49 protein-coding genes and 1 pseudogene (2 of these 50 only partly in view) are annotated in these 57,671 nt (G+C 45.5%); 29 read left to right on the top strand and 21 right to left on the bottom strand.

Annotated elements, in window-relative coordinates; genetic code table 11:
* The 6 genes in view from ACFPFU_RS07380 to ACFPFU_RS07405 are tightly spaced (at most 27 nt apart) and all read left to right on the top strand, a layout consistent with a single transcriptional unit that may run on beyond the window.
* Positions 1–628, top strand: partial view of an SDR family oxidoreductase gene (locus tag ACFPFU_RS07380; protein WP_377063031.1) — the 3' portion only. Its footprint begins 149 nt before the window's first position; 628 of the gene's 777 nt are visible here — the last part of the coding sequence; the start codon falls outside the window, past its left edge; it ends in the stop codon at positions 626–628.
* Complete coding sequence (locus tag ACFPFU_RS07385) at positions 621–1,445, top strand: SDR family oxidoreductase (protein ID WP_377063033.1); 825 nt, start codon at positions 621–623, stop codon at positions 1,443–1,445. The genes ACFPFU_RS07380 and ACFPFU_RS07385 overlap by 8 nt, the downstream gene beginning before the upstream one ends.
* 27 nt (positions 1,446–1,472) lie before the next feature.
* Positions 1,473–1,856, top strand: coding sequence for a RidA family protein (locus tag ACFPFU_RS07390; protein WP_377063035.1), 384 nt, complete (start codon positions 1,473–1,475; stop codon positions 1,854–1,856).
* Positions 1,857–1,866: 10 nt separating this feature from the next.
* Positions 1,867–2,952: a dipeptidase gene (locus ACFPFU_RS07395; RefSeq protein WP_377063037.1), complete on the top strand. Its 1,086-nt coding sequence runs from the start codon at positions 1,867–1,869 to the stop codon at positions 2,950–2,952.
* A 25-nt stretch (positions 2,953–2,977) separates the two neighbouring features.
* Positions 2,978–4,351: a hypothetical protein gene (locus ACFPFU_RS07400; RefSeq protein ID WP_377063039.1), complete on the top strand. Its 1,374-nt coding sequence runs from the start codon at positions 2,978–2,980 to the stop codon at positions 4,349–4,351.
* 19 nt (positions 4,352–4,370) lie between these two features.
* Complete coding sequence (locus ACFPFU_RS07405; RefSeq protein ID WP_377063041.1) at positions 4,371–4,988, top strand: SprT-like domain-containing protein; 618 nt, start codon at positions 4,371–4,373, stop codon at positions 4,986–4,988.
* Positions 4,989–5,192: 204 nt separating this feature from the next.
* Here ACFPFU_RS07405 and ACFPFU_RS07410 read toward each other — a convergent pair whose 3' ends face one another.
* From ACFPFU_RS07410 to ACFPFU_RS07435, 6 genes are all read right to left on the bottom strand, one after another.
* Positions 5,193–5,696 carry a hypothetical protein gene (locus ACFPFU_RS07410; RefSeq protein WP_377063043.1) on the bottom strand — a complete coding sequence of 168 codons (504 nt, stop codon included), beginning with the start codon at positions 5,694–5,696 and terminating at the stop codon, positions 5,193–5,195.
* A gap of 148 nt (positions 5,697–5,844) precedes the next feature.
* On the bottom strand, positions 5,845–6,135 hold the full coding sequence (locus tag ACFPFU_RS07415) for a HigA family addiction module antitoxin (RefSeq protein WP_377063045.1): 291 nt from the start codon (positions 6,133–6,135) through the stop codon (positions 5,845–5,847).
* 10 nt (positions 6,136–6,145) lie between these two features.
* Positions 6,146–6,427, bottom strand: coding sequence for a type II toxin-antitoxin system RelE/ParE family toxin (locus tag ACFPFU_RS07420; RefSeq protein ID WP_377063047.1), 282 nt, complete (start codon positions 6,425–6,427; stop codon positions 6,146–6,148).
* A 763-nt stretch (positions 6,428–7,190) separates the two neighbouring features.
* Positions 7,191–8,552: a DNA recombination protein RmuC gene (locus ACFPFU_RS07425; protein ID WP_377063049.1), complete on the bottom strand. Its 1,362-nt coding sequence runs from the start codon at positions 8,550–8,552 to the stop codon at positions 7,191–7,193.
* Between the two features lie 19 nt (positions 8,553–8,571).
* A complete protein-coding gene (gene rlmB / locus ACFPFU_RS07430; RefSeq protein ID WP_377063051.1) occupies positions 8,572–9,357 on the bottom strand; it encodes a 23S rRNA (guanosine(2251)-2'-O)-methyltransferase RlmB in 786 nt (261 codons plus the stop codon).
* Complete coding sequence (locus ACFPFU_RS07435) at positions 9,330–10,550, bottom strand: GWxTD domain-containing protein (protein WP_377063053.1); 1,221 nt, start codon at positions 10,548–10,550, stop codon at positions 9,330–9,332. Before ACFPFU_RS07435 ends, rlmB begins: the two co-directional genes overlap by 28 nt.
* Before the next feature lie 75 nt (positions 10,551–10,625).
* Here ACFPFU_RS07435 and ACFPFU_RS07440 point away from each other — a divergent pair, with 75 nt between their 5' ends.
* Positions 10,626–11,408, top strand: a complete 783-nt coding sequence (locus ACFPFU_RS07440) for a class I SAM-dependent methyltransferase (RefSeq protein ID WP_377063055.1) — start codon at positions 10,626–10,628, stop codon at positions 11,406–11,408.
* Between the two features lie 49 nt (positions 11,409–11,457).
* Here ACFPFU_RS07440 and ACFPFU_RS07445 read toward each other — a convergent pair whose 3' ends face one another.
* On the bottom strand, positions 11,458–14,430 hold the full coding sequence (locus ACFPFU_RS07445) for a glycosyltransferase family 117 protein (protein WP_377063057.1): 2,973 nt from the start codon (positions 14,428–14,430) through the stop codon (positions 11,458–11,460).
* Positions 14,431–14,814: 384 nt separating this feature from the next.
* On the opposite strand from ACFPFU_RS07445, the gene ACFPFU_RS07450 reads away from it, so the two are divergent.
* From ACFPFU_RS07450 to ACFPFU_RS07475, 6 genes are all read left to right on the top strand, one after another.
* Positions 14,815–15,999: an NAD(P)-dependent oxidoreductase gene (locus ACFPFU_RS07450; RefSeq protein WP_377063059.1), complete on the top strand. Its 1,185-nt coding sequence runs from the start codon at positions 14,815–14,817 to the stop codon at positions 15,997–15,999.
* A 271-nt stretch (positions 16,000–16,270) separates the two neighbouring features.
* Positions 16,271–17,464, top strand: coding sequence for a tetratricopeptide repeat protein (locus ACFPFU_RS07455; protein WP_377063061.1), 1,194 nt, complete (start codon positions 16,271–16,273; stop codon positions 17,462–17,464).
* 210 nt (positions 17,465–17,674) lie between these two features.
* Entirely contained in the window at positions 17,675–18,157 is a 483-nt protein-coding gene (locus ACFPFU_RS07460) for an Lrp/AsnC family transcriptional regulator (RefSeq protein ID WP_377063063.1), read from the top strand.
* Positions 18,158–18,215: 58 nt separating this feature from the next.
* Positions 18,216–18,761: an NUDIX domain-containing protein gene (locus ACFPFU_RS07465; protein WP_377063065.1), complete on the top strand. Its 546-nt coding sequence runs from the start codon at positions 18,216–18,218 to the stop codon at positions 18,759–18,761.
* Positions 18,762–18,824: 63 nt separating this feature from the next.
* Positions 18,825–20,219: an MATE family efflux transporter gene (locus ACFPFU_RS07470; protein ID WP_377063067.1), complete on the top strand. Its 1,395-nt coding sequence runs from the start codon at positions 18,825–18,827 to the stop codon at positions 20,217–20,219.
* 3 nt (positions 20,220–20,222) lie between these two features.
* Positions 20,223–20,954, top strand: a complete 732-nt coding sequence (locus ACFPFU_RS07475; RefSeq protein ID WP_377063069.1) for an SDR family NAD(P)-dependent oxidoreductase — start codon at positions 20,223–20,225, stop codon at positions 20,952–20,954.
* On the opposite strand, the gene ACFPFU_RS07480 is transcribed toward ACFPFU_RS07475, so the two are convergent.
* Entirely contained in the window at positions 20,951–21,445 is a 495-nt protein-coding gene (locus ACFPFU_RS07480) for a SixA phosphatase family protein (protein ID WP_377063071.1), read from the bottom strand. The two genes, ACFPFU_RS07475 and ACFPFU_RS07480, sit on opposite strands and share 4 nt — an antisense overlap.
* Positions 21,446–21,623: 178 nt before the next feature.
* Here ACFPFU_RS07480 and ACFPFU_RS07485 point away from each other — a divergent pair, with 178 nt between their 5' ends.
* Positions 21,624–23,759 carry a pyrroloquinoline quinone-dependent dehydrogenase gene (locus tag ACFPFU_RS07485; RefSeq protein ID WP_377063073.1) on the top strand — a complete coding sequence of 712 codons (2,136 nt, stop codon included), beginning with the start codon at positions 21,624–21,626 and terminating at the stop codon, positions 23,757–23,759.
* Positions 23,760–23,975: 216 nt separating this feature from the next.
* Here the strand turns inward: ACFPFU_RS07485 and ACFPFU_RS07490 are convergent, their stop codons facing one another.
* The 6 genes from ACFPFU_RS07490 to sucD form a co-directional block, all read right to left on the bottom strand.
* Positions 23,976–25,436: a PhoPQ-activated pathogenicity-related family protein gene (locus ACFPFU_RS07490; protein WP_377063075.1), complete on the bottom strand. Its 1,461-nt coding sequence runs from the start codon at positions 25,434–25,436 to the stop codon at positions 23,976–23,978.
* 139 nt (positions 25,437–25,575) lie between these two features.
* Positions 25,576–27,090 (bottom strand): c-type cytochrome domain-containing protein, encoded by a 1,515-nt coding sequence (locus ACFPFU_RS07495; protein ID WP_377063077.1) that lies wholly within the window; start codon positions 27,088–27,090, stop codon positions 25,576–25,578.
* Between the two features lie 68 nt (positions 27,091–27,158).
* A complete protein-coding gene (locus tag ACFPFU_RS07500) occupies positions 27,159–28,544 on the bottom strand; it encodes a DUF1552 domain-containing protein (RefSeq protein WP_377063079.1) in 1,386 nt (461 codons plus the stop codon).
* 96 nt (positions 28,545–28,640) lie between these two features.
* Entirely contained in the window at positions 28,641–30,602 is a 1,962-nt protein-coding gene (locus tag ACFPFU_RS07505) for a DUF1592 domain-containing protein (RefSeq protein ID WP_377063081.1), read from the bottom strand.
* A gap of 133 nt (positions 30,603–30,735) precedes the next feature.
* Positions 30,736–31,548: a glucose 1-dehydrogenase gene (locus tag ACFPFU_RS07510; RefSeq protein WP_377063083.1), complete on the bottom strand. Its 813-nt coding sequence runs from the start codon at positions 31,546–31,548 to the stop codon at positions 30,736–30,738.
* A 133-nt stretch (positions 31,549–31,681) separates the two neighbouring features.
* A complete protein-coding gene (gene sucD, locus ACFPFU_RS07515) occupies positions 31,682–32,563 on the bottom strand; it encodes a succinate--CoA ligase subunit alpha (RefSeq protein WP_377063085.1) in 882 nt (293 codons plus the stop codon).
* 129 nt (positions 32,564–32,692) lie between these two features.
* On the opposite strand from sucD, the gene ACFPFU_RS07520 reads away from it, so the two are divergent.
* The 5 genes from ACFPFU_RS07520 to ACFPFU_RS07540 all read left to right on the top strand — a co-directional run bounded on the left by ACFPFU_RS07520 (position 32,693) and on the right by ACFPFU_RS07540 (position 39,673).
* Positions 32,693–36,139 (top strand): ATP-binding protein, encoded by a 3,447-nt coding sequence (locus ACFPFU_RS07520; protein WP_377063087.1) that lies wholly within the window; start codon positions 32,693–32,695, stop codon positions 36,137–36,139.
* 38 nt (positions 36,140–36,177) lie between these two features.
* Positions 36,178–37,353: a hybrid sensor histidine kinase/response regulator gene (locus ACFPFU_RS07525; RefSeq protein WP_377063089.1), complete on the top strand. Its 1,176-nt coding sequence runs from the start codon at positions 36,178–36,180 to the stop codon at positions 37,351–37,353.
* An 11-nt stretch (positions 37,354–37,364) separates the two neighbouring features.
* Complete coding sequence (locus tag ACFPFU_RS07530) at positions 37,365–38,000, top strand: ABC transporter ATP-binding protein (protein WP_377063091.1); 636 nt, start codon at positions 37,365–37,367, stop codon at positions 37,998–38,000.
* Entirely contained in the window at positions 37,997–39,217 is a 1,221-nt protein-coding gene (locus ACFPFU_RS07535; protein ID WP_377063093.1) for an ABC transporter permease, read from the top strand. The genes ACFPFU_RS07530 and ACFPFU_RS07535 overlap by 4 nt, the downstream gene beginning before the upstream one ends.
* A gap of 69 nt (positions 39,218–39,286) precedes the next feature.
* Positions 39,287–39,673: a hypothetical protein gene (locus ACFPFU_RS07540; protein WP_377063214.1), complete on the top strand. Its 387-nt coding sequence runs from the start codon at positions 39,287–39,289 to the stop codon at positions 39,671–39,673.
* 6 nt (positions 39,674–39,679) lie between these two features.
* Here ACFPFU_RS07540 and ACFPFU_RS07545 read toward each other — a convergent pair whose 3' ends face one another.
* The gene (locus ACFPFU_RS07545) at positions 39,680–40,507 is read right to left on the bottom strand and encodes an aminotransferase class IV (RefSeq protein ID WP_377063095.1); all 828 of its coding nucleotides are present in this window, start codon (positions 40,505–40,507) and stop codon (positions 39,680–39,682) included.
* Between the two features lie 228 nt (positions 40,508–40,735).
* Between ACFPFU_RS07545 and ACFPFU_RS07550 the strand changes: the two genes are divergently transcribed.
* Positions 40,736–41,086: a hypothetical protein gene (locus ACFPFU_RS07550; RefSeq protein WP_377063097.1), complete on the top strand. Its 351-nt coding sequence runs from the start codon at positions 40,736–40,738 to the stop codon at positions 41,084–41,086.
* Here the strand turns inward: ACFPFU_RS07550 and ACFPFU_RS07555 are convergent.
* From ACFPFU_RS07555 to ACFPFU_RS07565, 3 genes are all read right to left on the bottom strand, one after another.
* Complete coding sequence (locus tag ACFPFU_RS07555; protein WP_377063099.1) at positions 41,080–41,502, bottom strand: c-type cytochrome; 423 nt, start codon at positions 41,500–41,502, stop codon at positions 41,080–41,082. The two genes, ACFPFU_RS07550 and ACFPFU_RS07555, sit on opposite strands and share 7 nt — an antisense overlap.
* Before the next feature lie 10 nt (positions 41,503–41,512).
* A complete protein-coding gene (locus ACFPFU_RS07560; protein ID WP_377063216.1) occupies positions 41,513–42,139 on the bottom strand; it encodes an SCO family protein in 627 nt (208 codons plus the stop codon).
* Positions 42,140–42,215: 76 nt separating this feature from the next.
* Complete coding sequence (locus ACFPFU_RS07565; protein WP_377063101.1) at positions 42,216–42,752, bottom strand: CopD family protein; 537 nt, start codon at positions 42,750–42,752, stop codon at positions 42,216–42,218.
* Positions 42,753–42,802: 50 nt separating this feature from the next.
* Between ACFPFU_RS07565 and ACFPFU_RS07570 the strand changes: the two genes are divergently transcribed.
* From ACFPFU_RS07570 to ACFPFU_RS07580, 3 genes are read left to right on the top strand one after another with little or no spacing between them, the layout of a single operon-like run.
* On the top strand, positions 42,803–43,204 hold the full coding sequence (locus tag ACFPFU_RS07570) for a hypothetical protein (RefSeq protein WP_377063103.1): 402 nt from the start codon (positions 42,803–42,805) through the stop codon (positions 43,202–43,204).
* A gap of 16 nt (positions 43,205–43,220) precedes the next feature.
* Positions 43,221–44,219 (top strand): methylmalonyl Co-A mutase-associated GTPase MeaB, encoded by a 999-nt coding sequence (gene meaB / locus ACFPFU_RS07575; RefSeq protein ID WP_377063105.1) that lies wholly within the window; start codon positions 43,221–43,223, stop codon positions 44,217–44,219.
* Positions 44,220–44,223: 4 nt separating this feature from the next.
* Positions 44,224–44,985, top strand: coding sequence for a DUF3298 and DUF4163 domain-containing protein (locus ACFPFU_RS07580; protein ID WP_377063107.1), 762 nt, complete (start codon positions 44,224–44,226; stop codon positions 44,983–44,985).
* Positions 44,986–45,035: 50 nt separating this feature from the next.
* Here the strand turns inward: ACFPFU_RS07580 and dnaA are convergent, their stop codons facing one another.
* From dnaA to ACFPFU_RS07595, 3 genes are all read right to left on the bottom strand, one after another.
* On the bottom strand, positions 45,036–46,451 hold the full coding sequence (dnaA, locus tag ACFPFU_RS07585) for a chromosomal replication initiator protein DnaA (protein WP_377063109.1): 1,416 nt from the start codon (positions 46,449–46,451) through the stop codon (positions 45,036–45,038).
* A 110-nt stretch (positions 46,452–46,561) separates the two neighbouring features.
* Positions 46,562–47,473: a bifunctional metallophosphatase/5'-nucleotidase gene (locus ACFPFU_RS07590; protein WP_377063111.1), complete on the bottom strand. Its 912-nt coding sequence runs from the start codon at positions 47,471–47,473 to the stop codon at positions 46,562–46,564.
* Positions 47,474–47,475: 2 nt separating this feature from the next.
* Positions 47,476–48,249 (bottom strand): 5'-nucleotidase C-terminal domain-containing protein, encoded by a 774-nt coding sequence (locus ACFPFU_RS07595; protein WP_377063113.1) that lies wholly within the window; start codon positions 48,247–48,249, stop codon positions 47,476–47,478.
* A 180-nt stretch (positions 48,250–48,429) separates the two neighbouring features.
* On the opposite strand from ACFPFU_RS07595, the pseudogene ACFPFU_RS07600 reads away from it, so the two are divergent.
* From ACFPFU_RS07600 to ACFPFU_RS07625, 6 genes and pseudogenes are all read left to right on the top strand, one after another.
* Positions 48,430–49,449, top strand: a pseudogene (locus ACFPFU_RS07600) (methylmalonyl-CoA mutase family protein); the annotation flags it as partial.
* A 36-nt stretch (positions 49,450–49,485) separates the two neighbouring features.
* Entirely contained in the window at positions 49,486–51,603 is a 2,118-nt protein-coding gene (scpA, locus tag ACFPFU_RS07605) for a methylmalonyl-CoA mutase (RefSeq protein ID WP_377063218.1), read from the top strand.
* Between the two features lie 39 nt (positions 51,604–51,642).
* Entirely contained in the window at positions 51,643–53,517 is a 1,875-nt protein-coding gene (locus ACFPFU_RS07610; protein ID WP_377063115.1) for a DUF389 domain-containing protein, read from the top strand.
* Position 53,518: 1 nt separating this feature from the next.
* Positions 53,519–54,583, top strand: a complete 1,065-nt coding sequence (locus ACFPFU_RS07615) for a hypothetical protein (protein ID WP_377063116.1) — start codon at positions 53,519–53,521, stop codon at positions 54,581–54,583.
* Entirely contained in the window at positions 54,580–55,017 is a 438-nt protein-coding gene (locus tag ACFPFU_RS07620) for an OsmC family protein (RefSeq protein WP_377063118.1), read from the top strand. The genes ACFPFU_RS07615 and ACFPFU_RS07620 overlap by 4 nt, the downstream gene beginning before the upstream one ends.
* 786 nt (positions 55,018–55,803) lie before the next feature.
* Positions 55,804–57,671 carry the 5' portion of a hypothetical protein gene (locus tag ACFPFU_RS07625; RefSeq protein WP_377063120.1) on the top strand. Its footprint extends 472 nt past the window's final position, so the window shows 1,868 of its 2,340 coding nt (coding positions 1–1,868); the start codon lies at positions 55,804–55,806; the stop codon falls past the right edge of the window.

Below are 57,671 nucleotides of genomic sequence, written 5' to 3' on the forward strand. Positions count from 1 at the left end.
AACTGCCTCGGAGTTTGGTTCCAAAGGTTTGCAAGTGCATCCCATGGTTCTGGACCAGGGCTTTACTGATTCTGTGGAGAATTTCAGAAAAGAATTATGGGAAAGATTTGGACGCCTGGATGCCTTCGTGAACAACGCTGTCTCCCGGCCCATGAAAGGTTATCGGGCCCCTATCGCTGCGTTTGAGGAGTCCATGAGGGTCAATGCGACCGGCATGGTGGATCTGTTAAGGGAAATGACCGATTTGATCATCAAAACCGGTGGAGGATCCGTGATAAATATCAGTTCAATGATGGGGATGAAAGGACCCGACCTTTCCAATTATGAGGGCACGGATATGGGTGATTTGCCGCCGGATTATTTTTTCCACAATGCAGGTCTTATCAACCTGACCCGCTACATGGCCAAAATGCACGCGGGCAAAAACATCCGGTTTAACTGTATCAGTCCTGGCGGGCTTTTTAATCATCAGCCCCAGGCTTTTCTGGATAACTATTGTAGGAAAGTACCATTAAGGCGGATGGCCAATCCGGATGACATCAAGGGACTTGCGGTCCTTCTGGCCTCCGATGCGGGTGCCTATATCAATGGGGAAAACATCTTGATGGACGGAGGTCTCAATGCCTGAAAGCGCTACAAAAAATATCGGGATTGATCCTGAAAATGAATGGGGGGAGGCTTTTTCCCTTAAAGGAAAACTCATATGGGTGATCGGGGGAGCGGGGTATCTGGGAAGGGCTGTGGTGAGGTTTTTGGTCCAGGCAGGTGCCAGGGTCGTCTGTGCGGATATGGGTGATAAGGCTTTTGACTTTCTCCAGAATAAAAAATGGGAGATGGCCATACCTGCCACGGTGGACATTTCTTTGGAATATAAGTTGAACCAATTCATCGAAGAGCAGACCCGCAAACTGGGTTCTCCAGACGGTGTGGTAAACCTGGCTTATGCATCCACCGCCAAGCGTCTGGAGGAACTGACCGGAGCTGATTTCGACAAGGTAAACCAAGCCGGTCTCACTGCGGGGTTTTTATTGGGCAGGGAGTCGGCGAAACTCATGGCAGCCAACGGAGGGGGCAGCTTGGTAATGTTTTCAAGCATGTATGGTATGGTAAGCCCAGATCCAAAAATTTATGAACATCCGATGAATCCAAATCCAATTGAATATGGGGTGGGAAAAGCCGGAATCATTCAGATGACCAGGTATTTTGCCATGCATTTTGGGCTGAAAAAAGTGCGCTGTAACAGCATTTCTCCCGGCCCGTTTCCTAACCCTTCGGTAAAAGAGCAACATCCGGATTTTGTGGAAAGGTTGGGAAAAAAGACCGTGTTGGGGAGAGTTGGGGAGGTCAAGGAAATTGCCGGGGCAGTCTGTTTCTTGCTCTCACCTGCATCATCCTATATCACCGGGCATAACCTGGTGGTGGATGGGGGCTGGACATGTTGGTAAAATGATCGTAGTTTTAAAGATTTGAGTATGAAGAAAATCGTTCACCCAAAAAGAGATGCCGCATTCGTTACCGGCGCCTATTCCGATGCCATCTTGGTAGATGGGTTTTTATTTGTAAGTGGACAGGCATCCGTGGATTTCGGGACATCGGAGTTTAAACGCGGCACTATAGAGGAAGAAACCAGACGGACACTTGATAATATCAAAGCCATCATTGAAGCTGCGGGAGGCACCATGGACAACGTGGTCAAATGTACTGTCCACCTGGCCGATATCAATGAATTTGACCGCTATAATAAAGTGTATGCAGACTATTTCACTGGCATAAAACCTGCCCGGATCACTGTACAATCCGTGCTGGCTGAAGGACTTAAGGTAGAAATTGACTGCATTGCTAAAATCCCCTCCTGAAGGTAAAGTTATGCGCAAAAGACTGATCATAGATGCCCATTTGGATCTGGCCATGAATGCCATAGAGTGGAACCGGGATTTGAAAATGGAATTAAGCCGGATTCGTCAAATGGAAATGCACATGAAGGATAAGCCGGACAGAGGCAGGGGTACGGTCTGTTTGCCTGAACTCCGGAAGGGAAAAATAGGCATTGTGGTCGCGACCCAGTTGGCCCGGTATTCTCCGCCTGATTCTGCCTTGGCCGGGTGGAACTCTCCCCAACAGGCTTGGGCCATGACCCAGGCCCAACTGGCCTGGTACCGGGAAATGGAATCATTGGGTGAGATGAAACAAATTGTAAGCCGTACAGGGCTGGAAGAAATGGTAAACCTGTGGGAAGATGATACAATTCCTGACAGTGAAAAGCCCATCGGGTACCTGTTGAGTTTGGAAGGGGCGGATTCTTTGGTAGATGTGTCTTATTTGGGGAAAGCTTATGGATACGGCGTGAGGGCGTTGGGATTGTCCCATTTTGGGCCGGGTAGGTATGCTCCTGGGACAAAAACGGAAGGACCGATTACTTCCCAGGGCAGGGAGTTGTTGGCTGAAATGGGCCACTTGAACATGATTCTGGATGTGACCCATCTTACTGATCAAGGCATTGAAGAAGCCATGGATATTTATCAAGGCCCTGTCTGGGCAAGCCACCACAATGTCAGAAAACTGGTTCCCCACCAACGGCAGTTAACCGATGAGCAGATAAGCAAACTGATAAAGAGAGGTGCTGTGATAGGGGGTATGCTGGATTGTTGGGCCATGGACATCCGGTTCATTGATGCTATATCCGATCCTTGGCAGTTGGACATCAAACTGGAGAAACTGGTGGATCACTGGGACCATATTTGTCAGATTGCCGGGAATTCACGGCATGTGGCCATAGGAAGTGACCTGGACGGAATTTTTGGAACGGAGCAGTCCCCTTGGGACATGAATTCCATCGCCGATCTTCAAAAATTCGAAAATCTTTTGAAAGACCGCGGCTATAATGATGAAGATATTGATAATATATTTCACGCGAACTGGCTGCGCTTTCTTAGAAACGCCCTGCCGGCATGAAACCGTAAGGAATGATTAACAGCATATGAACCATCAGGATAAACTCTGGGCAGGTGCCGCAAAGGTGGACATCACCCCGCCATTGGGCACCATTATCAATGGAGACTTTGTTGTCCATTATGCCCAATACGTCCATGATCCATTGTACGCCAAAGCCTTGCTTTTTAGAGATGGGAAGTTGACTTTGGCCATTGTGGTGGTGGATATCTGTGTGATGGGACAGGAGCTGTTGGATGAAGCAAAGGCTTTGGTGGCCCAAAAACACAGCATACCCCCTTCTCAAATTTTGATCAGCAGTACCCATACCCATGCGGCAGGTGCTGTGGAAGAGGTCCATTTGGTGCAGGCAGACTTGGCGTATAGAAAAAAAATACCCGGTTATATATTGAACACAGTGACGCAGGCTTTCAAAAATCTGGAGCCCGCAAAGGTGGCCTTTGGCAAAGTAGAGGCTCCGGAACATGTGCTTTGCCGTCGGTATATAATGGCAGAAAGCTATCAACCCTTTAACCCTGTCACGGGCCAGGCCGATCAGGTAAAAACCAACCCCTTTGGTGCGGAATCCCAAATCCTTCGTCCTGTAACCAATCCTGATCCGGAATTGTGCTTTTTAGCCGTCCAAAGTGTAAAAGGGAGGTGGATCAGTGTATTGGGCAATTATTCCCTGCATTACGTGGGAGATTGGGAAAACGGCACGCTTTCCGCTGATTACTTTGGTGTTTTCAGTGAATCGATGAAAAAAAAGTTAGGTGCAGGGGAAGAGTTTGTGGGAATGATGAGCAATGGTACCAGCGGGGATGTAAATGTATGGGATTTCATCAACAAGGACAGGTACCCCAAGGATCATTTTGCCAAAAGCCAACTTATCGGTGAGGCATTGGCCGAAAAGGTGGTGTCTCAAATCCGGCATTTGCAATGGGATTCTTCCCTCGAATTGTCGGCTTCGTTAAAAATCATCGAAGTTTCCCGGAGAATGCCCACACAAGAAGCACTTCAAGCCGCAGGAACCGTGGTTTCCACAGGCGGGTATGAAAGGCTTGTTCCCGATGAGGAAGGCCTGAAAAAGCTTTATGCCAGGGAACAGCTTCTTTTACGTGATTATCCATTCAAGGCTACCTGTCCATTGCAGGTATTGGGCATAGGAAAGGCCAGGATTGGCGGCTTGCCAGGGGAATTTTTTGCGGAAACAGGGATGCGGTTAAAAGAAAATTCCACGGATGACCCTTATTTCACCATCAGCCTGGCCAATGGCAATGTGGGATATGTGCCGCCTGCACATGAGCTGGAAAGCGGGGGGTATGAAACCTGGCGTTGCCGGATAAGCAACCTAGAGACCGATGCAGAAGCGATTATCAGAAAAACTTTGTCGGATATGATCAAAAAAAGCAAAAACCATTAATTTTGGAAAAACGCAAAGGGTGAATACGGATATTTGGAAACAAGGGCTTACAAACAGGGTTCCTGACAAGGCACTGCCTTATTGTTGTTCATTATGGGAAGAAGAGCCCTTCCATTTGGCCGTCACCCGGTCCAGAAGCAGTAAATTGGGGGATTTTAGGTACAGGGCGGACCTGGCTGTTCAGAAAATCACCATCAATCATGACCTGAATATTTACCAGTTTTTGATTACCTATATCCACGAGGTGGCCCATCACAGGGTATTCAGTAAATATGGGTCGGCCAAAAAGCCCCACGGGCAGGAATGGAAGAAGACCTTCCGGCAACTGATGATGCCTGTACTCAACGACAGTGTATTTCCCAGGGATATTCTGATCCCGTTAAGGTTACACATGGCCAATCCCAAGGCCAGTACCGGAGCGGATTATTTTTTGATGAAGGAGTTGAAGAAATACGATTCCAAAGAGACAATCGATGGTGCTGCCTTATTGGGAGATCTGAAGATAGGAAGCAGGTTTGAACTCAGAAGGAGGGTTTTTGAAAAGCTGGAAACCCGCAGGACCAGGGTGCTGTGCAAGGAGCTTTCCAGCGGGAAAAGGTACCTTATTTCCAGCCATGCGGAAGTCGTGGCAGGGTGAGGGGTACAACCTCTATTAACCCCAGGTGGAACCCAGGAGACCAGGGAAGCTGCCAGAACCCAATCCTTGCAAGGGTCGAACGCGGTAAGCAGCCGCTAGGGAGTTGGCACCATGAAGAAATAACACAAAATGGCGCAATTAAAAGTAAAACTTTTTCCTGTCTTATTTTTAATTTATCTAACCTCAAAATCAATCCTGAATACTTTAATCTTCTAAAATAAATTCCTGAAATTCAGCAGTAAAAGTCAACTCAGCATAATAATTACTTCTTTTTAAAGGTTCGTTTATAATTTGGTCAACTCTCCAACCGTTTGGTACTTTTTTCCCTATTCCATCACCTGACCATGGGATTTTCAAAAGGAAGGTTTCATTTGCGGGAATTGGGTGTCCATGAATAAAATTAGTTTGGGCGATAATTTCCAAGGGTGAACCAACTAAGGCAAGTTCGGTTTCCAAAGTTTGATAGACCCGAATAAGATTTGAGTCATTTGGAGTAATAAATAAGAGGGAATGGTTTTCTCCGGAGTTATTTTCTATTTCGACCTCGAAGAATATATTCTCATCTTCCTGAAAAGTTGTCGTTGCTTCTCCTTGTGTATTTAATAGTCGAAATTCTACGTCAAAGGGTGTTACTGGGGAGTCGTTTTCCAAACAAGAGAATGCCAGTAAAAGCAACATAGGTGTCAAAACAACAAATCGTCTTCTCATAGCTTTCTGAATATGGGTTTTTATAAAGACGTGAAAATAAACCCGTTCGCTACACTAACTTAATAAATAATCCCGAAACTAAAAATAATTTACTAAAAAATATCAAAACGCATCTACATAAGTGACAGAACATTTATCATGAAAGACCTCATATCGGGCAAGGTTTTATTTTATTGATTTCTTTCTCCTTTTGACTTTTCTCCTCTTCCAGATCATGATCATCCTGAAGACCCAACCAAAACTTTGCACTTGTCCCGAAAAATTTGGAAAAACGCAGCGCGGTATCGGCGGTAATTCTGCGATTACCTTTGATTATTTCGGAAATGCGTGTTTGGGGGATAAAAGTTTCCTTAGCCAAACGGTAGGCAGAAATCCCCATGGGGGTTAAAAATTCCTCTAAGAGGATTTCTCCCGGGTGAATGTTTTTAAGCTTTTCCATACCTGTTCAATTAATGGTAATCTATTATTTGAATGTCGTAAGCATCGTCATTAATCCATTGAAAGATGATCCGCCATTGATTGTTGATGCGGATACTGTAATAACCTTGAAGATTTCCTTTCAGTTTTTCCAGTCTGTTTGCAGGAGGAATTCTAAGATCACCAACATCCTGAGCATTATTGATCATTCTTAGTTTTCGACGCGCAACATCCTGAATTTCGTTTGGCAACTTTTTTGACCGAATTCCATTCCAGATCTTTTCGGATGCGCTATCGCCAAAAGTTTTTATCATTAATGCCGAGCTCCGTTACTAACGTTAAAAGTAAGTATTTGTTTTTTGTTGGGCAAGTTTTAGGAGAAGGTTTATGTAGCGTAACGGCGGGTCAGACTAGGAAAGTAACGGATTTTGGAACACGTCCTTGCCAAGTGCGATCATGGCGACCTTGCGTACAAGAGGAGTTTGCTTTCCCGGTTGGTCCGGGATTACATCCTTGCAGTGACGGTACAAGGCTTTCGCCGGTTGGAAAAAACGCTATTTCCGCCTTGCAGATTTCAGGCGTTAAAAAATTTAAGAAGCGGAGGCAAGGGCACAGGCATGTCTGAGGAGGTTTTTTGGCGGTAGGCCCAGCCAATTTGACTGCGATCCTTTCCAAAAAACCGACGAGTTTGCCTGTGTGCGGGCGGCCTTAAATTTTAGCCGGAAAGATGCACACCTGTGCGCCGCGGCGTAGCGGCGGGGTTTTTGGGTTACTTTTTTGACCTGCAGCAAAAAAGTAACAAATGAAAAATGCAGGAACCAAGTACTCCATTCCTTGATGAGCGTGTATAAAAAGAGCCTGCTTTTCCGGTCTGACCGGGAGAAATACTTTGGATAAGAGCAGTACCGGATCGTCCGGTTTAAATTACCAAACCCAAGTCATCTACATTCCCAGCCCAAAGGAATGCAACCTACAATAATTCCAGGGTGGAACCCTGGAGACCAGGGAAGCTGACAGGGACCCCCACTCTACAAGGGTTGAATGCGGTAAGCAGCCACTGGTGGACAACCAGTTCCTTCATCTCGAGGAAGAAGCGATCTTTTCGGGGATTTGGCTTTTGGCACTCACCCCCAGCTCCCGGAGCTTTTCCGCCTGGGACACAAGGTTGCCTTTCCCGGTTTTCAGCTGTTTCAAAGCCGTGTCATAGCTTTCCTGGGACCTTTCCAGATGTTTTCCCACATCTTCCAAATTGCCAAGGAAGGCCACGAACTTATCGTACATTTTTCCTCCCCGGTCTGCAATCTGTAAAGCGTATTTGTTTTGGTCATCCCTGATCCAAAGGTCCTTGATCATTTTCAGGGCGGCTATGAGATTGCTGCTGCTGATCATCAACACCCGCTTTTTGTAGGCATATTCCCATATTTTTGAATCCGCTTGCAGAATGGCAATATACGCTGCCTCAAGCGGAATGAACATGATCACAAAATCCAGCACCTTGGAATAGGATTCGTAATTTTTTGAAGAGAGCTGGTCGATGTGCGTCCTTACCGCTTTGAGGTGGGAAGCAAGAAAAGTTTGTTGGTCCGTTTCCTCCGTGGCGATGCTGTACTTTTCATAGGCCAGCAAAGAAACTTTGGAGTCAATGATCACCTTTCTCTGGTCGGGATAATGGATAATGACATCGGGCTGCATCTTTTTGCCATCCATTCCCAAAAGGGGGTTCCCTGCTTCGTCTCTCAAAAATTCCTGGATGCTGTAATGCCTGTTTTTCTCCAGCCCGGAATTCTGAAGAATGGTTTCCAAAATGGCTTCCCCCCAGTTTCCCCGGATCTTGGCATTTCCCTTCAACGCCTGGGTAAGGTTTTTGGCTTCCTGGCTGATCTGCAGGTTCAGTTCGGCCAGTTCTTTCACTTTCCTCTCCAGGGAAAACCTTTCCTTCGATTCCCTGTCATAGGTTTCCTGTACCTGTTTTTTAAAAGCCTCCAGTTCCTTGCCCAAAGGCTGAAGGATTTTCCCGATATTCTCCTGATTCTGTAAGGAAAATTTCCGTGATTTTTCTTCCAGGATCCTGTTGGCAAGGACTTCAAATTCGTTTTGAAACCGCTTTCCCATTTTTTCCAGCTCCTGCTCTTGGAAAGAAAGCTTTTCTTCAAGGGAATTGATCCGGTGTCGCAGGGAATTGTTTTCCAGATCGGCTGTGTGTTTTTCCTTTTCCAGCAACTTTGTCTGTTCCGATAACCTTTCAATATCCCGATGCAGTTGGTCCTGGGAAGAAGCGAGCGTCCTGTTTTTTTCTTTTAGAATTTCATTTTCGGAAATCAGCGATTGGGCGGTTTCCCGGGTTTGGACAAGCCTTTGGTTTTCCAGATAGATGTTCCGGACCAGCCAGAAAAGCAGCAGGCAAACAAAAAATATCAGTATACCCATCCCTATTTCCATATCAAATTGTTGTATTAGGTCATGATCCTTCCGGCATCCTCTGTCTCACCGCCTCGTAGATAACGATACCCGTGGCCACCGACACATTCAGGCTTTCAATATTTCCCAACATAGGGATCTGAACATACCCGTCACATATTCCCATCAAGTCCGGTGAAATGCCGTCTTCTTCTGAACCCACGACGAGCACGGCGGGAGAGCTGAAATCCGCCTCATACATTTTTCTGTCCGTCTTTTCGGTCACTCCAATGGCCTGGAGCCCCATTTTTTTCAAATCCTTAAGGGTGTAATACAGGTTTTTGACCCGGCATACAGGGATATAGTTCAGGGCGCCGGCGGAGGTCTTTACGGCATCGGAATTGATCTGGGCGCTGCCCCTTTCCGGAATGACGATCGCGTGTACCCCTGCCACCTCGGCCGTTCTGGCAATGGCTCCGAAATTCCGCACGTCGGTGATCCTGTCCAGCATCAAAACCAGTGGGGAAACACCTTTGGTGTAGCAGGCGTCGATGACATTGTCCAGGGAAGCGTATGCGATGGCCGAAACATAGGCCACCACACCCTGGTGGTTTTTTCGGGTGATCCGGTTCAGTTTCCCTTCCGGCACCTTGGTGATGGGGATGCGTTTGGTTCTGGCCAGGTCAAGCAGCTCCGATAAAAGCTCACCCTTCAGTTCTTTGTTGACAAGTATTTTATCTACCTCTTTTTCTGCATTCAGCGCTTCCATGACGGACCTGATGCCGAAAATAAAATCCTTTTGGTTTTCCTTTTTGTCGATCAGAAAGCCATCCTTCCGTTTCTCCATGCTGTTATGGTTTTGAACCACTCGGGCTGATAGGCCCTGGACCGGTTTAGTTTGTAATAGTTAGGTGTGAGCATATTTTTTACCCGGGCAAAGGTAAAGGTAATTTTTGAATTTGAGTCCTGGGGAAGGTAAATCCAAGTCTCTTTATCCACGTTAAAATAGACTTCTTGAGGCGGTCCCATGATCGTGTAGACCATCCCCCTGTCGGTGGCCCATCCCTCCTTGAAATCCGTAAAGAGGATATTGGCAAACTCGATCTGCCGGAAATATTCCTTAATCAGTTTTTTGGCGGTGTCTTCGCTTCTGGTCATTTTGATCCAATATTCATCCAAAGCCCGTTTTTTGTTTTCTGCCTGTAAAAGCGCTTCATGCTCCTTTCTGGTAGAAATATAGGTGACCATCTGTATCATTTCTTCCCAGGTGGAGACCCTGGGGAACGTTTTTTCGGCGGTTTTCAATAAGATTCCTGTGTTGGAACCTGTGTCAGACTGTATGAAATAATATCCTTCTTTTTCAAATTGCCGCGGCGTATTGACCAGGAAAGAGCCCTCCTCTTCCACTTCGACTTCTTTGGCCACAGGTGCAGGTTTGGTCTCCATCGGGGGTAAAGGCAAAGGGAATTCCTCGGGGTAATAAAAGCTGAAAAGGTTAACCCCCTCCTGGCTTTTAAAGAGTAACGACTCCTCAATATTTAAAAAGGCCTGGTCAAATGGAATGTTGTTGCCATAGTAAGCCCCAAAGTTGGGGTGTTCGGGAACAAAAGGACTGATCAGGTCTATATGATAAACATATTCATCGCCTTGCCGGGTATCAGTGGCTCTGAAAATCACATAAGCTTCCTCTTCCTCAGCCGGAATTTCCACGGTTTCTTCAAAATAGAAATGGCTCTCGGTGTCCTTTTTTAAAAGATCTTTGTCCAAAGCCACGATCATATCATCCGTGATATTGTGGGTGAAACTGTTGACAATGGTGTATGAAAAAAGGTAGTCCTCAAATTGTGCATTTTCCTCGATTTTCTCGGCGACAAGCTGTAAATTGAAGACCCTTGGCGCGGTCTGAACCGGGATGGCTTTTAGAGAAATTCTTGAATACCTGGAATAGCGCAGGCTCTGGTTGAGGTTTTGAAGATTGGTTTGAGCACAGACTGACAATGTAAGTAAAAGCATGGCCAGACTTCCTGCGATTTTTTTCATATGGCATGTCTTTATTTTTTCCATAGCTGGTTTTAAAAATTAACCTTAATTTTGTTCAAAATAATAAAATTTTAAATGGCTACCTATACAACGGAAATTACTTCCGATAAGTTGATAAGTGATAATCCAATTCATCAACGCTTACTAAAGGCATACATTGCGGCAAAGCCATTGGTAAAGGGGGATTTGCTGGAAATAGGTTGCGGGGAGGGCCGGGGAGTGGAAACCCTGGCTCCTCTGGTAGACCATTACCAAGGCTTGGATAAAATTAAAGAAGTTATTGATCGGCTACGCAGGAAGTTCCCGGATTGCACATTCGAACAAGCCTTTATTCCCCCACTATCAGATATCCCTTCCGATAAATTTGATACGATAGTCAGTTTTCAGGTAATTGAGCATATACAAAACGACAGGTTGTTTTTGGAAGAGATCCACAGGGTGCTGAAACCTGGCGGGACCGCGCTGATTTCCACGCCAAATATCAGGTTTTCCTTAAGCAGAAATCCTTGGCATATCAGGGAATATACGCCTGAGCAGTTAAAACAACTTTGCAACGGAATATTCGCAAATGTGGAAGCAAAAGGGATCGGGGGAAATGAAAAGGTATGGGAGTATCATGAGGCCAACCGACAATCGGTTAACAAGATAACCCGATGGGATGTCCTTAACCTCCAATACCGCCTGCCAGCGGCTCTTTTAAGGATACCGTATGAAATCCTGAACCGATTCAACAGGAATAAACTGCACAAAGAGCAGGGTCATGCGGTGACAGCTATCCAGCACACAGACTATTTGCTTGTAGATGATCCTGACGAAGCTTTAGATCTTTTCTATATTTTGAAAAAAGACGGGAATTAATCCCCGTCGTTCTTAATTATGTTTTTTCATTTCCTTATAGGAACCGTCACTATCGTCTGTTTATCCGTTGACCTCCCATCTCCCCAAATATCCGCTCAAATTGGTTCTGTAACCGGCTGGCCTCCTCGGGATACCCTTTTTCCTTCAACACCGGGATAAAGTACCGGAGCATTTCTACGGAAATACTGGCTTCCCTGTCAATAGACCTTCCGGTCCGGTTATAGAAATCCAACATTTCCAAGGCTCTATTGGACATTTTTTCTATGACATCCAGTGCTTTTTCATCCAGGCCCAGCTCGAACAAGAGTGGGACGGACTGGCCGCTGGCCAAATCATAAGAAATGGCCTCATTGGGAAATTTTTCCAGACTCAGAAGCTGAATATCCCTGGCTTTATCCATTTCGTCTTCATCCATTAAGCCTATGGTAATGCTGTTCAATACGCTTCTGTGATTGGAAGTGAATCTTCTGTATTCGTCGTCAAAATAATTGTCTGGATTATCCATGCCCCGGAAGGCAAAATTTTCCATCACATTGGTATAAGCTACTTCCGTATTTACCAACTCATCCTGGTTATCCGGTTTTTGGATAGGCAGCAGCCGATAGGTAAGCCCTTCCATCACCACATGGTCACTCATATCAAAGCCGATGGTGGCCAATGAGGTATTGTTAAAGTAAATGGGTCTTTCCCAATTATTGGTAGCAATCAAGTCCAGAAGCATAAGGGTTCCTTTCGTGACATAATTGCCTTTTAAACGGATGTTCAATCTGGGGATTTTCAGGTCCTCAAAAGCTTCCGGTACCACCCCAAGCTCATTCACCTTTTCGGCATCTACATCCAAAGAAAGGTTTCTTGAGGGGACCATATTGATGGTGCCCGTTCTGCCGGAACTCAGTTTCAGCAAATCGCTCCCGCTTTTCAATAGTTTCAAATAATCTCTTAACGCAAGGCTTTCCAGCCCCCTTTCGGTAATGTAAAGTACGTCGTTGGTCCCTTTTTTGAAATTGTCGTAATCAAGGGTAAAGTCCAGGGCGGGGGAGTCGTTTACAGGCCTTGTCATCTGTTTTACGTACCAATCCGTATCAAAGTAACTCAGAACGATCACCCGTACATCTGTCCGGAATCCTTCCACTTCCTGCACATACCAAAGAGGGAAAGTATCATTGTCCCCCCCGGTAAACAGGATGGCATTGGGAGCGCAGGAGGCCAGAAAATTCCTGGCAGAATCCACGGAGAAATACCGTCCTCCCCGATCATGATCATCCCAGTTCTGGATCGCCATGATAGCCGGTATGGGAAAGGCAATGAGGGTGGCCACGAGTCCCGCAGTAGCCAGGTTCTTGTTGATTTTTCCGATCTGGTGTGCCAAGGCCAGGACTCCAAAGCCTATCCATATGGCAAATGCATAAAAAGAACCTACATAGATGTAATCCCTTTCCCGCGGTTCGACCGGAGGCGAATTGAGGTAGAGTACCAGTACCACACCCATCATCAGAAAGAGCATCATCGTCAGCCAAAAAGATTTCACATCATATTTGGCTTGGAAAAACATGCCGATAAGCCCTAAAATCAAGGGCAGCATAAAATAGTTATTGTGAGCCTTGTTGTTTTTTATATATTCAGGAAACTCCGTGCTTATCGTAGTCCACAGACTCATGAAAGGCGCGTCGCTGAAATCACTTTCCCTTCCGGAGAAATTCCACATAAAATACCGCCAATACATGTGGCCCAGCTGGTGGTCAAACATAAAATACAGGTTGTCTGCAAAGGTGGGTTCCTCACCTTCCCTTAGCCCCAATTTGGAACGGTAGATCTGTTTATGTCTTTCCTGGGTGGAATATATTCTCGGAAAAATGGTCGTTCTGTTGGGATCGTATTCATTGACCAATTGGTAATCTACAATTTCATATTTTTCTTTTCCCTTCGCATATACGGGCGCGCCTTCAGTTTGGTCTACGATTTCTGCGGTGAAATATTGACCGTGGAACAACGGACGATAGCCGTATTGTTCCCTCTTTAAGTAGCTTACAAAACTGATGATGTCTTTCGGATCATTTTCGTTGATGACGGTATCTGCGTTTGCCCTGATGACGATGAGTGCATAAGACCCATAACCGATAAGGATAAAGGTGAGGCAAATGAGAACCGTGTTGAGGATGACTTTTCGGTGATTGATGGAATGACGGATGGCGGCTATCAATCCCCCGATAAACAAGATGACAAAAACGATGATTCCTGATCCAAAGGGTAATCCCAGGCTGTTCACAAAGAAAATTTCCATGGAACCGGCGACACTGGGCAAACCGGGAATAACAATGTTGTTGATGATAACTAACGCCACTCCCCCCAATAGAAAAGCGATGATGCCCCCTTTCAAGTTGGGGTTTTTGTATTTTTTAAAATATACTACCAAAGCCAAAGCCGGAAGTGTTACCAGGTTCAACAGGTGAACCCCGATGGAGAGTCCAACCAAGTAGGCGATGAACACCATGTATTTGTTTTCTGCTTTGGGATCTTCTATGACATCCCATTTCAAGAAAGCCCAAATGACGATGGCCGTAAAGAAGGATGACATGGCATAAACTTCTGCTTCTACTGCTGAAAACCAAAAGCTGTCAGAGAAAGCATACGCCAAAGCGCCTGTGATACCGGCCCCCATGATGGAGATGGTCTGTCCTTTACTTTCCTCCCCTATCTTGATTTGGAAAAGTTTTCTTGACAGCAAGGTAATGGTCCAAAATAAAAAGAGGATGGTCAGGCCGGAAAATAAAGCGCTGCCAATGTTCATCCAATAGGCTATCTGGAGAACATCCCCGAATGCCATAAAACTGAACATCCGGTAGACCAATAAAAAAAAGGGAGCGCCTGGTGGATGGGGCACCTGAAGTTTATAAGCCACGGCTATGAATTCCCCTGGGTCCCAAAAGCTCGCTGTTTCTTCTACCGTAAATACATATGTAAGGAAAGAAACAAAAAAAACTACCCAACCGGTTAGGTTGTTGACCCTTGCGTAATTTACCATGGCATTCAAATATTTTTGAAAAGCGAAAATAAAAAATTATTCAGGAATAATCGGTTATTTAACAGAATTTAAAATCCTCATTACAGGGATGAAGTCCGATTAAGCCCGATCAACGGGTGGCCCCGGATTTGGGAAGCGTAAAAAAAAATAATTTTTAGCAATTAATTTTTTTATTTTCTGTTTTTTAAGATGTTAATACATGTAATATGAGTAATTTAAAATATGTTTTATTGATTTATATTTCTTTTGTAGGTTATTATTCTGAAAAATAGTTTAAATTTTAACTCAAATTTTATGTATTTTAAATACAAAAAAATGGGTTTTAAAAAATACTTTTATATATTTACAGCGAGTTAGTGCTTATTAAGATACATATTTTTAGTTATGAAAAACCATTTCGTTAAATTATTTAGAGTAGGAATAGTCGGCACAGGCGGAATAGGAAGGGGTTTGGCCAAACTCATCGTGAGAAGACCAGACATGGTTATTTCCAAGATATTGACCCGCAGAAAGGGAGTTATAGAGGATTTGGGAGTGGATCGGGAATATTTGACCCATGAGCCGGAGCGGGTTATGGAATCTTCCGATGTCATTGTGGTAAGCACCGGGGACCCTGTTTATTCCACCAAGATCATTGATATGGCCTTCACCTTTGGTGTGCCGGTGGTGACAATGGATGCCGATACCCAAGTGGTCTCAGGTTCTTGGTTGTCTAAACGTGGGGTGATCACGGAAGCCAATGGAGATCAGCCCGGATGTTTGGCCGCGCTGAACAAAGAGGTTTTGCAGATGGGTTTTAAGCCACTTGTATATGGCAATATCAAGGGTTTTTTAAACAGATCCCCTTCACTGGAGGACATGCTTTATTGGGCCCAAAAACAGGGATACAGCCTTAGCTCTGTAACCTCTTTTACAGACGGCACAAAACTGCAGATCGAACAGGCGATGGTCGCCAATGGGTTGGGAGTGGATATTGCAAGGCAAGGGTTAATAGGATATGAGACCAATGATTTTGAGAAAGGGGCTTTTGCCTTGGGTGAAGAGGCCCGAAGGAGAGGAAAAGTGCTGAGTGATTATATCATTTCTAAAGAAGCACCTCCCGGTGTTTTCATTACCGCGACCCACCAGGAGGACCTGGCGCCCGAACTCATGACCTACAAGCTGGGTAAGGGACCGTTTTACTTGCTGTATAAACCCATGCACCTTTGTTTTTTTGAAATACCCAATAGCATCCTAAACTTGTTATGCAACGGTGAAATCCTATTGGATAATGGGGATTTTCCTACAGTGAGTGTAGCGGCGATAGCCAAAAAAAGACTGGTGGCCGGTTCCCGGATCGTTAAGGGTATCGGCGGTATGGAAGTAAGGGGTGAGGCGGTAAAAATCGAAGAGGCCGCTTACCATGTTCCGATTGGGCTTCTGAATGAAGTACATATAAAAAGGGATATTGAACCGGGGCAAGTGGTAACTTTTGACGATGTAGATGTCCCTGACTCACTGGCATTGACTGCATGGATGCAAACCCTTGAAGAAAGCGAGGCCGCACCGAAAGCGGTGGTCAAAAGGTAAGCTGTTATTTTTTAATCTTATTGCTGTTTTCAGGTCCATTATCCAGGTTTCCGAGAGGTGAACCTGGTTTAATGGATCTGATTTTTTTTTTGAGCAACTTTATTGTTGAAATACCGTTTCTTTTTGATCGTTAAATAAATATAACAACGTATAAGGTTAGCGGATAAAAAACGGACCGGTTTCAGAATTAATTATTGTTTTTTTTTGTTGCTGATTGTTGATAATGAAAAATACAGGAAAAAAGGTTTTGCACCGAGGTGCGGTTAAAATAATGGTTTTCAGTTATTTTCTAATGATTGTAGGGATTGCTATGGGCTTTCCGGCTAATGCCCAAATGTCAGAATCCCCCATCACCAACATAGGCGAGTCTTCCCAATACCTGTTGTTGGACAAAGGGCTGCAGTTTCGGATCACCGAGGCGGTCAACAGCATGTACAATTTTGATTTCCAAACCGCAGAGAGGGGATTTGAGGTAATGCGTTATACTTATCCGGACCATCCCCTGCCTTATTTTTTGATGGGACTGAGCCAGTGGTGGAAAATCGCTGTAGATACCGAAAACAAAAAATATGATGAGGCTTTTCTGAGGTATACGGACATCTCGATAGAAAAAGCGAAAAAAATTATTGACAGGGAGGAGGATAATAAAGAAGCGGCTTTCTTTTTGTCGGCTGCTTATGGTTTTCAGGGAAGGCTTTACAGTGAAAGGCAAAATTGGACCAAAGCTGCTTTTGCCGGTAAAAACGCATTGAAATACCTTGAACTCAGCAAAGGAGAGGAAGAGCTCAACCCTGAGCTGTTGCTGGGGGACGCCTTGTTCAATTATTTTTCGGTGTGGATTCCAAAGAATTATCCGCTTTTGAAGCCGATCATGATGCTCTTCCCAAAAGGGGACAAAGACCTTGGTTTGAAGCAGCTTGAGGAGGTGGCAGAAAATGCGTTTTACGCGAGGGTTGAAGCCCAGTATTTCTTATTCAGGCTCTATGCTTCAGAAGAGAAAAACCCCTTTAAGGCCCTCAGCATCACTTCCTATCTACATGAAAAATACCCTAACAACCCTTATTTTCACCGGTTTTATGCAAGGCAGCTGTATGCCGTTGGCCGGGGAGTGGATGCCATGCAGGTTTCCTTGGAGATTTTAAGGAGGATCGATGAAAAATGGTTTGGATACGAGGCCAATAGTGGCCGCTACGCCGCTTTTTTTGTAGGGCAACATTTTGAAAAAATGGGGCAGTTGGACCAAGCGAAAAAATATTACTTGAGAACGATTGCTTTTGGTGAAGAATCAGAAACCCAGGAAAGCGGGTATTACCTGTATTCACTTATCCAACTGGGTAAAATCTCCTTTGAAGAAAAAGACAGGAAAAGCGCCCGGAACTATTTTGACCAGGTGAAAAAATACGCCAAGCGGAAACATCCGGCGCATAAGGAAGCCAGGGACTTTGTCAAAAAGAATAAACTTTAGAATAGATTAAGCGTTTAAGTGATTGTAAAATCAGCAGGAAATTTGAATTTTTCTAAGATATATACAACGGTTGACGTAATTATTTTAATTATTTAGACAATTTTGTAACAATATTTTGTCCACTGCAACGTTTTTTTCGTAAATATCTTTAAAATAAATTTAAATTGGATTAACTTTGCACAACATATAATTCGGTAAATTCTTTATAATATGGATAATAACATAAAAGTAAAATTTGACAAAATAGACCGTAAAATTTTAGAAATTCTTCAGGCCAATGCAAAAATCACCAATGCTCAGCTATCTAAAGACATAGGTCTATCCCCCGCGCCAACCCTAGAAAGAGTAAAAAAGCTGGAACAGTCCGGTATCATCAAAAGTTACCATGCTAAATTGGACCCGGAAAAAATCGGTCTTGGGGTAAGTACTTTCGTGTTGGTAGGCCTTATTGGGCATAACAAATCTAACATTGATGCTTTCATGAAAGAGATAAACCAGATCCCTGAAGTCATAGAATGTCATCATATCACGGGTACCGGAGATTTTATCCTGAAAATTATTTCAAAAGATATCACTTCCTATCAAAAGCTGATGCTGGAAAAGGTAAGTGAGATCAAGGAAGTGGATTCCATGCAATCCATGGTTATTCTTTCTACTTTCAAAGACAGTAAAGTATTGCCAATACCCGCATAAATAATATTAAAAACCAAATTTTATCAAGGGTGGCTCAAAGTCACCTTTTTTTTTTGCAATGGAAAATCCTTGGAAAAAACTCTCGGAAAAAATCGTATATGATAACCCATGGATCCGGGTGGCAGAACATCAGGTAATCACACCCAACAATACGGAAGGAATCTATGGTGTCGTCTCCTTCAAAAACAAAGCCATCGGTATCGTACCTTTGGATAAGGCCATGAATACCTGGTTGGTGGGACAGTACCGGTATACTTTGGAGGAATATACCTGGGAAATCCCCATGGGAGGAGGGCCTATCCTGGAAGACGTGCTTGAAAGTGCAAAAAGAGAATTGAAAGAAGAGACTGGGATGTCTGCGGCACGCTGGACCAACATCATGAGGATACATACCTCCAACTCAGTGACTGATGAGGAGGGGTTTGTCTTCCTGGCAGAGCAGCTTACGGAAGGGGAACCGCAATTTGATGATACTGAAGACCTCAAAATACGTAAGGTTCCATTTCAAAAGGCGATTGAAATGGTCTTATCCGGAGAAATCACAGATGCCATCAGTATTGCAGCATTGTTGAAAACACAGTTGGTTATACAACAAAGAGGGTGAGCCAACTATCGGGAAACCCCGGGGCATTGAAGGTCAGTTTTCGTAGGGATTATTAGGTCGATAATGAAGTTTTTAAGCGGATTCAAAAACAATTTTGGGATTACATTCCGGCTGGCGTACCCTGTTATGTTGAGCCAGCTGGGCCAGGTGATGGTAGGTGTGGCGGACAACATCATGGTAGGCAGGTTAGGTGCGGAGCCGCTGGCAGCGGCCTCATTGGCCAACAGCATCTTTTTTCTGATTCTGATGTTTGGAATCGGGATATCTATGGCCATTACCCCCATGGTAGCCGCGGCAGACGGGGAAGGGAAGAAGAACAGAATAGGCAGATTGCTAAGCCACGGTTTTGTGATCAACGCCGTCGCTTCAGTCCTTCTTTTTTTGGTCATTGTCCTGCTCTCTCCGGGCTTGGCTTTTCTTGACCAGCCGGGAGAGGTGGTGGTGCTGGCGACTCCTTATCTGTTGATCATTACCTTTTCCCTGGTTCCTTTTATGTTTTTCCAAACATTCAAGCAATTTACGGAGGGTCTGTCCCAGACGAAACAGGCCATGTACATCACGGTAGTCTGTAACTTACTGAATATAGGATTGAACTGGCTGCTGATCTACGGGAACTGGGGATTTCCGGAATTGGGCCTTAACGGAGCTGGCTGGGCCACGCTCATCTCCAGGGTTTTGATGGCGATCGCTATCTACGTGTATGTCAATGGATCAGCCCGTTATCGCAAATATGTCGCGGTCTTTCAGGTTAAAAACCTAAGTTGGCCTCTGATATCAAAGATGTTGCGGATAGGTATCCCTACCGGAATGCAGTTTGTTTTTGAAGTAGGGGCATTCAGTGCAGCAGCCATTATGATGGGTTGGATAGGGGTTAATGCACTGGCTTCCCATCAAATAGCCATCAATCTCGCTTCTATCAGTTACATGATGGCATCGGGGCTCTCTGCTGCGGCCATGGTCCGGGTCGGTAATCAGTTGGGCCGAAGGGATATTGGCATGTTGAGGCAGGTGGGCTTTTCGATTTTCGGCATGGTAGTGGCTTTCATGATGTTCTTTGCCGTTATATTCATTGTGTGGAGAAATTACCTCCCCATACTGTACATCAACGATACAGAGGTGGTAGAGATGGCGGCGAGTTTGCTTGTCATAGCGGGATTATTCCAGCTTTCGGATGGGGTGCAGGTGGTAGGATTGGGTGCATTGCGGGGATTGTCAGATGTCAAAGTGCCCACCTTCGTCACCATGGTGGCTTATTGGGTAGTCGGATTGCCCTTGGGCTATGTGTTGGCATTCTGGCTGGATCTGGAAGCATTGGGAGTTTGGATCGGACTTTTGATCGGTCTCACCCTGACCGCCGTTATGTTGTTGCTCCGGTTTCATTCTCTCAGTTTAAAGTTACTGGTAAAATATAAAGATAAGACAGCGGATCAATTGACAAATACCGAACAGTTTTTATAAGTTATGGAGAAAAAATCTTTATACATCATCACTGGAACAAGCAAGGGATTAGGAAAGGCCTTGCTGAATGTCTTACTGGATACGCCTCATACCTCAATCATCGGAATATCCAGAACGCAAATGGAATCCCACGCCAATTATACCCATCATTCTATTGATTTGGCCGATACAGCCGCACTTATCCAGGAATTGGATACCGTGTTTCCCAAAGGGGATTACCGTAAGGTGGTCTTGATCAACAATGCCGGATGGATAGGAGAAATTGCCCACAATGGAAGGCTGGCCCCGGAATCCTTACAAGCAATCTATCAAATTAATGTGACAGCACCTGCCATTCTTATGAATGCCTTTATGCAGCGGTACGATGGATTGGAAGGAGACAAATTGGTGGTCAACATCAGCTCCGGGGCTGCGGCCAAAGTGATAGACGGCTGGTCGGGCTATTGTGCTTCTAAGGCTGCCCTGAACCAGATGACACAAGTAGCTCAGCATGAATCCGATATAGCGGATAGGGGATTCCGCCTCTACGCCCTTTCACCGGGGATCATTGATACCTCTATGCAAGAGGATATCCGGTCATCATCCGAAGAAAATTTTAGCAACTTATCCCGATTCAGAGGGTTTAAAGAAAAGAATGAGCTAAGCGCACCCAATGAGATCGCCGAAAAAGTGCTGTATCTGATTGAGCATCACCGGGACTTCCGGGAGGTTTTGCAGGATGTAAGGAATTTCTAATCCTCTTTATTTTTGGGATAATCAAAAAACCATTCTTCAGCATTCTCCCGACCGATTGATGCCCAGGAATTTACGGCAAACCGGAATCCAAATTGGCCGCTTGTAGGTAGATTGAAAATATCACCCCCCAGTGTTTCTATCAAATCATTAAACCCCGGATTATGGCCAAATATAAAAAGCGTATTGATATGGTCCGGCATGACCCGTATTTGTTTTAAAATGGCATTGGCTGAGGCAAGGTATAGTTCTCTGCTGGTTTCGATTCGGGAGGTTTCATAACCGATCTCTTTTGCCATGATTTTGGCAGTTTCAAAAGCCCTCACAGCGTTTGAACTCAGAATATGGTCCGGGAAAATTCCTTTTTTCTTTAACCTCTTCGCCATTTTGGGGGCATCTCTGAGCCCTCGGGCTGCTAAAGGCCTACGCTGGTCACTCAGTAGCGGATTGTCCCACGCTGATTTGGCATGTCTGCATATCAATAATCTTTTCATCTCCTTGGGCCTATAAAACCTCAACATCGGAGGCATGTCCGGCGGTTAACTTATAAACACAATATAAAAAAAATCTGCATATATGAGAAGCATATAAACTCCCTTTATTATTTTGATATGAAAACCATGGAGACAGATCAAATTCCATATATTTGCCAAGATACCATACAACTAAAATATGATTCGGACGATTGTTTTCTCTCTACTTTTTGGGATGATCCTATTGAGTTCCTGTAAAAATGAGGAACCATTTGTTTACAAAACCGGCGATGATTGGCCCGTATATTTAGGCGCTAAAAGCAGCGCTCAATATTCCTCTTTATCCCAAATCAATACAGAAAATGTCAGCAACCTGGAGGTGGCCTGGATATTCCGGTCTGGAGACCTTACCGGAAAGAAAGGAACCCAGATACAATGTAACCCGCTTGTAGTCAATGGTGTATTGTACGGTTCCACACCTACTTTGAAGACATTTGCTTTGAATGCGGCCACAGGCAAAAAAATATGGGAGTTTGATCCACACGCGTTCTTTGAAATCGGAGTGAGTGTGAACCGTGGGGTCACTTTCTGGGAGGAGAATGGCGATAAGCGGATATTGTATTCAGCGGGTCCTTACCTTTTTGCCCTTGATGCCGAAACCGGTGAGTTGGTGGATACATTTGGCCAAAACGGGTCAGTTTCCTTAAAGGAAGGGCTAGGGGACTGGGCACAGGACCTGCATGTGATATCCTCAACACCCGGGATCATTTATAAAGACAAGATCATTATAGGGACGAGGGTTTCCGAAAACAATGATGCCGCTCCGGGCTACATTAGAGCGTTTAACGTAAGATCCGGGAAGGTGGATTGGATATTTCATACCATTCCAAAACCGGGGGAATATGGCCATGAGACCTGGCCGGAGGATGCTTATCTCCGTTCGGGAGGAGCCAACAGCTGGGCGGGCATGAGCCTGGATGAGGGGCGGGGTATGGTTTTTGTTCCCACGGGATCGGCTTCATTTGACTTTTGGGGAGGAAACCGGCTGGGAGAGAACCTTTTTGCCAATTCGGTGATTGCTTTGAATGCGGAAACAGGTGAGCGGATATGGCACTATCAAACCGTAAGGCATGATCTGTGGGACAGGGACTTGCCTGCACCGCCCAACCTGGTGACTGTTCAAAGAAACGGTAAAACCATTGATGCGGTGGCCCAGATAACAAAAACCGGGAGGGTTTTTTTGTTTGACCGGGATACAGGGGACCCCTTGTTCCCCATTGAAGAACTGGAAATCCCCGAGTCCGACCTGTATGGTGAGCGGACATGGCCCACGCAGCCTTTGCCCACCAGTCCTCCTCCTTTTTCCAGGCAGGTTTTTACCGAGGAGGTGATTACCGACATTTCCCCGGAGGCCCATGCCTATGTAAAGGAAAAAATCCAGGGCCTGAAATACGGGCATATGTTTATGCCGCCCAGTACAGAAGGCACGGTGATTTACCCCGGATTTGATGGCGGGGGCGAATGGGGAGGTGCGGCGTTTGATGCCACCAGTGGTTACCTGTATGTGAATGCCAATGAGATGGCTTGGATACTCACCATGGTGCCGATTATGGAGGAGATGGGCAAAGACGCTGCACCCGGAAAGTCAGCCTATATCACCCATTGTGCGATGTGCCACGGCCCGGATTTAAAAGGAGATCCTTCCGGGGCCTATCCCCCACTTGTCGGCGTATTGGACAGATTTTCAGAAAAAGAGGTCATGGAAACCATCCAAAAAGGAAAAGGGAGAATGCCTGGTTTTCAGCATTTGAATGAGCAAACCCGCCATGCCATAGTCGGTTATATCAGGAACAGCGATGAACCGGCAGATGCCCATGAAATGGGGCTGGAATCCAACAGGGGTGCGGTGCCCTACACCATCACCGGTTATAACCGGTTTTTTGATCAAGAAGGCTATCCGGCAGTCAAACCTCCCTGGGGGACCTTAAATGCCATTGACCTGAGCAAGGGGAAAATCGTGTGGTCTGTGCCTTTGGGGGAATTTGAGGAATTGACGAAGAGAGGGATTCCGCAGACCGGCACGGAAAATTATGGGGGGCCGGTGGTGACAGACGGCGGATTGGTTTTTATAGGCGCATCCCAGGATGAATACTTCAGGGCATTTGATAAAAAAACAGGGAAAGAACTATGGAAGCATAAACTGCCCGCGGGAGGTTATGCTACACCATCAGTCTATGCCGTCAATGGCAAACAATACGTGGTAATAGCGGCAGGAGGAGGTAAAATGGGCACTCCTTCGGGAGATTATTATGTGGCATTTACCTTGAAGGAATAATAGAGGGAGAGCTTTTGCCAAGATTTCCTACCAATCAGTTAAGACAGGTTGCTGTCAAGATTGAGATAAATAAAACCAACTCCGGCACAATGGTTTTCCCATCAGCATGCAGCGATTGATCCGTTTTCTGAGAACATTGCATAGTCAACTTGTCGTTGATGCGGTTACCATGTCGTCTACAAGGATGACCATTATGATCTACTCCTTTTGATGGATCTATTTCTCCAGTAATGTTCCTTTAGGTGATTTGGGCTGGAAAGGCTCATAATCGTAAGTTTCCGGCAATACCTTTATGCCCGTAGTCACCTTCATCGGCGAACCTCCGCCGTAGGTAAGTTCTACAAAATGCCCTTTCCATCCTGTCTCCGGCGTGGTGATAGGAATGGAGTAGCTATTACCGTTGGCCGAGATGGGAATGTCCACGGATGTCCAGCCTGGCCCTAAAACATCGATTCTAAAATCCCTCGCTGATTCATTGTGGGCCTCCCAGAGTTTTATGCCGACGGGAGGGTTTTCGGGATCGACCTTTATTTCGATACGGTTTTCCTTTATTTCCCAACTGTATTCAGGTCTTTTTTCATTATTCAAAATCCTATTGTAGAAACCCAATAAAACCTGCATGGCATCAGAGCCGTCCAGCGAATGGCCTGTATTGGGAATATAAGCGAGATGCTTTTCTCCCTTGAGGTCATCCCAGTAAAACTTCCAGCTATCGGGCAGGAAAAACTGATCCCCCGAAGCATTGATAAGCAACTTGGGCATATCGGTATAGTGATCCAGATAACTGTAGGGCTCAACGATTTCGAGCAGACGTTGGTATTCCTGAGTATCCATCCAGTCAAATATGCCTTCGTGTTCGTAATCCTTCACCGCGGGAGCCCAAAACCCATACGCCTGCCAATGGTGTTTGAAGGAAGGAACAATATTGAGCAGATCTATAACAATAGGCGCCATGCCCACCACACGGGGGTCCATGGCGGCGGTGGTCCATGTGGTCCAGCCCCTCTTTGAGCCACCCGCCACCACATAGGCTTCAAGGTTCAGCCCCAATTCCTCTTTCGTGTAATCCGTTACGGCATCCATGGCAGACATCACGGCCTTGGTCATGGGAAGACGTGCCAGCCAGACGGCATCCTCGTCTCTGGCCCCATTTTCCATGAATTTACGCCAGCCGTAGGCGATCAACCCATCCTCCGTTCTTCCGGATACTGTATCCCCTTTGAAAGTAAGGGGTTGAAAGGGTATGTTGTGGACTTTTATGGCCGGCGACCGGGTTTTCAATGCAGCTTCCACGAGCATTTTATCCGGGGATTCGGGGAGACCGGAATTCCTGCTTCCTCCCGAGATCATCATCAATGAAGTGGTGTGGGAAAGTTTGTCAGGGAGGACAAAGGATACCCAATGCCACCAAGTGGTCTCATCTACCTCATTTTCAGTTAACCAATTTTGGGAGGTAACCCTGAGAACAAAATATCGATAACCTTTTCCGTCGTGTTGGTGAACCAATTGGTAATCAAAAACCGGATCTCTCGTAGAGACGTAGGTTTCAAGCGGATTGTCGCTTGCCAAAGATCCGGCTTTTCCCCCAGAAGTTTCCTGCTGGCAATGGGGGAAAATAGTCAGGGAAAGGACAGCCCATAAAGACAGTTTCAGGCAACGCAAAAATATCATTCTCATAGATGGATCGGTTTAACCATTCATATTTTTTCAATAAAAGCGTATGGCGCGCAGGAAAATATCCCTGTCCTCGGTGATGCGGTCATTTTGTAGACAAACTCTATTAACTACTGAAAACTTCCTGTATGGACTATTTAATTCAGTAATAAGGGCCTTCTTCCAGAATGACCTGTAAGTGAGGCTTATGTTGTTGAATGGCCGTGATGATGTCTTTTTTTACCGGGGTTCCGAAAAGATATACTTTTTTAAGGTGGGGGAAGTTAAGGAGATGTAAAGCATGCCCGTCTTTCAGCGGAGTGAAAGAAAGGTTGAGTTCTTCGAGGTTGGGCAACTGCTGCAGGTAGGGGAGACCGGAACCATCGATGGCTGTTTTTTGCAAAACCAACCGTTTCAGATTTTCCATTTGCCCCAGGTGATACAGCTCGTCATCGGAGATGTTGGTGGATGCAAGGGATATTCGGGAAAAATAAGAGGAATAAGGAGCTATTTCCAACAATTCCTTGCTTGAAATGGGACTGGGAGGGAACTTCATTTTCATTCCAAAATAATAACCATCCGCTTCCTCGTCCGGTACGATCTGAACATTTATCTTCGTGCCGATTTCTTTTAACTCGACCTTCATCTCTTCAAATGCCTCTTTTTCCAGGGCCAATCTTCGTTGGGTCTTCCTGATGGCGGGCAGTAACTTGTCGATACTGTTTTTGAATTCGATGTCTTCGATGTCCGAGAGCCGTAGTTCCTGCGGGGCACCACTTTCAATCCAGTAGGCAAGAAGGTCAATCTCATCCTTGGTCAGCCCCGGCTTTCCCTCCGGCGGCATCCTGTCCTCATCAGATTCAGGGAGTAAAATCCTGGCCATCAACTCGCTTTTTTCCAGGTCGCCGGGGACAACTGCGGGATTGCCGCTTTCACCGGCCTTTAATATATGGTCATGCGAGATCAAAAGCAGATCCCCTTTGGTTTTGTTTTCATTGTGACAGCTTGCACATTTGGAGTCAATAATGGTGGTCACGACGTCTTCATAGAGCAGCATTTCCTCCACAGGCCTGATTTCAACCGAAGTGCTGCCGGGGAACATGGAAGCCAGCGGCTGGGTCAAATAATCCTGTCCGTGGGTCAATGATCCACCCAGGTGACTGGTGTATCCCAGAGCGCCATTGGTAAAAAGCAAGGCTGTCCAAAAAAACAAACCGGCCTTTTCCGAGACCATTTCCCAATAATAGTAAGCCGCGGTGGTTATCGAAATTCCCGTGCCTGTCAGAAGTCCACCGACGAGGTGGTTTTTCACAAGCTGCCCGGAATATTCTTCAGTAGCATATAAAAGATATCCTGCCACTATGGCGATGAATGTCGTCAAACAGGCCATTCCCAACAAGACCTGGAATATCAAGGAGTGTCTGAAGGGGGGAAGTATACTTCCCAGTAATGCAAACAGGGTGAATATAATGATGAGTACGATAGGGAAATGAAGGACCAGCGGATGAAAACGTCCTATAAGTTCCAAGACGGGTATTTCGGCTTCAAATTCTGAAGGCAAAAACGGAATGGAAGCATAAACCATGAGGAATATCAAAGGGACTATGATCCCTGCTTTTTTCAGATTTGAATGAAGTGCCGTTGCTGTATTTGTATTTGCTTCCTTGATAATTTCCATACTTGTATTATGCCATTGATGAAAGTCAATGGGGTAATGAAATGAATAAATGAAAAATCAGAAATCGGTCAGGCCATGATTTCAGTAAGTGCCCGTGTGCTGTCTGCAAATTTCTCCTGTTCTATGCCCACAGTTTGGAGCCAAGAGGTGTACAGGTTGGCCAAGGGTGTGTTTTCTTCAAATATCAGGTTTTGGCCTGATTTGATCTTGCCTCCGCCATGACCGCCGACTACTATCGGAAGGTCCCTTGGAGAATGGCGATTGCCGTCCCGAAGGCCTGAAGCAAACATGACCATAGAATTGTCCAGCAAAGTGCGGTCGCCTTCTTTGATGGACTTTAATTTGTCTAGGAGATAGCCGTATTGTTCGATATGCCACTTGGTGATGCGGTCATATTCGTCCATCTTTTTGGGATGGTTCATGTGATGGGAAATGGAATGATGAGCGCCGCTAACCCCATCCAAAAAAGAGAAATTTCTATTGCTCACGGAATTGCCGTACATGAAAGTAATCACCCGGCTGGCGTCACTCCACAGGGCCAATGCCATGATATCAAACATCAACCTGGTTTTTTCTGTTACATCCACTCCTGCATACACTTCCACATACTCGTCGATGCTTTGGTTGACACGGATCAATTCTTTCTTGATGTCCGGGGTGATTTTACTGGAAAAGTCCTTGATGTTCGCCTGGTTGTTGATCCGCTTTTCTATAGATCGGATGGACTCTAAGTATTCTTCCAGTTTGTCCTGATCAGAACGACCCAGGTTATTTTTAAGGGACTTGGCATCATCCATCACCGCGTCCAATATGCTCTTTTTGTGTGGGTTTTCCTGTGTGTCGTTCCCCGGTACAAACGGTTTAAACAAGCGGTCAAAAGCCAGCCTTGGATCGATTTCCTTGGAAAGGGGAGTGGTGGCGTTTTTCCAGGAGATACTGCTGGCGTACAGCCTGGTAAAGCCCACATTGATGTCCACGCCTGTAGCGATTCTGTCGAGGCCGTATTCCAAAGAGGGGAACAGCGTATCATTTTTGAAATGATCGGCGATGATCTGATCTACCGAAATGCCTCCGCTGTTGATATTGTCCCCGGCGGTTTTTTGGATTTGCATGCAGGTAAGCAGGTTGGCCGTTTTTGCGTAGTGGCCATCGGCTCCCTGGAATATGGAATGCCTGTTCATCAACTGGCCCAATACCAAAATATCATCCTTCAAATGTTTCAATGGCTCCAATGTGGGCGAGATTTCAAAGTTTCTGCCCAATCCCTGTGGAGTCCATCTGTCAGGGTGGACACCGTTCGGCATAAACATGAACACTGACCGTACAGGAAAGCCGGTGTCACCAAATGTTTTCAGGTTTAAGGGTGAGGCCATTGCTTCCAGAACCGGGAGAGCAATGGCAGCTCCCACGCCTTTAAGCATTTTTCTCCGGGATATTTGCCATTTCTTTTTCATTTCGGCGATATTTTGGGATTAATTGAAGCCATTTCAGTCTTTAAGCAATATAATCATGTTTGTGACATTATCAAATGTTTTTTTGATTGCCAGCTGTTATTCTATTTCATTGACCCTTTTTTGGAAATCACGGATTTTCATTCTGAAAGGATAGCTTTTAACCAACTCAGTAATAAAGGCATCCGGTTCAAAATTGCTGGCGATCAGGTTTTCCGTCAACTCCCTTACTGCCGTCTCATCGGAAAAGGTTGTTCCTCTGCCTACCGCAAAAGACAGGAATTTTAAAGAGAGGTTCCTGGCAAACTTCTCCTTTTCCTCCATAAGAAGGAGTTTCAGATCGGCCGGACCATCAAATTTTTCTCCTGTAGCCAGTACGCCGGTCGGATCAATCGGGATATTGCCGTAATCCTCCCGCCATCGGCCTATCGCGTCGAAATTTTCCAGTCCAAGACCTAAAGGGTCCATCTTTTCATGACAGGATTGGCACGCAGGGTCTGACCGGTGTCTCTCAAGCAGGGCCCTTAATCCCAAATCTTCGTGGAGCTCATCATCTTCCGGCAGTTCTGCCACATCCGGCGGAGGTGGCGGAGGTGAAGTCCCCAAGATCTCTTCCAGTACCCATTTACCTCTTAAAACAGGACTGGTACGGGTAGGCAGAGAGGTAACGGCCAATACACTGCCCATGCCCAACAACCCGCCTCTGGTACCATCGGTGATATTTACCTTCTGAAAATCTTGGCCTTCCACGCCGCTGATACCATAGTAGCTGGCCAGATCTTTATTTAGGAAAGAGTAATCGCTGTTGATCAGATCAAGGAAGTTTTTGCTTTCCGTAAGCACATGGTAGAAATAGGCGGTGGTTTCTTTATACATGGCCTCCCTGATGGCTTCCGTAAACATGGGGAACTTCGCTAAATCAGCCAAGGGGGCATTAGGGTCTTTAAGTTTGTTTATCCCCAGCCACTGGCTGACAAAGGACTCCGCAAATCTCAAAGATTTGGGATCGTCCAACATGCGTCGTACCTGGGCCTCCAACACGCCGTCATCCTGAAGCTTTCCCTCCACGGCCAGTTGGAAAAGTTCATCATCCGGCATACTGGACCAGAGGAAATAGGAAAGCCTGGTGGCCAGTTCAAAATCTTCTATTTTTACAGGGTCAGTCACTTCGGGCTCCTCTTCCATTTTGTACAAAAATGAAGGGGATATCAGTATGGCTTTGAACACTTCAGCCACGCTGGTGTCAAACCGTTCCGGGTTGGGCGCTGAGCTGTTGTCTGCATATATGGTTTGGAAAAGACCGATGAGCTTTTCCTTTTCCCCGGCTTTTATCAATCTTCGGTAGGCTTTGCTGGCAAAAGGAAAAATCACCTTCTCCGCGGCTTTCTCCGGTGGGTTTAAAGGCTTGAAAGTGCTGCTGAAATGAGGCATTAACCAATTCACAAACCTCTGCCAAATATTCATCCGGTATCGGATGGGGACTGCTTCCCGCCACTTGCCCCGGTCGTTGTACAGCTTGTCTACGATTTCTTCCGCTGCATCAAAATACCGCTCCATTTTGAGGGGGGTGAAGAACAATGATCCGCCTTGGTTGTCAAAGCCCGCGCCACCGGAACCTTCGGAGGGAAACCTGTTTTTGGAGTCAAAGGATACGCCTGTAAGGTCAAGGATGGTGTAATGATATTCCGTGTGGCTCAGTCTCCGGATGACCACTTTCCCGGGTGTCTTTTTTTCCAAAGACTTCACCAGGATGCCATTGATCCCTTCGGCCAAGGTATGATAATCTTCCTCGTTAAGGGGAGGTTTGGTATCGGGGGGCATTTCCTTGTTTTTGATCTGGTCTACCACTTTGAGCCATAGCTGACCGTCTTTGATGATCCTGCCTTCCTCCTCATACCTCTCCAGGTTAACCCCTCCTTTTGGATTGCCCACATTATGACAGGTATAGCAATGTTTGCGGAGCACAGGAACAATGTCTTTCACATAGTCCAAGGTTTCCTGGGCTAAGGCAGGTTGCGTACACGTAATGGCGAGTAAAAGACCAATAAGCTTCCTTAGCATTATTCGCTTAGTTTATTTTGGGTATAGAATATTTTCAAGAATGAAATTAATATAAATTATTCTGGAATTCAAATAGAATTTTGATAAATGGAATTTGATCGCAGTAGAAGGAAGCAGAGGACCGGGAGGAAGCTTATTCCTCTAAAAAAGAAGGGTATAGCGTCATGCCACCGTCCACATACAAGGTGGTTCCCGTGATATAGTCCGCGTCATCGGAAGCAAGCCAGACGACGGCTTTGGCAACGTCTTCCGGTTCACCTATCCTGCCATAAGGTATTTTTGCCAGAAGGGCCTTTTTTCTGTTTTCATCTTTCCAGTCGTCTTCATTGATGGGAGTTTTGATGGCGCCGGGGGATATGTTGTTCACCCTGATTTTTTCCGGAGCCAATTCTTGGGCAAGAGACTGCATCAAGGTAAGGAGTCCGCCTTTGCTGGCAGCATAGTTTACCCGGCCTGCCCAGGGGATGGTATCATGTACTGAGCTGATGAAAATGATTTTTCCCTTCGCTTTTGAAAGGGTATTATCCATGCCCTGTTTTATGAATATCCGGGCTGCCTGCTGGGCACAGTAGAAGGCGCCATAAAGGTTGGTGCGGATCACCTGGTCCCACGACTCGGCTTTCATATCCTTGAATGGCTCATCCTGCTGGATTCCGGCGTTATTGATAAGGATGTGGATGTTTCCTAATTCGTCCGTGGTTTTCAAAAAAAGTTGCTCTACTTCTTCTTTCTCGGAGACGTCCCCTTTGATGGTGATGGCTTTTGATCCGTGATTTTGGATCTCTTCTTTGGTCTTATCGGCTCCGACTTCATCCCCATGGTAATTTACCGCAACATTCGCCCCGGCTTTTCCCAGCGCTATAGCTATAGCCTGCCCGATTCCCGAACTGGCGCCTGTGACGATGGCCGTCTGGTTGCGTAATGGTTTGTTTTTTTGGTTTTCCATGGAGGATCACCCACCAAAAACATACCAGTTTTAAAAAATAAAGAAGTGGTACCGCCATGGATACCACCTCTTTATCTATATTATACATTACTGAAAGTTAATTTTGATCCGGATGGATTTTAGTTTTTGTTATTCATGCATCCACTCCCAATGCCTTTGCCATCACTTCACCGATTTCAGCAGGGGATTCGGCCACATAGATGCCGTTTTCCTTCATGATCCTCATCTTGGCACTGGCGGTATCGTCTTTTCCTCCGATGATGGCACCGGCATGGCCCATCCTTCTGCCCGGAGGGGCTGTCTGGCCGGCTATAAACCCAACCACCGGTTTTTTGTTACCGTTTTCTTTGATCCATTTTGCAGCCTCGGCTTCATAATTACCGCCGATTTCTCCGATCATGACGATGGCATCTGTTTCGGGATCTTCCATCAGGAGTTGTACGGCCTCTTTGGTAGAAGTGCCGATGATGGGATCACCGCCGATACCTATGGCGGTGGATACGCCCAGTCCTGCTTTGGAAATCTGGTCCGCGGCTTCGTAAGTAAGTGTTCCTGACTTTGACACCACGCCGACCCTTCCAGGTTTGAACACGAATCCGGGCATAATGCCGACTTTGGCTTCTCCGGGGGTAATCACGCCGGGACAGTTGGGACCGATAAGCGTGGCTCCTTTCTTCTTGACATAAGGTTTGGCTTTCATCATGTCTTTGACAGGAATTCCTTCCGTAATCGTGATGATCACTTTGATGCCGCCATCCGCCGCTTCAAATATGGCATCCGCTGCGAAAGCCGGAGGAACGAATATGATGGTAGTGTCGGCTCCGGTGGTTTTTACCGCGTCTTCGACCGTATTGAAAACAGGCTTGCCAAGATGTGTGCTTCCGCCTTTTCCGGGAGTCACACCCCCTACTATATTAGTTCCGTATTCAATCATTTGCTGGGCATGGAATGAACCCTCATTACCGGTAAACCCCTGCACGATTACTTTAGAATTTTTATTTACCAAAACACTCATAGATCTCTTTTTATAGATTTGCTACAAAAATAGAAGATTAAGGTCGATCACAAAAAGATTTGTTAAACAATATCATTTTAAATTCAGAGTATTGCTATCTTTTTATATTTTTAAGGATTAGAACAAGATATGATGACCCGGATATTATTTTGCATGTTCTTTTTCATCCAACTTTTCGGCGTCGTTGCCCTGGGGCAGACATTTAAGTTGAACAAGCAAATCAGGGGTTTTGGACAGGTTTCGGAAGAAATATATTCCATGGGTCAGGATAATAAGGGCTTTGTTTGGATAACAACCAGTAAAGGTACCAGATATTCCGATGGTATCATGGATTATGTTTTGCCCGATACGATACAGAATGCCCTTTCCGGACCACAGAAAGTATGGATAGATGAAGATGGGCTGGTCTGGCTTTATCATACAGTCGGGGATCCTGTGGTGTATCATTACGACTTTCAATCCTGGCAAATGATGGATTTGAACCTGCCGGATAATTTAAACAAGGATAATTTTAAATCGATTTCTTTTTTTACCTTGGGCGAAGGCCAGGAAAAAGATATTTATCTCATATTAAACAATACCGCGGTAAAATATTCCCAGGACAAAGACCCTGAACTTCACCCGACCGAAGAACTCGGCAGCTTTCATTCTTTTTTCAAAAAAGAAGGAGAACCCTTTTTGTTTTTTTTTGATACCGGGGTCTATTCTTTCGATGCGAACGGGTTTACCTTTCGGGAGCATCCAGTTACTGACTTGGGGGAAACCATTGTAAAGGCAGTTTACGCTGAGGATCAGGGAAAATACTATTTTCTGACCAAGGGCAGTGTATATACAGGGGAAGACATTTTTGATATGGAAAAACTGTTTTACACAGATTTTTCTGTTCCCGTTTATAGTGGAAAAGACTATTGTGACATTTGGGTTCGAAATGAACAGGTTTACTTTTTTTACAATTCCCCATTGTATAAGTATAATGCCGTGACCCGAAGAGGCTTCGAAATCCCTGCTTATCAGGATTTGCGGGTCCATCACATCAATGCGGCAATGGTGGACCGGGAAGACACCAAGTGGATAGGCACCTACCGTGGATTAGCCGTTTTGCCCAGTTTGCGGTTTCAGAATTTCGATGAACAGGCCGGACTTGTTGAATCCGATATTTCGGCGATATATAACTATAACAGGAACAAATATGTCGCGGGATACAATGGAGGGATTCAGTTATGGGATGGTATCAGTCCTGCAAAAAATATTCCGTTCAATGCCGAGGGTACGGATAAAAACAAGTTAAACCGGGTACTCAACTTTGCGGAAGACAAGAACGGCAACCTGTGGTTTTCCGCATATCAATCCGGGATTGGCTTCTTGAACACCAGGACAAACCAATATTTTCTTGAGGAATTGCCTGAAGACATTCCGGTAAGCTATGTGTATACGGAAGCGGACAGTCTTTGGGTAGTGGCAGGTGATAAGATATATAGCGGGCCGATTCCCCGGCCCGGAGTTAGACCCATTGTAGGGTTGGATAAGCATATTTTATCCCAGGGTATGAATGCCGGTTTTATCCGAAAAATCGCCAAACTGCAAAATGGCAAATGGTTGGTGTTGGACAACGGCAATAATGATCCCGATAGCACGGTTGAAACCACGGAAAATACCATCAAGATAGAAGGGTATAGCTATTTGGAGAAAAATGACACGCTGTATGTAGGGACTGATGATGGCTTGTTTTACTTGGAAAATGATGAACTGCAACCCGTGATCTTTGAAGCAAATTCTATTAACCAACCTATTTATGCCATATTGGAAGATGGCACGGGAGGTTTGTGGTTTGGTACCGATGCGGGTGTGATTCTGGTCAAGGAAAAGAGGATCAGAAACTTTAATGAAAACAACGGTTTGATCGGAAATGACGTGAGCAGGGGGGCTTTGGTATCTGGAGGAAGCGGTAGGGTAATAATAGGAACTCAAAACGGTGTTTCTGTATACATACCGGAAGAGGATTATGCCAGGCCCATCGCTCCACTCGTAAATGTAGACAAGCTGACCGTTAATTCTGTGGATGAATATTATGTAAATCATAACCTCACCATTCCTTATGCGCTGAACAGCATTGCAATAACCTATAGCGCCGTCAGTTTCTCTTCATTGCCCCAGTTGGTAGTGGAGTATCGTTTGGAAGGTTTTCATAACGACTGGAACCAGATCGAAAACCCGAGAAACAACCAATTGTACTTTAATAATTTGCCCCCGGGAAAATACCGTCTGGCACTAAAAGCCAGTTACAGTGGCCAGTTTGAGTCAGACGTCGCTTATTCCCCGGAGTTTTTTATCGCCAAACCGTTTTATTTGCAACTGTGGTTTATCGTGATCGTGATTATTTTTTTTATTGCGGTGGGGATGATCATCAATATGCTTTTTCTCCAGTTCAAAAACCAGGATATTCTAAAAACCACTCTTGATGAAAAGACATCCGAAATCAGACACAGGGAGGACCAATTCCGGAATGTATGGGACAGTTCACAGGACGGCTTGATGCTTTCGGTACTTGGTGGGAAGGTTATTGCGGCCAACCCCGCTTTGTGCCGAATGGGCAATGTAAAGGAGGAGGATTTAAAAGAGAAAGGCCTGTCTTATCTTTTTTCTGATCCCAAGTTTTATGAAAGCGTCAGGGAAAAGGTCCTTCAAGACACGCTTGAATCCTCGGAGAAAAATGGTTTTACAGGCGAATTGACGGTGCCTTTTAAAACAGGGAAAAAGGAAATTGAGCTTATCGTCAGCCTGATGGAGGCAGATTATGAGGGCAAACCTTTTTTTCTGAATGTATTCAGAGATGTTTCCAGCAAAAAGGCTTACGAACAGGGACTCAAATATGCCAAGGAGAAAGCCGAGGAGGTCAGCAAATTGAAAAGCAGCATCCTTTCTAATATGGGCCATGAAGTCAGAACACCGCTTAACGGGATTTTAGGAAGCACCGAAAACATGATACAGTCCAGGGCAGGTGACAGGGAACTTATAGAGCAGTTGGAGATCATTAAAGAAAGTGGTGAAAGATTGCTGCAGACCATGAACAATATATTGGACCTGTCCAGAATTGAATCCAACCGAATGAACGTGGTCTATGAGGACACCAATATCAAGGATTTTATTTCTAAAATATTGATCCACCATAGATCATTGGCCATAAAAAAAGGTATCTTGGTATCTGTCAGGTTCCTTAACAATTCATTTGTCGCAAAAGTGGACAGAAAGTACCTGGAAATCATCATCAATAACATCGTAGGCAATGCCATCAAATACACTGACAAAGGAATGATTCATATCGTTACTGAAAAGAAAGAGAAGTCACTGTTTTTTCAGGTAAAGGATGAAGGAATAGGGATCAGTGAAGCACACCTTCAACGGTTGTTTCATCCATTTGAACAAGAAAGTAAAGGTTATGACAGGAAATTCGAAGGATCTGGTATTGGATTGGCCATCACCAAACACCTGGTAGAACTCCTTTCCGGCCATATTAAAATAGAAAGCGAAAAAGGAAAAGGCACCGTCGTAACCATCACCTTGCCGCTGGACCCATAAACTGCCCCGATCAAAAACGTTTTGTTAATTTTACTACCATGTTCTCACTAAAGATTTTAATTACAGAAGATGATACTGTTTCTGCCTTGTTGCTCAAAAAGGCTTTGGAAAAAAATCACCATCAAATCATAGGCATAGCGGATTCCGGTGAGATGGCCCTGGAGATTCTGGAGAATAACAGGGCGGATATTGTCATGATGGACATCAACCTTTCCGGCAAGCTGGACGGGATCCGCACGACGGAGATAATCAATGAAAAATACAATATTCCCGTAGTCTATCTTACCGCCAGCTCTGATTCGGATACCTTGCAGAAAGTGGCTGTCACCAATCCGAGTGCCTATGTTATCAAGCCATTTAATATCAGAGAGCTTAACATGGTGATTGAGCTTGCTATTTTTAAAGACAAGAAAGAAAAGGAACTACAAAGCCTGAACAACGAGCTGGAAGAAAAAGTGAGACAGCGCACGGCAGACCTCAACGAAGCCAACAAAGAACTTCAGAAAGCGCTCGACAAAGAAAGAGAATTAAGTGAATTGAAATCCAGGATTGTCCAGAATGTCTCCCATGGCTTCAAAACCCCGCTGACTTCCATTTTAAGTTCGGCCCAACTGTTAAAGCAATACGCTGAAAAGGATCACCCTTTCAAGGTAAAGATCGTCAAGCACGCCACAAAAATCGAAAACTCCGTACGTAATTTAAACAGCCTGCTGACCAGCGTGTTGTTTTTTGGTAAAGCGGACGCCGATAAAATGAATTACAAACCTGTCCGGATATACACCTCCGCATTTTTGAACGAAGTGGTGGACATGGTAAGAGCAGGAATAGAAAATGACGTAAAGATCATTGTTGACTTCGAACAGTTGCCTAAAATGATTACCTCTGACATGGACTTGTTGTATCAGATACTGGAAAACCTGCTGGCCAATGCGGTGAAGTATTCTAAAGATAAGGGAACAGTCACTTTTAAGGTCAGGCATGAAAATGAGCTGCTCAAAATTACCATCAAAGATCAAGGTATAGGCATTCCGGCTTCCGAACAGTCCCAGCTTTTCGACCGTTTTTTCAGAGGTAAAAACGTCGGGTTGCGGGAAGGTTCCGGACTTGGATTATCCATCGTGAAAAAATGTATCGAAGTGATTCGCGGCAAGATAGATTTTACCAGTGAAGTGAATAAAGGCACAACTTTTTACCTAGAGATACCTACTAAATAGAACAAAAAATAATGCTGATCTGCAAGTCGATCCGATTTAAATATGACAATTTACCTGAATTTATTATTCCGGATATCAGCCTGAAAGGTGGAGAAGAATTGCTGATATTGGGGAGATCAGGAAGCGGTAAGACCACCATCTTGAACATTTTGGGAGGATTACTCAAACCTTTGGGGGGAGAGGTACTGATCAACGGCACATCCCTGTACGCCCTCACAGGAAACGTACTCGACAAATTTCGTGGTAAAAACATCGGTATTGTTTTCCAAAAGCCACACATCATCAGCGCTTTGTCGGTAGTGGAAAACCTCCGTCTCGCGCATTTTTTTGCGGGAAGCGACAACCTGAAGCTGGTGGATACCTATCTCGCTGAACTGGGGATTACCGATAAAAAAAATGCATCTGTCCACACCCTCAGTGAGGGCGAGGCGCAGCGGGTATCCATAGCCAGGGCGCTGGTAAACGGCCCTAAAGTAATCCTGGCAGATGAGCCCACAGCCAGCCTGGACGATGAAAATGCGCAAACCGTGATACAACTGCTGCAAAGCCAGGCCAAAAAACTTAATGCGGTATTGGTAATAGTCACCCATGACCAACGGGTCAAAGCACACATTTCCAACCGAATAACAGTAGGAGGGCCACTATGAATTTACTGAAATTAAGCTGGAAATATTTGATTGCCAAACCCTTGAATACAGGGTTGAACATCCTGTTGCTCGCCCTGGGTTTGGCCATTATTACTGTACTCATTTTGATTCAGGACCAGTTTGAAAACAAAATGAATCGCGATGCTACCGGAATTGATCTGGTCATTGGTGCGAAAGGCAGCCCGCTGCAATTGGTATTGTCTTCCGTCTACCATATCGATTTTCCCACAGGGAACATCGACTTGGATGAAGCTGTTTCCATTTCCAAAAACAGGCTGATAAAAAATGCAATCCCACTCGGACTGGGAGACAATTATCAGGGATACAGAATCGTAGGCACCAACCATGACTACCTGGAACTTTATGGGGTTTCCTTCAAAGAGGGGAATGCCTGGCATAAACCTTTTGAAGTAGTACTGGGCAGCCAGGTTGCTAAAAAACTGGAACTCTCCCTTGGGAGCAGGTTTGCAGGTTCCCACGGCATCGGGTCCTCCAGTCATGATCATGACGAGCATGACTATGAGGTGGTGGGGATTCTGGAAGCCTCAGGCAACGTAACGGACCAATTGGTGCTTACCAGCCTAGAGTCGGTATGGTATACCCATGATGAGGAACATGATCACGAGAAGTTTGAAAGCGCTGTGGCCACTTCCGGATTTCCGCAGTCTGATGAGCAAAGAGAGGTAACCTCTCTCCTGGTGCAATACAGAAACCCTATCGCCGCCGTGCAACTGCCGAGGTTTATCAACGCCCGAAGCGCACTTCAGGCAGCCTCCCCTTCCTTCGAAATATCAAGGTTGTTTGAGCTGCTGGGCGTAGGTATCTCTCTGGTCAAAGGACTGGCCATCATCATCATCGGCATAGCGGGTTTGGGGATATTTATAGCGCTTTATAATTCCTTAAAGGAGCGCAAATATGATCTGGCCATCATGAGGACCATCGGGGCATCGAAGGGGCAGCTCTTCACCCATATTTTGCTGGAGGGATTGCTTTTGACTTTCCTTGGTGCTTTGACCGGCTTGTTTATAGGACACTTTTTTTTATGGATTTTGGTTATGAACAATGAGCAGGGCGCCATGTCCGGTCTCAGGGCCGATTTGTTTTTGGCGGAAGAAGGATGGATCGTATTGTATGCCTTGGCCGTAGGCGTGGTGGCTTCACTTATACCTGCTTTAAATGCATACCGGACAGATATTGCAAAACAATTGACGAAATAATAATTAAAACATTAACTGATGAATAAGTATATCGTATGGGTTGGACTTGTCTTTTTTGGATTTTCTCAAATGCTTCAGGCCCAACAGGTTAGCGTATGGAAGGATCTTTCCGACGTCACTTACAAAATAGGTGAGGATGAATTTGGGGAACTCTACCTTCCGGTTTTCAGTGAGAAAATCAAAAAACTGGAGGGCAAGGAAGTAACTGCAGACGGTTATATTATCCCTTTCGAGGGGATGTTCAAACCCGAACACATTATTTTATCATCCCTTCCCTTGGCAGAATGTTTCTTCTGCGGATCGGGCGGACCGGAAACGGTGATGGAAGTGATGCTGAAAGATCCCATCAAATACACCTCAAAAAGGGTAAAGGTAAAAGGCAAACTGGAACTGAATGACAAAGACCCGGAGAAATTGATGTACATCCTCAAAGAGGCCCAGTTGCTTTCCCAATAAGGCCGGTCATTTTTGCGATGGGATTTCCTGTTCTATCCCGTAAAAGGCCTTCATAAGCTGTTTGGTGGTAGGGCCGGGTTTACCGTTCCCGATCCGGTGCTCATCAATCCGGGTTATGGGTAAAATTCTTTTTGTGGTGCTGCTCATAAATGCTTCGTCTGCCTGGAGCAGTTCTTCAAGAGAAAAATCCTCCACTTTTACTGTTCCGGATAACCGCATGACCTGTTCCCGGGTGATTCCCTTCAGAATATTGGAGGCCGGTGTGATGATTTCATTCCCTTTTACCATAAAAATGTTGCTCCTTGAACTTTCAGAAACTTTGCCTTGATGATGGTAAATCACGTCCTCGGCTTTTTGTGCCTGCCAATTCAAACTTAGGTAACAAGGGTACGTGTAGTTGGTAGTTTTGATATCCGGGATAGGTCTTACATAATTTACACTCAATAGTTTCACGCCATTTTCATATTTTTCCGGGGCCGGCATTTGGAGGGGTTCGCAGAAAATAAATAAATCTCCCCCGTCCGGATGAAAATGGTTTTTGGAGATACCTCCTGTCAACACCATCCTCATGCCTCCTTCCCGGTGATTGTTTTTCTCTATCAATTGGAAAATGATATCTTTGAGGACGGACTTGTCATATACCAACTGCAGTCCGGCTTTGTCCGCTGAACTGATAAACCTATCCAAGTATTTGGATAGAAAAAGGGGGATGTGGTCCACAACGCGGAAAAAATCAAAAATGGCATATCCTCTTAGGATGGCGATATCTGATGGATGGACTTGGGCTTGCCGGCTGTCGATGATTTCAGATTTTGCGAAGCAAAAAGATTTCATATTATATTTTCAGTAAATAGTTATAATTTTTAATTTTTATTTTAATATAATAATGATTTTTTTTTATAAATCGATATATTATCGGTGTGTGGATTTTCAAGGATTTTTTTAACTTTGTGGACCATTAAACCACGCAGACCCTATTTGGCTATGAATTTAAGATGTTTCTCCATAATAGTTATATTTTCCCTTTTCATATTTTCCTGTTCCAAAACGGAAGAAGAGAATATGGAGCTTAAAGATAAAGTAATCAGTGTACATGATGAAGTTATGCCGAGAATAGGAAGCCTGAAAACCTATCAAAAAGAGCTTTTGGAGAGGGCCAATCAAATGGAAAGCAGCGATGAAGCGATCGATAACCATATTGCCATTCAGGAATTAAGATCGGCGGCCCATTCCTGTGAAGAGGCATATGACAACATGTTTGTATGGATGAGACAATTTAAAAGCGAATATTCGGATATGACCGAAGAAGAGGTCGAGAAATATTTAACGGACCAATTAAAAAAAATAGAAAAGGTCCGAAAAGACGTTGACGATTCCATGCATGAGGCGGATTCCCTGCTCAGCCGCTATTGAGATCCTTCAGGGGATGCCAGAAATTTCCCGACTTCCCCGGCAGTAACCAAGCCCTTTTTGTTTCCCCACACATTGTAAATGTAGGTGGTAATCTGGGCAATTTCCAACGGACTGAGTTTTGGGTTGGCGGGCATGGGTTGATTGTAATCCAGGTTGTTGACAGTCATTTCCCCGCTGATACCATACTTAATGATCCTTACCGTTCTTTCGGTATCTTCCAGCAAGTAATCTGCCCCAGCCAATGGTGGAATCAGCCTTCCGAGACCTGTTCCGTCTTCTTGATGGCAATTGGCGCAGTGCTGCAGGTATAGCTGTCTGCCCTCAATGGCATACTGTTTGGTTTTCAGGTCTTTGATGTCCTTCAGCCCATTGTCGCCTTTTTGGCCGCACCCCTGCATGCAACCTGATAAAGCCATGATGAGGATACTAACTGCCCAGAGCCGCATTCTTGTTTAAAAGTTTGGGAATATCCTTCATAAGACGGTTGACCTGGGTTTCTTTGGTGCCATCATATACACCCCGGATTCTGCCTTGTTGGTCTACCAGTACAAATGCGCCGCTGTGTAGAAAGCCTCCCGGTTCATATTTGTCTTCCATCGCGGTGGTAAGGTAACTTGTTTGGGCCAATTCAAAAATCTGTTCTTGGTCTCCGGTCAGAAAATTCCAAGTTTTGGCGTTGCCCACCCCCAGTCGGGCGGCATAGTCTTTCAGCAAGGCAACCGTGTCATACTTAGGGTCAATGGTATGGCTTAAAATCCTGAAATCAGGCTCCCCCTTAAATTTTTCATATACCCTTAGCATTTGTGTTTTCATGACGGGGCAGATGGTAGGGCAACTGGTAAAAAAGAAATCCGCCACATATACGTATCCTTCCACATTGCCATTGGTCACCGTATCCCCTTCTTGGTTGATCAGCTTGAAGGGGGCTATTTGGTGGTATACCGTATCTACTACGAGCTTACCCTCCACGGTCTTCTCTTCCGTATATTTATTACCCAGAACAGGAAGATCCGCCTCGCGGGCGTTTTCGGGCCCACACGCCCAAAGAGCCATCGAAACAACAGCCACAAAAAGAAAAGAAGTGTTTTTCATTTCCTGTTTTTTGAATTAAGACAAGTCAGGCAGGGTATTAGTTCCTTTTCCTGATGTTTTTGTAGAGTTTGATGCCAAGCATCAGCAATACACCCAAACCCACCAGGCCTAAAATCCCCCAAACCATGCTGAGAAGATTTTTGGCCACAATCAGGAACACAATGGCAAACAGCAGCAGGGTGGATGCTTCATTCCATATTCTAAGCCGGGTGCTGGACCATTTAGCCACGCCGTTTTGCAGGGCTTTGAAGATAAAGTGACACTTGATGTGGTAACCGTAGAGCAAGACCACAAAAAACAATTTGGCATGCATAAAGGGCAACTGCAGGAATGCCATCCGGTGACTGAGTGTCCATATCCCAAAAATCAAGGTGAGAATGGCTGATGGCCAGGTAATGATATACCAAAGCCGGTAAGCCATCAAATCCAGTTGAGGCTTTAGGATTTTGGACTCGTTGGCGGGCCTATCCAATGCTTCTGTCTGATAGATGAACAGTCTGACAATGTAAAAAAGGCCGGCAAACCAGGTTACAATAAAAATTATATGAAGTGCTTTAACGTATTCAAAGGCCATTCCCGAATTTTTAGGCTAAATTAAGGGTTTCATAGAAAACCGGACCATTTATGCGTACAAAATCCATCTTTTATTTTCTGGCAGCCCTGGTGTTGATTGTGGTTTTCTGGATATTTTATGACACATTCCGGCAACCCGGTGTAGCTGACATGGAGGGAACCTATAAAGAAATCGGAAAGTACAGAAATGAAAACAATACTGGACCCATAGTTAGGATATATGCAGTCTATACACCCGATACCCTTTGGAAAGAGATGAAAAGCTATGGTGAATACATGCCCCATACCAAGTATGGTAACACCAAGGTTTTCTTTTTTAATCAGGAACATACAGAGATGTCCATCGCTCCGGAGTACCCTCATTTTGATCAGGCATTGGAAGCAAGCTGTGTAGCCCGCTACGAAAAGACGGCAATGGGTGAGTCGGGTTTGGTCAGGTACCCATTTAAGTGAAACAACCGCCCATTTGATGATGAAAAAAAGGAGATTGCCACTTGACCATTACGTGCAGGGTGTTCTCGCTGGGAACAGGGCTGTGTTAAGCCGGGCTATCACGCTGATAGAAAGTTCCCTGGAGGAGGATGTACTGCTTTCCGAAAAGCTTATCGAGCAGATTTTGCCTTATACCGGCCGCTCGCTCCGGGTGGGGGTTACCGGTGTGCCGGGAGTGGGAAAAAGTACTTTTATCGGGAGCATAGGTAATCTGATTTTAGATTCGGGAAGAAGCCTGGCGGTACTGGCGATCGACCCCAGCAGTCAAAAAACCCATGGCAGTATTTTGGGAGACAAAACCAGAATGGAAAGACTGGCCCGGAATCAACGTGTATATATCCGGCCTTCTCCTACTGGCAAAAGTCTCGGCGGCGTGGCTGCGAAAACCAGGGAAACGATGCTTTTATGCGAAGCGGCCGGGTTTGATACGGTCATCATAGAGACAGTGGGGGTGGGGCAATCAGAAACGGCGGTAAAAAATATGGTGGATTTTTTCTTGCTGTTGTTAATTACCGGAGCAGGTGATGAGCTCCAGGGAATTAAAAAAGGGATCATGGAAATGGCGGACTTGTTGGTTATCAACAAAGCTGATGGGGACAATCTTGGGAGGGCAGTCAAAACCCAGAAGGAATTGAAGAAGGTGTTGCATTATTTTCCCGAACCCGAAAAGGACTGGTCTCCTTCTGTGATGATTTGTTCCGCCCATACTTTGGATGGGTTAAATGAAATCTGGTCACTGATTTTGGATTATGAGGAGAAGATGACCTCCAACGGGTTTTTATCAAACAACAGGAAGGACCAACAATTGCATTGGATGGAGGAACATATTGAATACCTGCTTCACCAAAGGTTTTATTCCCATTCCGGTATATTATGGGAATTGGGCGAAGCCCGTTTAAAAGTAAAAGAAGGAGAAGTGGCCGCCACCAGTATGGCAAGGAATTTGGTCAGGCGTTTTTTCAATGAAAAAGAGTGAAATAATGGATGCTGTTTTACGCGGATTATGTTGGTTATTTTTTATCTGGACAGGTTGTGCAGGTAATGGGCCGCGGCAACAGGTGGCCGAAACCCATATTGATGGCCGCACGCATGTCTATCAACGTTGTATTTTAGATAACTGTGCCGAGGTGAAATTGACCTACCCGATTGTTGAACGGGAGCCATCTGACCCCATCGTTAAAGCATTAGAAGAACAAATGGTCCTGGCGCTGGGGTATGGAGGAGAGAGGAATACGACAGTGGATGAGGCTGTGGAGGATTTTCTGGACAGCTATGAGGACTTCAGAGACTCTTTTCCTGCTTCTGCTACAGACTGGGAGATTGAAGTGGTTGCAGAAAAAGTGTTTGAGTCGGATAAGGTCCTTACCGTGAAGCTCAGCAGTTACGCTTATACGGGAGGCGCCCATCCCAATAGCTTTGTCAACTACTTTAATTTCGATTTGGTAGAGGGCGGTAAATTATTGTCTGCTCCAGAGCTGTTGCTTGACAGGGAAAAGATGCTGGCACTGACAGAGCAGAAATTCAGGGAATTTCATGGCATTTCCAAAGACGCCGATTTAAGGGATGATGAGAGATTTTTTATAGAAGAAGCAGGTTTTTTCCTTCCTCAGGCCATTGGTTATGAGAATGACGAGTGGATGATGGTTTATAATCCCTATGAGATCGGCCCCTATGTTATGGGCTATACCGAGTTGAGATTTCCGCTGGATGAAGTGAAAGGCGTAGTGAAGCCTCCTTTTTGATTTCCTTTTATGGGCTTGTTCCCATGGATCAAGCGGTTTTTTTAAGTTTCTTAATAAGAGCGGATTTTGAATTGTTTTTTCTGCTCGTTGACCGCATTGCGGAAAGAATTGTCCGTTTCCATCAGGTCATTGACGGCCTGTACAGCGTGGATTACCGTGCTATGATCACGTCCTCCAAAATGATATCCAATGGATTTTAAAGAATGGTTGGTAAATTCCTTACTAAAATACATGGCCACTTGTCTGGCCAGTACGATTTCCTTTTTCCTGGTTTTGGCTTTTAAGTCCTCCAGCTTGATGCCGTAATATTCCGAACAGGTTTTTTGGATAAAATCGATGCTCACCTCTGTTTCAATATCTTTGACGATATTTTTCATGATGGTTTTGGCAAGACTAAGATTGATTTCTACCCGGTTCAGGGAAGCATGCGCAATAAGGGAAATGAGTACCCCCTCAAGCTCGCGGACGTTGGTGTCTACCGTATAAGCGAGGTATTCAACCACGTTATTGGGTATCATAATCCCTTCTGACTGCATTTTCTTTTTGATGATGGCGATCCGGGTTTCAAAATCCGGCATCTGCAGGTCAGCGGTAAGTCCCCATTTGAACCTTGATATCAGCCGCTCTTCCAATCCCATCAGGTCTTTGGGAGCACAGTCGGACGTCATGATGATCTGCCGTTTGTTCTGATGCAAGTGGTTGAAGATGTGAAAAAACATCTCCTGGGTCCTGCCTTTTCCCGCAAAAAACTGGATGTCATCAATGATCAATACGTCCACCTGCATATAGAAATTGGTGAATGATTTCACGCTGCCTTCCTTAATGGCATCCATGAACTGGTTTACAAATTTTTCCGAGGAAACGTAGAGGACGAACTTATCTTCAAGGCTGTTTTTGATTTCATTACCGATGGCCTGAACCAGATGGGTTTTACCCAAGCCTACGCCGCCATATACCATCAATGGATTGAAGGAAGTGATGCCCGGTTTGTTGGCGACGGCAAAACCTGCGGATCGGGCAAGGCGGTTACAATCCCCTTCTATAAAAGAACCGAAAGTGTAATTGGGACTAAGGTTGGACTGCAGCATGGTTTCGAAATCCAACGTGGGCAAGTCAAAGGGACTGTGGTGCGTAGGGACCACTTCCTTCTTTTTGGACTGCACGTTTCCCTGCGGATAACTTACCATGTAAGGCTGGTTATGGGAATTTCCCTTGTCCACGATCACCGCGTATTCAAGTCTGCCACTGGCTCCCAAAACTGTTTTGATGGCCAGTTTCAGTACTTCCACATAGTTATCTTCCAGCCACTCATAAAAGAATTGACTGGGTACCTGGATGGTGAGCACGGACCCATCTATTCTGGCTGGGTTTATTGGCTTAAACCAAGTAGAAAAACTCTGCTCGTTAACGTGTTGCTCAATGACACGTAAGCATTCTTTCCATATAGCATTCGCCTCTGAATTCATTAAAGTACTTTTAACCGAAAATGGTAAAAAACAGTGCTGACTCCTTGATAGGGGGAAACAAATTTGTGGAAAATTATTCTAAATAAAAAATCAAATTTCCCTTGACTTTTTTACTTTATAGCGAGGTTGTTTGTAATGGCCTTTTTTAAATTTTTTTTTCTTGAAAATTCGTATTTTATCATACCGAGGCGCAATCCTGACCATCCTGCCTGATTGACCAAAGTAGGGTATCCATGTGGCCCTTCTACAGTGACAGGTTCATCAAGAAAAGTGTGTGTATGGCCTCCTATCACCAAATCGATGCCTTCAACCTGGGCCGCAAGTTTTTGATCATCGATTTTTTGGGATTTATAGCTGAAGCCCAGATGAGACAGGCAAACGACCAGGTCACATTTTTTACTTTTTAACTCTTGGACCATTTCCCTGGCCACCGCCACCGGGTCAAGGTAGGCTGTTTCACCATAGCTTTGGGCCGGAACAAGCCCATCCAGGGCTATTCCAAGGCCAAAAACGCCTACAGCAAGCCCTCCTTTGTGAAAGACCTGATAAGGTCGAAATTCATCTTTCAGGACGGTTTTCTTAAAGTCATAATTGGAACAGAGAAAAGAAAAACCTGCATGGGGTAATTGCTCTTTCAGTCCTTCCAGGCCGTTATCAAAATCATGGTTACCCAAGGTGGCCGCATCATAGCCCAGTTCACTCATAAGTTTGAATTCCAGTTCGCCTCCATATAAGTTAAAGTAGGGTGTGCCTTGAAAGATGTCCCCCGCATCCAGCAGCAGGACGTTTTTCTCCTCTGATCGGATTTTACGGATCACACTTGCCCTTTTAGCCATCCCGCCCTGGTTTGCAAAACTGCTGCCATCATCCGGAAAAGGCTCGATCCTGGAATGCATATCATTGGTATGCAGGATACAGATGTGCCTGCTTTTAGGTGGAGACATGGCTTGTGTCAATGGCCCCGCTGCGGCAATTGTCGCCGAAGTAATCAGGCTCTTTTTTATAAAAACTCTCCTGTTCATGGTCAGTTCAGCAGTTGTCTTCCCTCTAACCGGGCGTCTATCATTTTTCCGGCGGCTTCCAACTCCTTTATTTTGGTGATGATGACGTCTCTTATCAACGTGGTGGAGGTCCTGTACCTCCTTACAGGAATGAGAAAAGGCATATCATCCCCTCCATTGGCCAGGTAATCATTGATGGCCAAAAGATATGTTTTGTTTGTGTCCAACGGCTTTCCATTGATCAATAATTCTTCCAGTTGGTTGTCGCTGCTTTTCAGGTGCATTCCGGAAATACTGAGGTTCTGTCTATGCACGGTGTAATGGGCAAGGGTTTTGACATCTTCCGGACTTAATTCGAGGATATACAGGTAATTCTCAAAGGGGGAGATCTCATAAACCTTGCCGAGGGTTATTGCTCCTTTTGGCAAGAGGGTTCTCAAACCGCCGTTGTTGATCACGGAAATATCGGCTTCAATACCCCAGACTTCTGCCACAAATTCTTTTTGAAAATCCGCCACCAGGTTTCCCAACGGGTTTTCCCCTCTGCCGGGTTTTCCTAACTCCCTCGCGCTCATGCCGATAACCTGGCCCATCTCTTCTTCCAGCCGGGCTTTGTAAGGATTTATGAATTGCTGAATGGTGGTGTCCGGCAGCACTTCCCCATCTATACTGACCGAGCTCCCTGATGAACCGCTCATCTGGTAACCCGCACATCCGGAAAGGATCAATCCTGCTGCGAAAATGCATACAAGGGAAAATTTTATGGATGGAGTGGAAAAAGAATGGATAAATTGCATGCCCTAATAATCGGTTTTGGAAAGTTAAAACCTTATTTTTGGTATGAATGACGCTGCAAATATGTGGATAATTCTTTTTTTGCGATTAATTATATGAAAAAAAATACGGTTTATAATTTCCCCAGAACGAATAAAAAGAAGTGGTTGGAACTGGTAAAACAAGAAGGCCTTACCGAGGAAATGCTGGACTTTGTTGCCGGAAAAGACTTAAAAATCGATCCCTATTATACCGAAGATGAGGCTGTTTCCTGGCTAAAGGCATTTGACCACAACCTTAATGGGGAACCAATAGCCGGTTCACCTGCCCCCAGACATTGGGATAACCTGGCATATGTGGACCAGCAGGATGACCGGCTGGCCAATAAGGAAATTCTGGAAAGCCTGCAAGGCGGGGCGGAGGGCCTTGTTCTTTTTCTCAATGGTGAAGAAGACCTTCATGAGCGGTTGAAAGGGGTAATGCCCCAATATGTGAGTTTTTGGATAGTCGCTGAAGGGGATGTTGTTCTCCTTCTCCAGCGGTTTCTTGCATGGGTAAATTCCACCGGACTGGCACCCTCTGAATTGAGAGGGGGGCTGCAGATAAAGGGTGACATCCGGGATGAGAGCTATTCAAAAGGGTACGGAGAGACCTTGCAAAGCCTCATCAGGCTATCCGCCTCTCATCCACAGTTCAAGGTTTTGGGAGTGAACATGACAGGCGGTGGGGACAGGATAAGTGAGGGAGAAGCGTTGTTGGAAAAAGTTGCCTTGATGCTGATCCGGGGAAAGCAGGAGGGGCTAGTAAATGGAATATGGGACAATTTGTTTGTTTTAGCAGAAGCCGGTAAGAAGTACTTTCTGGATATTGCTTTCTGGAAGGCTTTGAAAATTATCTTTGCCCGGTTGCATCTTCATGTGGCGACATCCGGTACTGCGGGGCCCCTGAAGCTGTGGGTAAAAGTGCCTGTACTTAAAGAGGGGGATTACAACACCGTGATCCACCAAACAACGGCCAGCATGGCCGCGGTATTGGGAGGAGCGGATGCCGTATGGGTGGAGCCAATAGATTTTGGCGATAAGAAACCTGCTGCTTTTTCATCCAGGATCGGCCGTCATATCGGGACCATCCTAAAGGAAGAGGCCCACTTCAACAAAACCCTGGATCCTGTAGCAGGCGCCTGGTTTTTCGAAAATCTTATCGCAGCCATTCTGGAGCGATGGGAAGAAAAACTTAAATCCTATTTTCCGGACTTTAATCTGACAAAAAGCGCTGAGCAAAGACCACATCGATCAGGGTCAAAATCTTCGTGGGAAAGTCCCGAAAAAATCATCGTACCGGAATTTTTTACAGGGGATGCCATCGGCAAACTCCCACATATGGGTTTTGGGGCAGGCAGCCCGCCGTTTTTGCGGGGACCTTATGCCAGTATGTACTTAAAAAGGCCCTGGACCATCAGGCAATATGCGGGTTTTTCCACCGCCGCGGAATCCAATGCATTTTATCGTAAAAACCTAAAAGCAGGACAAAAAGGGCTTTCTGTTGCCTTTGACCTGCCCACTCACAGGGGTTATGACTCTGATCATCCGCGGGTTTATGGGGATGTGGGAAAGGCAGGTGTGGCCATCGATACGGTGGAGGACATGAAAACACTGTTTGAAGGAATTCCATTAGATAAAGTATCGGTATCCATGACCATGAACGGCGCAGTAATCCCTATAATGGCATTTTTTGTGGTGAGTGCCGAGGAACAGGGTGTGGCTCCTGAAAAACTGAGCGGTACCATACAAAATGACATTCTGAAGGAATTTATGGTCCGCAACACCTATATATACCCACCCGAGGCTTCCATGCAGATCGTCGGCGATATATTTGCGTATACTTCCAGGCACATGCCTAAATTCAATTCCATATCCATATCAGGATATCACATGCATGAAGCCGGTGCGACGGCGGATCTGGAGCTGGCCTATACCTTGGCGGATGGGCTGGAATACGTGAGGAAGGGCTTGGAGGCCGGGCTTCATATTGATGATTTTGCACCCCGGCTTTCTTTTTTCTGGGCACTGGGGATGAACCATTTCATGGAAATCGCCAAACTGAGAGCTGGGAGGCTACTTTGGGCTCATCTGATTCAACCGTTTGGTCCTAAAAACCCCAAATCATCGGCACTACGGACACATTGCCAGACCTCCGGTTGGTCACTGACCTTACAGGACCCGTTTAACAACATCTGCCGCACGACCATCGAAGCGGTGGCCGGGATATTGGGGCATACCCAGTCCCTGCATACCAATTCGTTCGATGAGGCTATAGCCTTGCCTACGGATTTTTCGGCCGGAATTGCCAGGGAGACCCAACTTTATCTCCAGCATGAATCAGGGATTACCGGAGCAGTGGATCCCTTTGGAGGTTCCTATTATGTCGAATACCTTACAGACCAGCTGGTACAAAAAGCCAGGGCGCATATAAATGAAGTCGAGGAAATGGGCGGGATGACCAAGGCAATGGAAAAAGGCTTGCCTAAGATGAAAATTGAAGAAGCGGCTGCCCGAAAACAGGCCAGAATAGATAAAGGAGAGGAGCTGATTGTCGGCGTAAACAGTTATTTAGTGGAGGATGAATATGATTTTGATATCTTAGAAGTAGACAGTGGCCGGGTGAGGGAGAGCCAGGTGGAGAAATTAAAGGATATCAAGGGAAAAAGGAATACGGAAAAAGTCAGGGAGAGCCTGGACCGGCTTCGACAAATGGCAAAGGAAGGGAAGGGGAATCTTATGGCAGCGGCGGTGGAAGCTGCCCGGCACAGGGCGACCCTCGGTGAAATATCCTATGCCATGGAAGAGGCGTTTGGAAGATACACTGCCCAGGTTACATCCGTTACAGGTACATACATAAAAGAAATGAAAAATAACGAATGGGTGCTTAAAGTCAGGGAAAAAGCCGATCAGTTTGCATCGCTGGAAGGCAGAAGGCCTAGAATCATGGTAGCCAAAATCGGACAGGATGGCCATGACAGGGGGGCCAAAGTCATTGCCACGGGGTTTGCGGATTTGGGGTTTGACGTTGATATAGGCCCCTTGTTTCAAACACCTGAAGAAGTGGCCAGACAGGCGATGGAAAATGATGTTCATATCATCGGCGTGTCCTCCTTGGCAGGAGGGCACAAAAGCCTGCTGCCAAAATTGCTGGCGTCTTTGAGGGGCATTGGCCGGGAGGATATCATGGTGGTGGCTGGAGGTGTAATTCCCAGCCAGGATCATGGGTTTCTGAAAGAAAGCGGTGTGGCGGCTATTTTCGGTCCCGGAACCAACCTTTCCAGAGCGGCGCTGGAAATATTGGACAAACTGATGCAGGGAGAGCAAAGAGGGTCTTAAAAAAAAGAATTTAGTATTGATGGTAACGAAAGCATCAAAATGAAAAGTATCATTTTGCTATATGATGAAAAGGAATGGTCCACGGTGGAGAAAAATATTATTCCTACCCTGGCTGAACACCTGAAACTTAAGCTGGCTTTCAATACCGATGTCCGCATAGAACTTGGGGAAAAAGATTTTGTTGTCACTTATCTGTCTGACGAACAATTGAAGGAATTTTTTCCCATTGCTTTAAAAAAGGCATGGCGGGTAGGTTTGTTGCCCCATCCCAAGCTTGTGCATGGCCGGCAGGGGTTTGGAGTTGCCAGTGACCTTCAAACCAGCCTTGACAACATGCTTTCTGCAGAAACCACGGAAGAAGTAGATATCCTTACGGTGAACGGCAGGCCGGTATTCAATACAGTAGTGATAGGGGAATCGCTGAGTGTGATGACCGGAACAGTAGCCCATACAGCCTGGCAGCGTTTTTGGAAAAAAGTCAGGTATTTTTTCAGCCTGTTCAAAAGAGCCCGGTTTCACCGGTATGTCATCAAAGCAGGTAACAAGGAGAAATTGGACACGGCGGCGATTGGAATGGTCATTGTGCAGCATGGAAAAAGCAATATTCTGAGCCGGCGGATTCTTGAGGACTCCTATATTAATGATGGTAAGATGCACATCATTATCCTGGCACCGAAGAGTGTTACTGGTCTGGTCTGGTTTGGCCTCAACAGTTTTTTCAGAGGAAAAGGAAAACGGGGTTTTCCGCCATTCGCCGCTCATATCAAGACGGGGACCTTTGTGGTGGAGAGCAATGAGCCAATCAGTTATTCCCATGATGGGGTCCTGATGAGTGCAAGGGAACTGGAATTGGTGGTGGCTCCCAAAGCCATTCACATTGTTCCCGGCAAGCACCTTGAGATGGGCGGCCAGCATAATGAAGAAGAGATTTTCAAGGTAAAAGTATTGCCGCGGGGTGAAGCAAGGGATGAACTGGTGAGGGGAGTATTACCCTTTATCCATCATGCTTCTACGGAAGAGTTTAAGGACCTTTTTTCGAGCCTTAGGGAGAATTCGCGGGCCTCGAGCAGTTATTTGGTGCTGATGGTTTTGTCCACTTTCATTGCGACCTTAGGGCTCTTTGGCAATTCTTCCCCCGTGATCATCGGCGCGATGATCCTAGCACCATTGATGGCACCCATCATTTCCCTGGCCATGGGGGTGCTCAGGCAAGACCAAACGCTGATTTTCGACAGTGCCAAAGCTATCGGTTTGGGGATGTTTTTGGGCTATTTGTGTGCAGTGGCGCTTACCTGGCTGACCCCTTTGAACATTTCTAATGACGAGATCCTGGCCAGAGTGAGGCCGAATCTGTTGGATCTGGGGATAGCGGTGGCTTCCGGGGTGGCCGGTGCCTACGCCAATGCCAAAGAAGAAGTGGCCAAAACCCTGGCGGGTGTAGCTATAGCGGTGGCGCTTGTACCACCATTGGCAGTATCAGGCATCGGATTAGGGTGGCTGGATTGGACCATATTTACCGGCGCTCTTCTCTTATTGTTGACCAACCTTGCAGGAATGGTGCTTGCCGCGGCATTGACTTTTTTGCTGCTGGGCTTCAGCCCCTTTCGGCTGGCCCGAAAGGGTTTGCTATATTCGCTGGTGATCGTGGCGTTGATCAGTATGCCGTTGTTTTTGGGATTTATGGACATGGTGAGGGAAAAGGATGTGATTTCCAAATTGAACGGTCACAGAATCGATGAAATGGTGTTGAGGGATGTCTTTGTGAGACAGGTGAAGCCCATGCGGTTGGCGGTAAAAATAATTTCTAACCATACTCTGAATGAAAGCCAGATCCGGGAAGTAAAAAAAGAAATAGAGGACATCGTCGGGGAAGAGGTGGAGTTGGAAGTGACAGTCGGGCTGAAAGTGCTTTGAGATGAGGCACAAAACCTCATTCCCTTTTCCTTATTTACCATTCACGCAGTATTCAGAAATCAGAAATCAGGAAAAAGGGAACAGGGAACAGGGAATCGGGCGGAAACTTCTGTTCTCTTTTCCCTATTCCCTATTTACGGAGTATGCAGGAAACCGGAAAAAGGGGGCAGAGAACGGGAAATCGGGCGGAAACTTCTGTTCTCTTTTCCTTATTTACCATTCACGCAGTATTCAGAAATCAGAAATCAGGAAAAAGGGAACAGGGAACAGGGAATCGGGCGGAAACTTCTGTTCTCTTTTCCCTATTCCCTATTCACGCAGTATTCAGGAAACCGGAAAAAGGGGGCAGAGAACGGGAAATCGGGCGGAAACTTCTGTTCTCTTTTCCCTATTCCCTATTCACGGAGTATTCAGGAAACCGGAAAAAGGGAACAGGGAACAGGGAATCGGGCGGAAACTTCTGTTCCCTTTTCCCTATTCCCTATTCACGGAGTATTCAGGAAACCGGAAAAAGGGAGCAGAGAACGGGAAATCGGGCGGAAACTTCTGTTCTCTTTTCCCTTTTCCCTATTCACGGAGTATTCAGGAAACCGGAAAAAGGGAACAGGGAACAGGGAATCGGGCGGAAACTTCTGTTCTCTTTTCCCTATTCCCTATTCACGCAGTATTCAGGAAACCGGAAAAAGGGGGCAGAGAACGGGAAGTCGGGCGGAAACTTCTGTTCTCTTTTCCCTATTCCCTATTCACGGAGTATTCAGGAAACCGGAAAAAGGGAGCAGAGAACGGGAAATCGGGCGGAAACTTCTGTTCCCTTTTCCCTATTCCCTATTCACTCAGTATTCAGGAAACCGGAAAAAGGGAGCAGAGAACGGGAAATCGGGCGGAAACTTCTGTTCCCTTTTCCCTATTCCCTATTCACTCAGTATTCAGGAAACCGGAAAAAGGGAACAGGGAACAGGGAATCGGGCGGAAACCCCCCATTCCCTTTCCGTTCTGCACGATTATTGATAAATTGAAAATGATTTTAAAATTTTCAACTATACCACAAAAAATGTTTCAAAAATGAAAAGAAAAGCCACATCAATCTGGAAAGGATCAGGAAAAGAAGGAAGCGGAACGCTCTCCTCCCCCAGCAGTTTTTTCGATAACACACCCTATAGTGCCAGAACACGTTTTGAAAATGAGGACGGTAAGCAGGGAACAAACCCTGAGGAATTGATTGCAGCGGCCCACGCCGGATGTTTCAATATGGCCCTCAGTTTTCAGATATCCGGAAAAGGCTATACAGCTGACGAGTTGAATACGGTGGCAACCGTGAACCTTGAAAAGGGAGATGATGGTTATGCCATCACGGGGATTCACCTGGATTTGAAAGGGAAAGTTCCGGATATGGATGAGGCGGAATTTAAGGAACTTGCCCATGCCGCCAAAGAGGGCTGCCCGGTAAGTAAGGCTCTGAAGGCTGTGCCCGTTTCTCTGGATATATCCTTCTCTTCCTGATAAGAAATCCAATGAGGGACGAATCGGATTGTTTCCCCAGCTCCTGGATTCATTGGGAAGGAGCCCAAAGGAAGGTCAGATAATCTTTGATTTCGGGGACAAATCTGAAATCCCCATGTAAAAGAATCTCCGTGTTTTTGTGCTTTTGTGGAAAAATGATAGCCATAAGGGAACCGAAAACACGGAGTTTTTTATGGGGCCTGTCCAGGGAAGGAGATATATAAGGTGGAATTTCCCTCAATGGGGCTTTTTGAAGGAACTTATTATAGCATGTTGACACCTAAACTTAAATGGGCAAAATCCGGATGAAATCGAGCATGACGAGATCGTCACAGGCCTGCCTGCCGAAGGGCAGTACGGCCCGCAGGCAGGAGGATGCCCCGATAGCCCCGATATTCTATCGGGGGGGAAATCATGCGAGATTCCATGTCTGCATGCTGAAGTGCATTACGGCACGCAAGCATGTGACCGCCGAAAAGAAAATATAAACACATGAAACACAGCCTCGATAGGGGTTGGCACGGAGTTGGTGTTCTTACAACTGTTTTGGGGTGTGCCCTTCCGATCTTCCTGGAGAGCAAACCTGCGCGATGTCTTCCCCTTTAGTGAGTTATCGGAGGGACTGAGGGGTGAAAGGGAAGGGACGTTCAACACATGGCAAGGCATACGTTTTATAGAAGCGTCAATTTAGCTTTTAATTTATAGGGGGACAAAAAGCTGAAGGTGTGGCCCGGGCAATGCATCTTGGAAGGGGTGTAAATATTTTAAGAGAAAAATGTTTTTATCATGAACATGAATGATCGGAAAGACTTGCTGTCGGTAAACCCCTACACGGGAGAGCCCATGTACCTTGAGATTCAACAAATGGGCATGGTAGCCGCCCTGCGTGCTTCGGTGGAAAGTGTCGACACCATGGCCATGATAGAGCCTCCATACCGCTACGTCAATGTTACGGATCCGGTCCGGGGAGGAAATTTTACCTATTTTCCGGAAGAAGCCGGATTAAGCCCCGACAACGGCATTGTCTTTAAAGCTGTATCAGGGGGGTATTGGGTAAGACAAAAACATACCGATCATGGATTTTTGGAATGGTATGTCGGCGATGATATCTCTGATCCGGTCGCCAACTTGAATGCGATCGTGGCCTTGTCGCGGGCGGGGTATACTATTCAGCTGTTGAAGATGTATCCTATCGATACAGGGGGAGACCGGAATTACATCACGGATAATGAAGATATTGAGGTGTTTTCTGAAAACAAAGAAGAATGCGGATTAATCATGGAAAGAATCCATTCCAATTTCGGATATTTCAGGGGAAATAAGAATTACGGATTTAGCCATGTCACTTTAGTGACAAGAAATTATTTGAACGATGTTCCTGTGCATCCGGCGATGTCCAATAATTACAAGCTGATCAGTATATATGATCCTTCCGATAATAAAATAGATTTTAATAACTGTAATATCTTTGGCCAGGTGGTCAATCGAATCCGACGGAAGGGCAGTTTTACCTTTTTTTGTAAAGACAATAATTTTCATCATTGCACACAGTTTTTCAGTAACGCCGGTGAAAATCAATTTCAGCATGCAAGGATTGAATTTGTAAATAATTCCGTAAAAGAGATGGCTGGCAACATGTTATTTTTAAGCCAGATGGATAAGGAATCTTTGATTCATTTTACAGATAATCATTTTGAAAACGAGCAGGTATACAGGGTAACCGGTGCCTATTTTGGGCCTCTGGTGGTGACGGGTGACGGTACCCTTTATTACCTGCGGAACAGGATTTATAACCTGCTTTCCTCCGACACGGTAAGCTCCGGTGCTCCCAGGGCCACTTCGAGTTTAACCACCATAGCTTATACATCTGTACAGCATATTTTCGTCCATGACAATACGGCCATAAATGTTCTTGGACATAATTCGGCATTCATTGAATTTAAAAACGGGCGTAACTTTTCAATTAAACGGAATGTCTTTAAAAATCATAAACAGGCCATTTATGATATAGGAGTACTTAAGAAAGGGGAGAATTACAGAAATATAAAAAATCCGCGATCAAATTTTCATTATGCTTTGTGCAAGCTTTCAAAGAATCATTCTTTTCCCAGCACCACGTTTGAATTTACCGACAATGAAATTTTTATCCCCTATTTGAACAGGGGGAATGGACTTCCTCAGACCAAAATCGATTTTAGCAGGAATAAAATAGAGATAGATTTCCATGCAGGGGTAAGTGCATCAGATTGGGCGGGAAGGAATTTGGTCTACTCGGTCTGTCAACCTGCTTCCAGATATGAAGGGGATCAAATCAGCGTTAACCACAACTTGATAAAAATTAACAATGTTGCTTATAAGGATGAACCTGCGGTGTTTTTTAGTTTTGAAGGACAAGCAGCAGCAAAAGGGAGTCGTCCTCCCAGGGTTAAAGAAAATGTTGAGATCTCCAATAACTCTTTTATTTCCCAACAGCCGGGATTAAATTTTGTATTGGGTAGTCTCAATTGCCGTAAGGTTAATTGTCAACACAATGAAGTGCTGGTTTCAGACAGTTCCATTTTTATTTCAGGGACAAGATTGGGGGCCGGAGTTGCTTGGGATCAGGTAAGTAAATATGATTTCAAAATAAGGAATGCCAATAAGTTACGGTTATT

This window comes from Negadavirga shengliensis (assembly GCF_042652345.1).
Taxonomy (GTDB): domain Bacteria; phylum Bacteroidota; class Bacteroidia; order Cytophagales; family Cyclobacteriaceae; genus Negadavirga; species Negadavirga shengliensis.

What these genes read in the sequence shown, in the direction of transcription:
- ACFPFU_RS07385 (WP_377063033.1), top strand. Translation starts at nt 621, where the DNA reads ATGCCTGAAAGCGCTACAAAAAATATCGGGATTGATCCTGAAAATGAA.
- ACFPFU_RS07390 (WP_377063035.1), top strand. Translation starts at nt 1,473, where the DNA reads ATGAAGAAAATCGTTCACCCAAAAAGAGATGCCGCATTCGTTACCGGC.
- ACFPFU_RS07395 (WP_377063037.1), top strand. Translation starts at nt 1,867, where the DNA reads ATGCGCAAAAGACTGATCATAGATGCCCATTTGGATCTGGCCATGAAT.
- ACFPFU_RS07400 (WP_377063039.1), top strand. Translation starts at nt 2,978, where the DNA reads ATGAACCATCAGGATAAACTCTGGGCAGGTGCCGCAAAGGTGGACATC.
- ACFPFU_RS07410 (WP_377063043.1), bottom strand. Translation starts at nt 5,696, where the DNA reads ATGAGAAGACGATTTGTTGTTTTGACACCTATGTTGCTTTTACTGGCA.
- ACFPFU_RS07415 (WP_377063045.1), bottom strand. Translation starts at nt 6,135, where the DNA reads ATGGAAAAGCTTAAAAACATTCACCCGGGAGAAATCCTCTTAGAGGAA.
- ACFPFU_RS07420 (WP_377063047.1), bottom strand. Translation starts at nt 6,427, where the DNA reads ATGATAAAAACTTTTGGCGATAGCGCATCCGAAAAGATCTGGAATGGA.
- ACFPFU_RS07425 (WP_377063049.1), bottom strand. Translation starts at nt 8,552, where the DNA reads ATGGAAATAGGGATGGGTATACTGATATTTTTTGTTTGCCTGCTGCTT.
- rlmB (WP_377063051.1), bottom strand. Translation starts at nt 9,357, where the DNA reads ATGGAGAAACGGAAGGATGGCTTTCTGATCGACAAAAAGGAAAACCAA.
- ACFPFU_RS07435 (WP_377063053.1), bottom strand. Translation starts at nt 10,550, where the DNA reads ATGAAAAAAATCGCAGGAAGTCTGGCCATGCTTTTACTTACATTGTCA.
- ACFPFU_RS07440 (WP_377063055.1), top strand. Translation starts at nt 10,626, where the DNA reads ATGGCTACCTATACAACGGAAATTACTTCCGATAAGTTGATAAGTGAT.
- ACFPFU_RS07445 (WP_377063057.1), bottom strand. Translation starts at nt 14,430, where the DNA reads ATGGTAAATTACGCAAGGGTCAACAACCTAACCGGTTGGGTAGTTTTT.
- ACFPFU_RS07450 (WP_377063059.1), top strand. Translation starts at nt 14,815, where the DNA reads ATGAAAAACCATTTCGTTAAATTATTTAGAGTAGGAATAGTCGGCACA.
- ACFPFU_RS07455 (WP_377063061.1), top strand. Translation starts at nt 16,271, where the DNA reads ATGGTTTTCAGTTATTTTCTAATGATTGTAGGGATTGCTATGGGCTTT.
- ACFPFU_RS07460 (WP_377063063.1), top strand. Translation starts at nt 17,675, where the DNA reads ATGGATAATAACATAAAAGTAAAATTTGACAAAATAGACCGTAAAATT.
- ACFPFU_RS07465 (WP_377063065.1), top strand. Translation starts at nt 18,216, where the DNA reads ATGGAAAATCCTTGGAAAAAACTCTCGGAAAAAATCGTATATGATAAC.
- ACFPFU_RS07470 (WP_377063067.1), top strand. Translation starts at nt 18,825, where the DNA reads ATGAAGTTTTTAAGCGGATTCAAAAACAATTTTGGGATTACATTCCGG.
- ACFPFU_RS07475 (WP_377063069.1), top strand. Translation starts at nt 20,223, where the DNA reads ATGGAGAAAAAATCTTTATACATCATCACTGGAACAAGCAAGGGATTA.
- ACFPFU_RS07480 (WP_377063071.1), bottom strand. Translation starts at nt 21,445, where the DNA reads ATGAAAAGATTATTGATATGCAGACATGCCAAATCAGCGTGGGACAAT.
- ACFPFU_RS07485 (WP_377063073.1), top strand. Translation starts at nt 21,624, where the DNA reads ATGATTCGGACGATTGTTTTCTCTCTACTTTTTGGGATGATCCTATTG.
- ACFPFU_RS07490 (WP_377063075.1), bottom strand. Translation starts at nt 25,436, where the DNA reads ATGAGAATGATATTTTTGCGTTGCCTGAAACTGTCTTTATGGGCTGTC.
- ACFPFU_RS07495 (WP_377063077.1), bottom strand. Translation starts at nt 27,090, where the DNA reads ATGGAAATTATCAAGGAAGCAAATACAAATACAGCAACGGCACTTCAT.
- ACFPFU_RS07500 (WP_377063079.1), bottom strand. Translation starts at nt 28,544, where the DNA reads ATGAAAAAGAAATGGCAAATATCCCGGAGAAAAATGCTTAAAGGCGTG.
- ACFPFU_RS07505 (WP_377063081.1), bottom strand. Translation starts at nt 30,602, where the DNA reads ATGCTAAGGAAGCTTATTGGTCTTTTACTCGCCATTACGTGTACGCAA.
- ACFPFU_RS07510 (WP_377063083.1), bottom strand. Translation starts at nt 31,548, where the DNA reads ATGGAAAACCAAAAAAACAAACCATTACGCAACCAGACGGCCATCGTC.
- sucD (WP_377063085.1), bottom strand. Translation starts at nt 32,563, where the DNA reads ATGAGTGTTTTGGTAAATAAAAATTCTAAAGTAATCGTGCAGGGGTTT.
- ACFPFU_RS07520 (WP_377063087.1), top strand. Translation starts at nt 32,693, where the DNA reads ATGATGACCCGGATATTATTTTGCATGTTCTTTTTCATCCAACTTTTC.
- ACFPFU_RS07525 (WP_377063089.1), top strand. Translation starts at nt 36,178, where the DNA reads ATGTTCTCACTAAAGATTTTAATTACAGAAGATGATACTGTTTCTGCC.
- ACFPFU_RS07530 (WP_377063091.1), top strand. Translation starts at nt 37,365, where the DNA reads ATGCTGATCTGCAAGTCGATCCGATTTAAATATGACAATTTACCTGAA.
- ACFPFU_RS07535 (WP_377063093.1), top strand. Translation starts at nt 37,997, where the DNA reads ATGAATTTACTGAAATTAAGCTGGAAATATTTGATTGCCAAACCCTTG.
- ACFPFU_RS07540 (WP_377063214.1), top strand. Translation starts at nt 39,287, where the DNA reads ATGCTTCAGGCCCAACAGGTTAGCGTATGGAAGGATCTTTCCGACGTC.
- ACFPFU_RS07545 (WP_377063095.1), bottom strand. Translation starts at nt 40,507, where the DNA reads ATGAAATCTTTTTGCTTCGCAAAATCTGAAATCATCGACAGCCGGCAA.
- ACFPFU_RS07550 (WP_377063097.1), top strand. Translation starts at nt 40,736, where the DNA reads ATGGAGCTTAAAGATAAAGTAATCAGTGTACATGATGAAGTTATGCCG.
- ACFPFU_RS07555 (WP_377063099.1), bottom strand. Translation starts at nt 41,502, where the DNA reads ATGGCTTTATCAGGTTGCATGCAGGGGTGCGGCCAAAAAGGCGACAAT.
- ACFPFU_RS07560 (WP_377063216.1), bottom strand. Translation starts at nt 42,139, where the DNA reads ATGGCTCTTTGGGCGTGTGGGCCCGAAAACGCCCGCGAGGCGGATCTT.
- ACFPFU_RS07565 (WP_377063101.1), bottom strand. Translation starts at nt 42,752, where the DNA reads ATGGCCTTTGAATACGTTAAAGCACTTCATATAATTTTTATTGTAACC.
- ACFPFU_RS07570 (WP_377063103.1), top strand. Translation starts at nt 42,803, where the DNA reads ATGCGTACAAAATCCATCTTTTATTTTCTGGCAGCCCTGGTGTTGATT.
- meaB (WP_377063105.1), top strand. Translation starts at nt 43,221, where the DNA reads ATGATGAAAAAAAGGAGATTGCCACTTGACCATTACGTGCAGGGTGTT.
- ACFPFU_RS07580 (WP_377063107.1), top strand. Translation starts at nt 44,224, where the DNA reads ATGGATGCTGTTTTACGCGGATTATGTTGGTTATTTTTTATCTGGACA.
- dnaA (WP_377063109.1), bottom strand. Translation starts at nt 46,451, where the DNA reads ATGAATTCAGAGGCGAATGCTATATGGAAAGAATGCTTACGTGTCATT.
- ACFPFU_RS07590 (WP_377063111.1), bottom strand. Translation starts at nt 47,473, where the DNA reads ATGAACAGGAGAGTTTTTATAAAAAAGAGCCTGATTACTTCGGCGACA.
- ACFPFU_RS07595 (WP_377063113.1), bottom strand. Translation starts at nt 48,249, where the DNA reads ATGCAATTTATCCATTCTTTTTCCACTCCATCCATAAAATTTTCCCTT.
- ACFPFU_RS07610 (WP_377063115.1), top strand. Translation starts at nt 51,643, where the DNA reads ATGAAAAGTATCATTTTGCTATATGATGAAAAGGAATGGTCCACGGTG.
- ACFPFU_RS07615 (WP_377063116.1), top strand. Translation starts at nt 53,519, where the DNA reads ATGAGGCACAAAACCTCATTCCCTTTTCCTTATTTACCATTCACGCAG.
- ACFPFU_RS07620 (WP_377063118.1), top strand. Translation starts at nt 54,580, where the DNA reads ATGAAAAGAAAAGCCACATCAATCTGGAAAGGATCAGGAAAAGAAGGA.